54 protein-coding genes and 3 pseudogenes (1 of these 57 running past the window's edge) are annotated in these 57,671 nt (G+C 42.4%); 23 read left to right on the plus strand and 34 right to left on the minus strand.

All coding sequences use genetic code 11. The features are described 5' to 3' along the window. Positions 1 to 74 precede the first annotated feature (74 nt). From V7K67_RS02485 to V7K67_RS02500, 4 genes are all read right to left on the minus strand, one after another. Entirely contained in the window at positions 75 to 746 is a 672-nt protein-coding gene (locus V7K67_RS02485) for a ribonuclease HII (RefSeq protein WP_334730467.1), read from the minus strand. 8 nt (positions 747 to 754) lie between these two features. Then, the gene (locus tag V7K67_RS02490; protein WP_334730466.1) at positions 755 to 2,929 is read right to left on the minus strand and encodes an Rne/Rng family ribonuclease; all 2,175 of its coding nucleotides are present in this window, start codon (positions 2,927 to 2,929) and stop codon (positions 755 to 757) included. A 935-nt stretch (positions 2,930 to 3,864) separates the two neighbouring features. Then, on the minus strand, positions 3,865 to 6,570 hold the full coding sequence (locus tag V7K67_RS02495; protein ID WP_334730465.1) for a TIGR03960 family B12-binding radical SAM protein: 2,706 nt from the start codon (positions 6,568 to 6,570) through the stop codon (positions 3,865 to 3,867). Between the two features lie 144 nt (positions 6,571 to 6,714). Then, positions 6,715 to 7,050: an STAS domain-containing protein gene (locus V7K67_RS02500; RefSeq protein WP_179067589.1), complete on the minus strand. Its 336-nt coding sequence runs from the start codon at positions 7,048 to 7,050 to the stop codon at positions 6,715 to 6,717. A 471-nt stretch (positions 7,051 to 7,521) separates the two neighbouring features. On the opposite strand from V7K67_RS02500, the gene V7K67_RS02505 reads away from it, so the two are divergent. Beyond that, positions 7,522 to 7,722 (plus strand): hypothetical protein, encoded by a 201-nt coding sequence (locus tag V7K67_RS02505; protein WP_179067590.1) that lies wholly within the window; start codon positions 7,522 to 7,524, stop codon positions 7,720 to 7,722. A 524-nt stretch (positions 7,723 to 8,246) separates the two neighbouring features. Here V7K67_RS02505 and V7K67_RS02510 read toward each other — a convergent pair. Beyond that, positions 8,247 to 8,612 (minus strand): hypothetical protein, encoded by a 366-nt coding sequence (locus V7K67_RS02510; protein ID WP_334730470.1) that lies wholly within the window; start codon positions 8,610 to 8,612, stop codon positions 8,247 to 8,249. Positions 8,613 to 8,912: 300 nt separating this feature from the next. Between V7K67_RS02510 and clpS the strand changes: the two genes are divergently transcribed. Continuing rightward, the gene (gene clpS, locus V7K67_RS02515; protein WP_179067591.1) at positions 8,913 to 9,194 is read left to right on the plus strand and encodes an ATP-dependent Clp protease adapter ClpS; all 282 of its coding nucleotides are present in this window, start codon (positions 8,913 to 8,915) and stop codon (positions 9,192 to 9,194) included. Between the two features lie 130 nt (positions 9,195 to 9,324). Here the strand turns inward: clpS and tnpA are convergent. Continuing rightward, positions 9,325 to 9,750: pseudogene (gene tnpA, locus V7K67_RS34280) on the minus strand (IS200/IS605 family transposase). Positions 9,751 to 10,101: 351 nt separating this feature from the next. On the opposite strand from tnpA, the gene V7K67_RS02525 reads away from it, so the two are divergent. The 3 genes from V7K67_RS02525 to V7K67_RS02535 all read left to right on the plus strand — a co-directional run bounded on the left by V7K67_RS02525 (position 10,102) and on the right by V7K67_RS02535 (position 11,777). Then, positions 10,102 to 10,935 carry a CPBP family intramembrane glutamic endopeptidase gene (locus V7K67_RS02525; protein WP_335165141.1) on the plus strand — a complete coding sequence of 278 codons (834 nt, stop codon included), beginning with the start codon at positions 10,102 to 10,104 and terminating at the stop codon, positions 10,933 to 10,935. 188 nt (positions 10,936 to 11,123) lie between these two features. Next, on the plus strand, positions 11,124 to 11,363 hold the full coding sequence (locus V7K67_RS02530) for an antitoxin (protein ID WP_334706289.1): 240 nt from the start codon (positions 11,124 to 11,126) through the stop codon (positions 11,361 to 11,363). 9 nt (positions 11,364 to 11,372) lie between these two features. Continuing rightward, positions 11,373 to 11,777 (plus strand): type II toxin-antitoxin system VapC family toxin, encoded by a 405-nt coding sequence (locus V7K67_RS02535; RefSeq protein WP_335165143.1) that lies wholly within the window; start codon positions 11,373 to 11,375, stop codon positions 11,775 to 11,777. A 61-nt stretch (positions 11,778 to 11,838) separates the two neighbouring features. Here the strand turns inward: V7K67_RS02535 and V7K67_RS02540 are convergent, their stop codons facing one another. The 3 genes from V7K67_RS02540 to V7K67_RS02550 all read right to left on the minus strand — a co-directional run bounded on the left by V7K67_RS02540 (position 11,839) and on the right by V7K67_RS02550 (position 15,535). Then, entirely contained in the window at positions 11,839 to 12,477 is a 639-nt protein-coding gene (locus V7K67_RS02540; protein WP_335165145.1) for a pentapeptide repeat-containing protein, read from the minus strand. Further along, entirely contained in the window at positions 12,474 to 13,859 is a 1,386-nt protein-coding gene (locus V7K67_RS02545) for a DICT sensory domain-containing protein (protein ID WP_335165147.1), read from the minus strand. The genes V7K67_RS02540 and V7K67_RS02545 overlap by 4 nt, the downstream gene beginning before the upstream one ends. Before the next feature lie 83 nt (positions 13,860 to 13,942). After that, a complete protein-coding gene (locus V7K67_RS02550; protein ID WP_335165149.1) occupies positions 13,943 to 15,535 on the minus strand; it encodes a photosystem II high light acclimation radical SAM protein in 1,593 nt (530 codons plus the stop codon). 588 nt (positions 15,536 to 16,123) lie between these two features. Between V7K67_RS02550 and V7K67_RS02555 the strand changes: the two genes are divergently transcribed. After that, on the plus strand, positions 16,124 to 16,510 hold the full coding sequence (locus tag V7K67_RS02555) for a DUF1830 domain-containing protein (protein ID WP_334706292.1): 387 nt from the start codon (positions 16,124 to 16,126) through the stop codon (positions 16,508 to 16,510). Between the two features lie 205 nt (positions 16,511 to 16,715). Here V7K67_RS02555 and V7K67_RS02560 read toward each other — a convergent pair whose 3' ends face one another. From V7K67_RS02560 to V7K67_RS02570, 3 genes are all read right to left on the minus strand, one after another. Further along, a complete protein-coding gene (locus V7K67_RS02560; protein WP_335165151.1) occupies positions 16,716 to 19,412 on the minus strand; it encodes a CHAT domain-containing protein in 2,697 nt (898 codons plus the stop codon). 305 nt (positions 19,413 to 19,717) lie between these two features. After that, positions 19,718 to 21,451: a ShlB/FhaC/HecB family hemolysin secretion/activation protein gene (locus V7K67_RS02565; RefSeq protein WP_335165153.1), complete on the minus strand. Its 1,734-nt coding sequence runs from the start codon at positions 21,449 to 21,451 to the stop codon at positions 19,718 to 19,720. Positions 21,452 to 21,596: 145 nt separating this feature from the next. Then, positions 21,597 to 24,233 carry an S-layer family protein gene (locus V7K67_RS02570; RefSeq protein ID WP_334730456.1) on the minus strand — a complete coding sequence of 879 codons (2,637 nt, stop codon included), beginning with the start codon at positions 24,231 to 24,233 and terminating at the stop codon, positions 21,597 to 21,599. 140 nt (positions 24,234 to 24,373) lie between these two features. Between V7K67_RS02570 and V7K67_RS02575 the strand changes: the two genes are divergently transcribed. Further along, positions 24,374 to 24,892 carry a COP23 domain-containing protein gene (locus V7K67_RS02575; RefSeq protein WP_334730455.1) on the plus strand — a complete coding sequence of 173 codons (519 nt, stop codon included), beginning with the start codon at positions 24,374 to 24,376 and terminating at the stop codon, positions 24,890 to 24,892. Between the two features lie 166 nt (positions 24,893 to 25,058). Here the strand turns inward: V7K67_RS02575 and V7K67_RS02580 are convergent, their stop codons facing one another. Beyond that, complete coding sequence (locus tag V7K67_RS02580; protein ID WP_334730454.1) at positions 25,059 to 27,071, minus strand: tetratricopeptide repeat protein; 2,013 nt, start codon at positions 27,069 to 27,071, stop codon at positions 25,059 to 25,061. Between the two features lie 324 nt (positions 27,072 to 27,395). On the opposite strand from V7K67_RS02580, the gene V7K67_RS02585 reads away from it, so the two are divergent. The 3 genes from V7K67_RS02585 to V7K67_RS02595 all read left to right on the plus strand — a co-directional run bounded on the left by V7K67_RS02585 (position 27,396) and on the right by V7K67_RS02595 (position 29,426). Beyond that, complete coding sequence (locus V7K67_RS02585; protein WP_334730453.1) at positions 27,396 to 27,857, plus strand: DUF4079 domain-containing protein; 462 nt, start codon at positions 27,396 to 27,398, stop codon at positions 27,855 to 27,857. 68 nt (positions 27,858 to 27,925) lie between these two features. Further along, positions 27,926 to 28,492, plus strand: a complete 567-nt coding sequence (locus tag V7K67_RS02590) for a hypothetical protein (RefSeq protein WP_335165156.1) — start codon at positions 27,926 to 27,928, stop codon at positions 28,490 to 28,492. A gap of 160 nt (positions 28,493 to 28,652) precedes the next feature. After that, complete coding sequence (locus tag V7K67_RS02595; RefSeq protein ID WP_442943739.1) at positions 28,653 to 29,426, plus strand: ABC transporter ATP-binding protein; 774 nt, start codon at positions 28,653 to 28,655, stop codon at positions 29,424 to 29,426. An 89-nt stretch (positions 29,427 to 29,515) separates the two neighbouring features. Here the strand turns inward: V7K67_RS02595 and V7K67_RS02600 are convergent, their stop codons facing one another. After that, positions 29,516 to 30,289 (minus strand): response regulator transcription factor, encoded by a 774-nt coding sequence (locus tag V7K67_RS02600; RefSeq protein ID WP_334708981.1) that lies wholly within the window; start codon positions 30,287 to 30,289, stop codon positions 29,516 to 29,518. 583 nt (positions 30,290 to 30,872) lie between these two features. Between V7K67_RS02600 and V7K67_RS02605 the strand changes: the two genes are divergently transcribed. Next, positions 30,873 to 31,121, plus strand: coding sequence for a DUF6761 family protein (locus V7K67_RS02605; RefSeq protein WP_292743052.1), 249 nt, complete (start codon positions 30,873 to 30,875; stop codon positions 31,119 to 31,121). A 591-nt stretch (positions 31,122 to 31,712) separates the two neighbouring features. Here V7K67_RS02605 and grxD read toward each other — a convergent pair. The 7 genes from grxD to V7K67_RS02640 form a co-directional block, all read right to left on the minus strand. After that, positions 31,713 to 32,036: a Grx4 family monothiol glutaredoxin gene (gene grxD / locus V7K67_RS02610; protein ID WP_334708982.1), complete on the minus strand. Its 324-nt coding sequence runs from the start codon at positions 32,034 to 32,036 to the stop codon at positions 31,713 to 31,715. Between the two features lie 105 nt (positions 32,037 to 32,141). Continuing rightward, positions 32,142 to 32,399, minus strand: coding sequence for a BolA family protein (locus V7K67_RS02615; RefSeq protein ID WP_179067608.1), 258 nt, complete (start codon positions 32,397 to 32,399; stop codon positions 32,142 to 32,144). Positions 32,400 to 32,639: 240 nt separating this feature from the next. After that, the gene (locus V7K67_RS02620) at positions 32,640 to 33,248 is read right to left on the minus strand and encodes a hypothetical protein (protein ID WP_334708983.1); all 609 of its coding nucleotides are present in this window, start codon (positions 33,246 to 33,248) and stop codon (positions 32,640 to 32,642) included. A 642-nt stretch (positions 33,249 to 33,890) separates the two neighbouring features. Continuing rightward, on the minus strand, positions 33,891 to 34,646 hold the full coding sequence (locus V7K67_RS02625) for a lysophospholipid acyltransferase family protein (protein ID WP_334732540.1): 756 nt from the start codon (positions 34,644 to 34,646) through the stop codon (positions 33,891 to 33,893). 113 nt (positions 34,647 to 34,759) lie between these two features. Continuing rightward, positions 34,760 to 35,245: a tRNA adenosine(34) deaminase TadA gene (gene tadA / locus V7K67_RS02630; RefSeq protein ID WP_334732541.1), complete on the minus strand. Its 486-nt coding sequence runs from the start codon at positions 35,243 to 35,245 to the stop codon at positions 34,760 to 34,762. A gap of 136 nt (positions 35,246 to 35,381) precedes the next feature. Continuing rightward, positions 35,382 to 35,696, minus strand: a complete 315-nt coding sequence (gene grxC / locus V7K67_RS02635; protein ID WP_334708985.1) for a glutaredoxin 3 — start codon at positions 35,694 to 35,696, stop codon at positions 35,382 to 35,384. 48 nt (positions 35,697 to 35,744) lie between these two features. Continuing rightward, entirely contained in the window at positions 35,745 to 36,317 is a 573-nt protein-coding gene (locus V7K67_RS02640) for a DUF981 family protein (RefSeq protein WP_334708986.1), read from the minus strand. 507 nt (positions 36,318 to 36,824) lie between these two features. Between V7K67_RS02640 and glpX the strand changes: the two genes are divergently transcribed. The 3 genes from glpX (at position 36,825) to V7K67_RS02655 (ending at position 40,045) form a co-directional block, all read left to right on the plus strand. Further along, the gene (gene glpX / locus V7K67_RS02645) at positions 36,825 to 37,862 is read left to right on the plus strand and encodes a class II fructose-bisphosphatase (protein WP_334708987.1); all 1,038 of its coding nucleotides are present in this window, start codon (positions 36,825 to 36,827) and stop codon (positions 37,860 to 37,862) included. 229 nt (positions 37,863 to 38,091) lie between these two features. Next, positions 38,092 to 39,378, plus strand: coding sequence for a glutamyl-tRNA reductase (locus V7K67_RS02650; RefSeq protein ID WP_334732542.1), 1,287 nt, complete (start codon positions 38,092 to 38,094; stop codon positions 39,376 to 39,378). A 100-nt stretch (positions 39,379 to 39,478) separates the two neighbouring features. Beyond that, positions 39,479 to 40,045, plus strand: coding sequence for a DUF2087 domain-containing protein (locus V7K67_RS02655; protein ID WP_334708989.1), 567 nt, complete (start codon positions 39,479 to 39,481; stop codon positions 40,043 to 40,045). Positions 40,046 to 40,059: 14 nt separating this feature from the next. Here the strand turns inward: V7K67_RS02655 and V7K67_RS02660 are convergent, their stop codons facing one another. Then, positions 40,060 to 40,773, minus strand: a complete 714-nt coding sequence (locus V7K67_RS02660; RefSeq protein ID WP_334732543.1) for a Uma2 family endonuclease — start codon at positions 40,771 to 40,773, stop codon at positions 40,060 to 40,062. 140 nt (positions 40,774 to 40,913) lie between these two features. On the opposite strand from V7K67_RS02660, the pseudogene V7K67_RS02665 reads away from it, so the two are divergent. After that, positions 40,914 to 41,000 (plus strand): annotated as a pseudogene (locus V7K67_RS02665) (Uma2 family endonuclease); the annotation flags it as partial. Between the two features lie 83 nt (positions 41,001 to 41,083). Here the strand turns inward: V7K67_RS02665 and V7K67_RS02670 are convergent. The 3 genes from V7K67_RS02670 to V7K67_RS02680 all read right to left on the minus strand — a co-directional run bounded on the left by V7K67_RS02670 (position 41,084) and on the right by V7K67_RS02680 (position 43,811). Next, positions 41,084 to 41,659 (minus strand): Uma2 family endonuclease, encoded by a 576-nt coding sequence (locus V7K67_RS02670; RefSeq protein ID WP_334732544.1) that lies wholly within the window; start codon positions 41,657 to 41,659, stop codon positions 41,084 to 41,086. Positions 41,660 to 41,905: 246 nt separating this feature from the next. Beyond that, positions 41,906 to 42,688: an ABC transporter ATP-binding protein gene (locus V7K67_RS02675; protein WP_334732545.1), complete on the minus strand. Its 783-nt coding sequence runs from the start codon at positions 42,686 to 42,688 to the stop codon at positions 41,906 to 41,908. Further along, positions 42,678 to 43,811 (minus strand): branched-chain amino acid ABC transporter permease, encoded by a 1,134-nt coding sequence (locus tag V7K67_RS02680; RefSeq protein WP_335165162.1) that lies wholly within the window; start codon positions 43,809 to 43,811, stop codon positions 42,678 to 42,680. Before V7K67_RS02680 ends, V7K67_RS02675 begins: the two co-directional genes overlap by 11 nt. Before the next feature lie 234 nt (positions 43,812 to 44,045). On the opposite strand from V7K67_RS02680, the gene V7K67_RS02685 reads away from it, so the two are divergent. The 3 genes from V7K67_RS02685 to V7K67_RS02695 all read left to right on the plus strand — a co-directional run bounded on the left by V7K67_RS02685 (position 44,046) and on the right by V7K67_RS02695 (position 46,262). Beyond that, complete coding sequence (locus V7K67_RS02685) at positions 44,046 to 44,243, plus strand: hypothetical protein (protein ID WP_179067621.1); 198 nt, start codon at positions 44,046 to 44,048, stop codon at positions 44,241 to 44,243. A gap of 62 nt (positions 44,244 to 44,305) precedes the next feature. Next, on the plus strand, positions 44,306 to 44,563 hold the full coding sequence (locus V7K67_RS02690) for a cytotoxic translational repressor of toxin-antitoxin stability system (protein ID WP_334708993.1): 258 nt from the start codon (positions 44,306 to 44,308) through the stop codon (positions 44,561 to 44,563). Between the two features lie 112 nt (positions 44,564 to 44,675). Beyond that, complete coding sequence (locus V7K67_RS02695) at positions 44,676 to 46,262, plus strand: glucose-6-phosphate isomerase (protein WP_335165164.1); 1,587 nt, start codon at positions 44,676 to 44,678, stop codon at positions 46,260 to 46,262. Between the two features lie 390 nt (positions 46,263 to 46,652). On the opposite strand, the gene V7K67_RS02700 is transcribed toward V7K67_RS02695, so the two are convergent. Next, positions 46,653 to 47,306: a Nif11-like leader peptide family natural product precursor gene (locus tag V7K67_RS02700; protein WP_334732548.1), complete on the minus strand. Its 654-nt coding sequence runs from the start codon at positions 47,304 to 47,306 to the stop codon at positions 46,653 to 46,655. A gap of 485 nt (positions 47,307 to 47,791) precedes the next feature. Between V7K67_RS02700 and V7K67_RS02705 the strand changes: the two genes are divergently transcribed. Further along, positions 47,792 to 48,109 (plus strand): hypothetical protein, encoded by a 318-nt coding sequence (locus V7K67_RS02705; RefSeq protein ID WP_334732549.1) that lies wholly within the window; start codon positions 47,792 to 47,794, stop codon positions 48,107 to 48,109. Then, positions 48,106 to 48,468 (plus strand): annotated as a pseudogene (locus V7K67_RS02710) (aspartyl protease). Before V7K67_RS02705 ends, V7K67_RS02710 begins: the two are co-directional and overlap by 4 nt. A 159-nt stretch (positions 48,469 to 48,627) precedes the next feature. Here the strand turns inward: V7K67_RS02710 and V7K67_RS02715 are convergent. The 3 genes from V7K67_RS02715 to V7K67_RS02725 are packed head-to-tail and all read right to left on the minus strand — an operon-like array spanning position 48,628 to position 52,781. Then, complete coding sequence (locus tag V7K67_RS02715) at positions 48,628 to 50,097, minus strand: DUF1802 family protein (RefSeq protein ID WP_335165167.1); 1,470 nt, start codon at positions 50,095 to 50,097, stop codon at positions 48,628 to 48,630. A gap of 2 nt (positions 50,098 to 50,099) precedes the next feature. Next, a complete protein-coding gene (locus V7K67_RS02720) occupies positions 50,100 to 52,088 on the minus strand; it encodes a P-loop NTPase fold protein (RefSeq protein WP_335165168.1) in 1,989 nt (662 codons plus the stop codon). A gap of 45 nt (positions 52,089 to 52,133) precedes the next feature. Then, positions 52,134 to 52,781 carry a hypothetical protein gene (locus V7K67_RS02725; RefSeq protein ID WP_335165169.1) on the minus strand — a complete coding sequence of 216 codons (648 nt, stop codon included), beginning with the start codon at positions 52,779 to 52,781 and terminating at the stop codon, positions 52,134 to 52,136. A gap of 495 nt (positions 52,782 to 53,276) precedes the next feature. Between V7K67_RS02725 and V7K67_RS02730 the strand changes: the two genes are divergently transcribed. After that, positions 53,277 to 53,765 (plus strand): hypothetical protein, encoded by a 489-nt coding sequence (locus tag V7K67_RS02730; RefSeq protein ID WP_334707203.1) that lies wholly within the window; start codon positions 53,277 to 53,279, stop codon positions 53,763 to 53,765. 94 nt (positions 53,766 to 53,859) lie between these two features. Next, positions 53,860 to 54,216: a translation initiation factor gene (locus tag V7K67_RS02735; protein ID WP_334707202.1), complete on the plus strand. Its 357-nt coding sequence runs from the start codon at positions 53,860 to 53,862 to the stop codon at positions 54,214 to 54,216. Positions 54,217 to 54,726: 510 nt separating this feature from the next. Here the strand turns inward: V7K67_RS02735 and V7K67_RS02740 are convergent. The 5 genes from V7K67_RS02740 to V7K67_RS02760 form a co-directional block, all read right to left on the minus strand. Beyond that, positions 54,727 to 54,942, minus strand: a complete 216-nt coding sequence (locus V7K67_RS02740; protein WP_292776191.1) for an NAD(P)H-quinone oxidoreductase subunit O — start codon at positions 54,940 to 54,942, stop codon at positions 54,727 to 54,729. Positions 54,943 to 55,028: 86 nt separating this feature from the next. Beyond that, positions 55,029 to 55,901, minus strand: coding sequence for a DNA-formamidopyrimidine glycosylase (locus V7K67_RS02745; RefSeq protein ID WP_334732554.1), 873 nt, complete (start codon positions 55,899 to 55,901; stop codon positions 55,029 to 55,031). A gap of 251 nt (positions 55,902 to 56,152) precedes the next feature. Next, positions 56,153 to 56,368 (minus strand): photosystem I reaction center subunit IV, encoded by a 216-nt coding sequence (locus tag V7K67_RS02750; RefSeq protein WP_069073932.1) that lies wholly within the window; start codon positions 56,366 to 56,368, stop codon positions 56,153 to 56,155. 88 nt (positions 56,369 to 56,456) lie between these two features. Further along, a complete protein-coding gene (locus V7K67_RS02755) occupies positions 56,457 to 56,690 on the minus strand; it encodes a hypothetical protein (RefSeq protein ID WP_335165172.1) in 234 nt (77 codons plus the stop codon). A gap of 88 nt (positions 56,691 to 56,778) precedes the next feature. Beyond that, positions 56,779 to 57,363, minus strand: a complete 585-nt coding sequence (locus V7K67_RS02760) for a PAP/fibrillin family protein (protein ID WP_334732556.1) — start codon at positions 57,361 to 57,363, stop codon at positions 56,779 to 56,781. A 247-nt stretch (positions 57,364 to 57,610) separates the two neighbouring features. Between V7K67_RS02760 and V7K67_RS02765 the strand changes: the two genes are divergently transcribed. After that, positions 57,611 to 57,671: the 5' portion of a DUF3134 domain-containing protein gene (locus V7K67_RS02765; RefSeq protein WP_334732557.1), read on the plus strand. It continues 173 nt past the right edge of the window; 61 of the gene's 234 nt are visible here — the first part of the coding sequence; the start codon lies at positions 57,611 to 57,613; its stop codon lies off the right edge, out of view.

Here is a 57,671-nt window from a genome sequence, read left to right on the forward strand (position 1 = left end):
CTCTTGCTCTAAACGGTTAGTCTGGTCAGGTGAAGTCTCCTACAAGCCCCTAGCTTCAGCTATGGGGTTGGTACTCAACTAGAGAACCCTGACTCAGCATTTGGTAGTTTGATTTGGCAAGGACGAAAAGACTGACGATGTAGGGGCGAAGGCCCATATTGTTGCAAAGCCAGCAAATGGCGCTGGCTACCATAACCCTTGTTACTTTCTAGATTGTACATAGGGTATTTTAATGCTAGACGCATTACCAGATCGTCACGCCAAACCTTAGCAACAATACTAGCAGAGGCAATAGCGAGCGATCGCTCGTCTCCTTTGACTATTGTTTGTTGCGGCACTAGCAAATTTTTGATTGACTGATTACCATCAATCAAGCAAATTGCAGGCTGTACCTTTAACTTCAGCACAGCCCGCTTCATTGCTAACAGCGTTGCTTGCAAAATATTTATCTTGTCAATTTCGGCAGTAGAAGCAAACCCAATTTTCCAGTCTACTGCTAGCTCACAAATTTGTTGTGCTAGCTGAGTTCTCCGAGAACTAGACAACTTTTTACTGTCTTTAATTTTAGCTGCTATCAGTATTGGCAAAGCATGAGCCGGTAGGATCACTGCTGCCGCTACCACAGGGCCAAATAAAGCACCTCGCCCTACTTCATCCACACCTGCAACCAACCCTGGAATCCCTGACAAGGTAGAAAACTCTAGCCAGGTGGATTGTTCCAAAGGCGTTGGCGATGTTTCTACCATAAAGCAAATTAATTATCCTCGATCGCTGAGGAACGACGGCGACGGCGACGGCTGGCAGTAGCGCTGCTATTGACTTCACTTTCATCTGCGATCTCGTTGGCTTTGGCGGCTTTGGCAGACAAGCGTCCCGAAGGATTCGCAGTCAACTCCGATGTTTCAGTTGTCTCTTCGATCAAAGATTTTGGTTCTGGCTCAATAACTTTTGGTGTCGGTATTTTGCTTGTGGTTATTTCAGGTGTTGCCTTTTGGGCAATAGTGATTATTTCAGGTGTTGCCTTTTGGGAAATAGTGATTATTTCAGGTGTTGCTTTTTGGACAATAGTTGATTCTGAGGTTGATTCAATTGGGGTCGTTGGCAATTGACCAGGCTGAATCACATTAATAATCACAGACTTGGTATTTTTAACCTCTTGTTCTAGCTTCACTAAAGGAGATATTCCCATCAAGGCAAATATATCCTGCTCTTGGAGGCTCATTTCTACAGTTCTAATCTCCGGTGGTTCTACCACTGGCTTAACTGGTTCTGCCTTGATAATTTTAGTCCGCTCTACTCTTTCACTCCAACCTGGTTTACCAAGGGTGGGGGAGGGGATCTCTGGTGCAGATCCTAGTTCTGGTTCTACATCCAGGTCTAAATCTGGCTCGTTGACAAAAGCTAGCGGATTGGGAATAACCCGAGATTCATCTTTCCCGTTTAACCCATTGACACCAATTCGACTGCGGCGAGTGCGGGTACGACGTTTATCATTAAGTTCTTGATAACTAGGATGATTGATCAGATTTAGGTTGCTCAATTCTGAGTCGCCGTCAAATGCTTCCCCAAATCCATCGTAGGTTTCTCGTGGTTCTGGAGTGCGGGCAGATGGCTGACGTGGTTCTCGGTGAGGTAAGGATACAAAACGCTCGCGCTCTGGTGTATCAGCCGGTATCGGCAATCGGTTTTCGATTTCTCCAGGGAGACGCACAGTATGTCCTAAACCGCCACAGGTAGGACAAGTTTCACCAAACAATTCGTAAATATTTTGACCCTGACGTTTGCGGGTCAGTTCTACTAAACCTAGTTCGGTGAGTTGGGCAATCTGGGGACGAGCTTTGTCTGCTTTGAGTGCTTTATTAAAGTGTTCGAGAACTTGTAGTTGGTCGCGTCGCGATTCCATATCGATAAAATCAACGACGATCACCCCGGCGATATTCCGCAGACGCAACTGGCGAGCAATTTCTGTTGCAGCTTCACAGTTTGTCCACAAAACTGTTTCTCTAGCTGTTGCCGATCGCGTGAAGGAACCTGAGTTAACATCAATTACGGTTAATGCCTCTGTCGGCTCGATGATGATATAACCTCCAGAAGGTAGGTCTACTCTCGGTTTGAGAGCTTCTCGAATGGCAGCAGTGATGCGGAAGTATTCTAAAATTGGGGAGCGATCGCGATGATGGTCAATCAACAATCCCTGCGGTGTTTGACCGCCACTCCAATTCTGCAAGTACTGTTTGACGCGCTTCAAACCAGTACTAGAATCTACGACAATCCGATTGACATCCGCGCCGTACATATCTCGCAATACGCGCTGGATAAAGTCATCGTCCCGGTTGAGCAGTGCTGGAGCGCGGGTAGAATGGGCTTCCTGCTGAATGGCTTCCCATTGCTTTTGCAGCAACTCCAAATCTTCCATAATCGCTTCTTCGGGTTTGCCTTCGGCTTCTGTACGCACGAGCAAACCCATTCCCGCCGGTTTGACCAAAATCGCTAATGCTCGCAAGCGGTTGCGTTCACTTTCACTTTTAATCCGTCGGGATAAATTTACGCCCCGACCATAAGGCATCAGTACTACGTAGCGTCCAGGTAAAGTAATATTACCCGTGAGCCTGGGCCCTTTTGTCCCCGTTGGCTCTTTCATTACTTGCACCAAAACTTTCTGCTGAGGTGCAAGTAGTTCTGTAATTGCTGCTGCGGTACGCTTCAGCTTCAATGGCCCTAAGTCGGTGACGTGAATAAAACCGTTACGCTCTGGATCGCCAATATTGACAAAAGCTGCATCTATCCCAGGTAATACGTTTTCTACTACTCCTAAGTAGATATCACCTATTTGATGATGACCTGTAGCAACAACGAGTTCCTGTATTTGATCTTCAGAAAAAACCGCAGCAATTTGGTGCTGCTCCGCGATGATAATTTGTTTTGGCATTCAATTTCCTCAAAAATTGGCAGCACTTATAGGTTTGAGGTTTGTTGTATCAAATCCGGTTAATTACTTATAATTCAAAACTCCCCGCGTCTCCGCGTCAGCTTTCATCACCAGTGTTTTCTCGGTTTGATATTATACTTTTGCTGCCCTCACAACCCTCAAAAGGCGCTACTGGTAATAAAAATCGCAAATCTGAGCTTCTAAGTTAAATAGCTATTGGCGCTCTTAAGAGCGTTTCCACGGCTGATTATTCCAGAACTGCTGCATATCGTTTAAGCAATTAAATCAACCGTCCATAGTTGATCTGTAATGCAATACCCTCAAATCTTGAGAGTTCTGAGTTGAAAGTTTTAAATCCTGAGTGAGCATTTAAACTCAGGATGCTTCATTGAGAGTAACCTACTGAATTCGTTAAGAAAAAGAAACTATTTCTATTTTCCATTCCCTGGATTTATCTTAGGGTTATACTCAGCAGCGCCAGTTGCTACCCTGCCTTGAGCTGCTCTAGCCTAAGACAAGCCGCGCTTTGCGCGTCTGTGAAAGTCTACAAGTCGGCATAGCCGACAGCAGTTGCTTTAACTCTAAAAAAGTAATGCACTAGCTCTTGGGCACTACGTGGATTAGACATTCAGCAGTTGTTTAAAAAGCATGGATTTAGAGAAGCTAACTGAGCCTGCTGTTAGTTACTGATTCACAAGGTAGCTATAGAGAGAGTGTGCATTCTTTAATCTGCTTTTTGTTTGTCTAGGATAAAATCCTAGAAGTTGCACTCTAATATCTTTGCTTTCGCCCCCTGAATACCAGGGTAGTGAACCAGCTAATTCAATGCAGCGCCAGAAAATTTCTCTTCACCCTATTCTAACGCAACCTTGCTAAAAATCAATTCCTGCGAGCTGCCATGTCAGGACAACTACTAGCAAGTTGCCTTACAGGGATTATACCCCTAAAATTAGCCGATTGCGGTGGATGTGCAGGAGTTGAAATTCTACATTCGCCACTGCTTCTAGCATAAACAGGATTTGTTCGGGACGCAATAGCAAACCGTCCTGGCGATAGCTACCTAGATAACGGATTACAGATGACATGGATTCTGCAATGTTGTTGTGGGTTTCTACTAATTCCAGTTCAAACAAGCGATCGCGCAGATTTATTAACTGGCTCTTGCCTGATTTAGTTGTTTGCTCGTACCAAAATTCCTCTTTTGCTTTGATTATATCAATCCAGTTTTGCCATTGTATGGGTGTTGTTTCTTGAAGTGCTGCTACAGTAATCAGATACTCTGCGGACTCTAGCAGTTGGGTAGCGGCACTAGCTTTTAAATCTATCTGCTCCACATTATATATTGGTATGTCTGTGGGCATTTCACAAGCCAACTTTTCTCGGAAAGTATCAACTTCCACTGGCACAGTTAACTCAAAATCTGCAATTTCACCGCTGCTAGTAGCCCCTAGAGCCAAAGCAGTTGCTAGAGAAATCCGTGGCATTGGGTGAAACCCGCCAGTAAAAGCAATTGGTAAACCTGCTCGTCGCACAACTCGGTCAAATAGACGGATTAAATCAAGATGGCTCATCAAAGCCATATTACCTTGTTTCCCAAACCAAACTCGCAGTCTTTGCGCCTTAGTTGTGTTGGGGACAAATTCGCCAGCAAATTTTGGGATAGCAGGTGATTCAATCACCACGTTATGCCCAAAGTCAGTGCCACATACGCCACAATGAGAACAACCTTCAAAAGAGCAGTCAGGTACAATTGAGGCTTCTAGAGCGCGTTGCAAGTCTTCTTGAAGCCACTTTTTGTTAATCCCGGTATCGATATGATCCCAAGGAAGGGGAATATCGAGGGAGTGGGGAGAGACGCGATTAATCGCGTCTGTACAAGGGAGTGAGGAGTTAGGAGTTAGGAATTGGGTATTTTCCGCATCTCCCGATCTTTTCTGCTCTTGTACATGAAACAAATTCCATTCGCCATTTTCTACTTGACGGTATTTCCAATCTAAATCGGCTTGGGCGATCGCAGATCCCCAAGCACTAAAAGCTTGATCTAAATTTTCATACCAGGAATCCATACCAGCACCCAATTCCCAGGCACGGCGGACTACTTTGCTCAAATTGCGATCGCCTCGTCCCACAAAATCTTCCATTGCCGAAATGCGGACATCGGTGAAATTTACCTTCACTGCCTTGACTTGGCGGAATTCTTGCCGCAACAGGTTTTGTTTTCGCTTAAATTCAGCAGTAGAAACTGAGTGCCACTGGAATGGTGTATGTGGCTTGGGCGTAAAGTTAGAAATTGTCAGGTTAAAGTTTAGGGGTTTTCTGTCTTTGCCTCGGCATTTTCGCTGTAGCCAGCTTACTGTTTCGGCAATGCCCACAACGTCGGCATCCGTTTCACCCGGCAAGCCAATCATAAAATACAACTTTATTTTATCCCAGCCTTGCTCCCAGGCAGTTTTCACCCCCCGTAACAATTCTTCATTCGTCAACCCTTTATTTACAATATCTCGCATCCGCTGAGTACCAGCCTCTGGAGCAAAAGTCAGTCCACCTTGGCGCGTACCTCCCAGGATGTTGGCAATATTCTCATCAAATCTGTCTACCCGTTGGCTTGGTAGAGTCAGAGAAATATTTTCATTTTTTAAGCGATTTTTGATTTCCATCCCCACTGCTGGTAGGGACAAATAATCAGAACAACTCAGAGATAGGAGGGAAAACTCATTGTAACCAGTTGCCCGCATACCTTGTTCAATTGCTTCTACCACCTGATCGGGTTCTACATCCCGTGCTGGTCGAGTCAGCATTCCTGGTTGACAAAAGCGACAGCCACGAGTGCAACCACGCCGAATCTCAATGGTCAAGCGGTCATGAACTGTTTCTACATAGGGAACTAACCCAATGGAATATGCTGGTATGGGAGTTGCAACCCGTCGCAGAATTCGTTTTGGGACATCTGGGCGATGAGGATGAACTGAGCCATCCTCTGCCATATCGTAAAATTGAGGCACGTACACACCTGGTATCTGTGCCAAGTCAAGTAACAGATGTTCCCGACTTAATCCTGCTTGCTTGCCTTCTTCCAACACCAAGCCAATTTCTGGCAGCAGTTCTTCTCCATCTCCAAGGGCGAAAAAGTCGAAGAAATCAGCATAAGGCTCAGGATTCGATGTCGCTGTTTGCCCACCAGCGAAAATCAATGGAAACGATGACTGGGTATCGCTAAATTCTCCCCTGTCCCCCTGCCTCTCTCGCCACGTCAAGGGAATTCCTGCCAAATCCAACATTTCGAGGATATTAGTTGCACCCAGTTCGTAACTGAGGCTAAAGCCCAAAATGTCGAATTCTGTCAGCGATCGCTTTGACTCTACCGCAAACAATGGTGTATTAGTTTCGCGTAGTTTGGCTGCCAGGTCTTGTCCTGGCAGGTAGGCGCGATCGCACAATTGACGCGGTTGGGCATTCAAAATGTTATAGAGGATAATGTGCCCTAAATTAGATGCACCGACTTCATACACTTCTGGGTAGGTTAAAACCCAACGTATTGCTGTCGTATCCCAAGCTTTGTGTATTGCTAACAGCTCGTTACCCAGGTAACGAGCTGGTTTGGAAATACCCGATGTTATTAATTTTTCAACTGCAACAACCACTGTGCTATCTTCTAGCTACCTTAATTACAGCTACCCAAACCCAACCTTAGCATTGAATTAGGACTTCTAACAGAGTTTATCGTTGCAACTTACAATTCCTTTACATTAAAGTCTACTTCTTGTCCGAAGCTTTGTACTTTTACATCAAAGTTCTGTTTGGCTCAATGCAGCTTCACCGTCTAAGATTTCAAATACCCTATCAAGTTGCGTCAGTTCAAAAATAATTCTAATTGGTGGAGCAACGGCGCAAAGTCGGCAACTTCGTCCTAAAGTAAGAGCCAGTTTGTGTGTAGATAACAATGCCATCAACCCTGCGCTGTCTAAGGATTCTACTGCTGCGAGGTCTACTACCAAGATGGAAATACCATTTTGTGCCAACGCTGTGGTCATATCTCGTTCAAATTCCAAGGCGTTTGCAGCATTCAAACACCCTTGGGGGCGAATAACTGCAATCTTGGGATAGTTAAGCACTGCCTGCATAGTTACATCCTATTAAGAATTTTGAAGCGTCAAGCTAAGGATTATTTGAACATAAACTCTATTTTGTTGCATCGACCATACGTCTTACCTCTCTTTGCTGAATCTTTATTGCTTTCGTCTCTCTGTTTAAAGATTGTTATAATTCCAGTTTAAAATGTGTTGATGTATACTTTTTTTTTATCTCAGTTCAAAAACAATCAACTATAGACGGTCATAGAGCAGACAAATCATCAGTAACTATGCTGATAAATCTTGCTTAGTCTATAACTAAAGCTAATTTAGCCAAGTCTTAATGGTAGGTTAAATCTTTCACTTTAGCGTTGCTGATGACATACGGCAAAGCCAAAGAGAATTATCTATCCAACTAATTAAACTGTGATATATATCACTAGTAAGTTAGTATTTGGAACACTCTTCATACTTAGGCTAATCTGGAATGATTAGTATCATATTACAGTTTGGTTATTACTTATGAGAACTCAGTACGCTATTCGTAAATTGGTAGAAAAAGCTCTTGACATAAAAAAACTCACCCCTGAGATAGAAAATGAAATCAACTCAGAACTGACAGAACTTGGTTATATTTCTGATGTTGATTACGAAGCCCTCGAATTATTAATGGCAGAGATGGATGCTGGCAGAATTCAGTTAGTTCCTAGCCTGGGATATTAGAGTAGTTCGTAATGACCGAAAAGGGTGTGGGGTGTGGGGTGTAGGGTGTAGGAAAAGAAGGTTATCCCACACCCAACGGGTACAAGCCCCTATTTTTAAATATGGAAAAAGAAAAAGATGTATTTTGAGACACGTATGTGCAAGAAATACAGCGTCCCTTTTGAAACCCCTGATTTTAATTATGGGGTTCCCTACACCCTACACCCTATCCCCTACACCCTGTTCATGTTCTCTACGTTCGCGCAGCGTGTCGCAGACAGACGCTAAAAGCGTAGCAAGATCCCTATAAGGGTACGCGGACTCGCTGACTTAATTAAGTTTTATAACGGGGATTGAAGAAGAGCTACAAAACTTGCCCTTGAGGAGAGATTAATAAAGGATGCTGGTATTTGCTACGGAGTTAGGAGATGAGGAGGATGAGAGGGATAAGAGAGCAGGGAGCAAGGGAGAAGAGTTTTCCCTTCTGCTCTCTGCACCTCTGCCTCTTTTCAATGCCCAATGCCCAATGCCCAATGCCCCATACTCTAATCCCCAATCCCCAATCCCTCTTGATACGCTTGCCATAGTTGGTGAATAAACTGATTTAGTTGCTGCTTTGCAGCTGAATCTGATTCAGTTTTTGGTTCTTTTGCTAAAACTTGGCTCAAGAAGGTAATTACTTCTGTGTCTAATGCTGGACTAAATAAATTGGCAGGCCAAAGCAGGTCAGACGCATCTCGCAAATCGGTAATTAGCGGCGATTCTTGAATGAAAGTGACCATTAATAAAGGACGCACCCAGCATAACTGACGGGAAACTACAAATTGAATGACTTCTGCATACAGATTCCTGTCGCTATGCTTTAAAGACACAATTTGTCCTGGTTGAAGAAATTCTAGGCTGATGTCCATCATTATGCAGTTTGGGCAGGGGCAAGGATTATTTTGCAACTTCCTTAATCTTAAAAGTGAAAATGCGTTAACTTTAAGGAAGGCTTCTGTAAGATTAGGGTAACACTGTTACGGCAGCTATGTCTAAGACATATACCTTACAAGTGGCTACGCAAGACTAATACGACCAATCCTTGGCAGTAAAGGGTTTTCCTAGCATAGTATCTGAGCAGAAATACTATAGAATAGGTGAACAACTGTTGAGCGATCGCAAAACAGAGACTTTGTTGTAGTGAAGTAACGAGAAAAGAGCAAAGAGCCGTGTCAGTTGAAACCATTGAAAAGCCTTCCACAACCCGCAAGCTCGCGCCTCGGTATCGCGTTTTGCTCCATAACGACGACTACAACTCGATGGAGCATGTTGTACAGTCACTAATAGCCACTGTACCAAGCCTTACCCAACCCCAGGCTGTGAGCATTATGATGGAAGCCCATACTAATGGGCTAGCTTTAGTCATCACTTGCGCTCAGGAACACGCTGAGTTTTATTGCGAAACATTGATAAGTCACGGTTTAAGTAGCACGATTGAACCTGATGAATAGTCATTAGTCATTGGTCATTGGTCATTAGTTGAACAAGAAATGTTGAGCGCAGTCCCCACCTAAAAATACTATAAAAACATCTACATTTTAGATGGGGTAAGCGAAACCAGTATAAAAGGCGCCTCTTCAACTATTCCGGTTTTTCTTGATTCTGGACATACTCGATTAACCGATTGAGTGGTGCTTGTGCGCCGACAGTAATAATTGCGTAAGAACTAGACCAAAACTGTGGTTTAGTTCCCCAATAGAACTTAGATAAATGCTCACTATACTCAGAACGCAATCGACGCGATGTGACTGTTTTAATATTATTCACTAATTTTGATAGGTCAACAGAGGGGTGGGTTTCCAGAAGTGTGTGGATATGATCAGCCTCTCCACCAAATTCAATTAACTCACACTCTCACTTGGTTAAAAGCTCTTTGATAATGATATTTATCCTATCCAGGATCTCAGCAGTTAGAGAATTTCTCCGAAATTTAGTTACTAAAACCAAGTGGTAGATCAGCCTGAATGCACTGTGACTGCGGGTTTTTAGTGCTTGTCTTTTTTCCATTAACTAAATTGACAACTATAAATAGTATCTGATAATCTAGTCAAGGTCGAGGCTAGGTGATGAGCAAAAGAAAAACCAAGTCTAGAGGTTGCATAGCGCAAGAATCCCCATCTATAATCTCTGATTTAGATGGGGTGCGTTCAAATATAGAGTAAGTAAGTCGGTGCTAATATTTCCAGCTATGTTAAGGAATTTTAACGTAGGGTGTGTTGTCGCAGAGCGCAACGCACCGTCAACAATCTCAAGGAAGTTAGCCTACGGCATAACACACCCTACAGCTAATTTATATTTCTTCATATACATTGAATTTTTCTCACCGACTTACTTATTGGCTGGTGACTTAACATTGGTATGAAAAAAAACCTTGTCCGTTTAGCTGAACACCCTGCCCCTATTAGGCTGGGTTGTTTTATTTTGACTTTATTGTTGCTATGGTTGCCATTAGCTGCACCAATATACTTACTAGTGCATGATTCAAACTTAGAAAGTATATTGACATTGGTATTGTTATATGGATTGTTTATTTTGCTCCTGAGACTGTGGGGTAAATATGTCTACAAACAGACCCAAATTCTGCGGCATTATGGCTTAGAATTCACGCGGAAAAATGGTGTGGATTTACTGCATGGCTTGGCTATAGGGATAATTAATATTCTGATCCTTTTTGGGGTAGAAAGTTTGTTGGGTTGGTTGGTGTGGCAACAACCGAAAGTTTTCTTGCTAAAAGTTATTTTAGAGGGTTTACTTGTTGGCTTAGGTGTTGGATTTGCTGAGGAATTGTTATTCCGAGGCTGGTTGCTAGATGAATTACAACGAGATTACAGTCTGCGTGTGGCACTGTGGACAGATGCAACTGCCTTTGCTACATTGCACTTTATTAAACCCTTGGAGACAATTATTCATACACTGCCGCAATTTCCAGCTTTAGTACTGCTGGGGTTAACGCAAGTGTGGGGAAAGGGTTGGCGGAAGGGACGCTTAGGTTTTCCAATTGGTCTGCATGGTGGTTTAGTTTGGGGCTACTACATTATTAATGTTGGGGAATTAGTGAAATATTCGGGTCTTGTTCCTGATTGGGTAACTGGTGTGAATAATAATCCCCTGCAAGGAGTAATGGGGGTGTTGTTAATGAGTGTACTGGCGTTTTGGATACGGGGGCGAACTGAGCGATTGCGTCATATATGAAAATACAAATATTAATCGTATCAGCTTTATTACTTACCAATCCAACACCATTAAATAGCAGCGATCGCAAAGAATATTAGAACTATTTGCGACTACAGTTATTGTCAACTGTCCAGGATAAAACTTGACATGATATTGTAAAGTAACACACTGCGGCGAAATAATTATGATTTTAAGGAGATTGCTTGATGCCAAACTCATGCCATGTTTACCTATTACGAGATGGGCAACATCAAGTCCTAACCATTCCTGATGAATTTGCTCTATCCAGCACCGAAGTTTTGTTACGCAAAGAAGGTAATCGATTAATCATCGAACCCATTTCTTCCAGTTCTCTACTTTCACTGCTTGCCACTTTGGAAGATATTACAGAAAACTTTCCTAACATAGATGAAGGGTTACTGCCACTCGATGATATTGTGCTTTAATCCTGGCCAATGACCTATCAATACCTACTAGACACCAACATCATTTCAGATTTGGTAAGACATCCTCAAGGTTTGGTGTTTCAGCGACTCGCAGCCGTAGAGGAAAACTGCATTTGTACCAGCATTATTGTAGTGTGCGAACTGCGATTTGGTGCAGCTAAAAGTGGCTCTCTCCGTCTTCTTCAGCAACTAAAAAGCATCCTTGAAGTGTTACCTATTTTGTCGCTGTCGCCTCCCGTGAATCAGCACTATGCGGTAATTCGTACACATATGGAGCAAACAGGAAGACCCATCGGCCCTAATGACTTACTGATTGCTGCCCACGCCCTAGCCCTTAACCTGACGCTTGTTACAGCAAATGTCCGCGAATTTGAGCGCGTACCTGGTTTAAGTGTAGAAAATTGGCTGCTTTGAGGGCATACATTGGAGTGGTCTAGTATATTATTTATTGCAGTTTGTATAAATTAACCCCTATTCAAAACGCAGCCTCCACAACTGTACCCACTACACATGCTTTATCCAAATTAACGCCTCTCAAATTTGCACCTTCCAACTCCGCACAGAGTAAATTCGCCCCCGTCAAATTCGCCCCTGCCAAATTCGCCCCCCGTAAGTCAGCTTCTTCCAGGTTTGCTTCACTCAATAAAGCCCCTTGCAAATCGGCGCGACTCAAATCTGCACCTTTAAGATTTGCCCCAGTCAGGTTTGCACCGCGCAAGTCAGCACCGCGTAAGTCAACGCCTTGCAAGTTCACATTCATCAAATTGGCACCACTCAAGAAAGCACCCACCAATGACACATCACTGAGTCTTGCTCCCATCAAGTTAGCGCCACGCAAATTACTACCCCGCAAGTCAGCGCCCGTTAAATCTGCTTGCATCAGGTTTGCTCCCATGAGATTCGCCCGCAAGTCAGTTTCTTGGAGGTTTGCTCCCATGAGGTTCGCCCCTTCCAAATGCCCACCTTCGAGTTTAGAACCAGCAAAATTAGCACCTACAAGGGTAGCACCAGCAAGATTAATCCGGCTTAAATCCAGTCGAGAGAGTTCCTCGTCTTCTAAATTTGCCCCTGGAAGTTGTTTGAGTTTTCCTAATCTAATGGCTTCAATATTCATGTAAAATTACCACTAATCTCTTCACTGATCTTGCTGTGGCTATCCCATTGGGAATCAAGTATCCAGATGCCGGCGCTGACTTTGGGTGTCATCAAGGGTAAGTCGAGTCCCTGTTGTAAACCCATAACTAACAAAGCTAGGGTATCTACAAGTTTAGGGTCAAAGTGGCTAGATTCTTGCTGTTTGCACTCATCTAAAGCTTGAGTAAATATCTGTTCCCGGCTTTGATTTGATGATTTTCGCTGATTGACTCGCCACTGAAAGTCTGCCAATAATGCCAAAATTCTCGACTCTAGGGGAATTTGATCTCCAGCTAAACCTACTGGTTCCCCTGCGCCATTCCACCATTCGGTTTGGTGAGTGATAATTTGGGCAACGGCTCGCAGTCGTGGCATGGTTCGCAATACTTGCACCCCTGGTATTAAAGGACAACTGGGGGGATGTAGGTAGCGTGCGGGTATATGATCAGAAGTCAGGACACTTTCGGCATTTTGTAATGGATCTATGCGATGTAACAAAGCCGCTAGCCGCAATCTCTTAATTTGCCATGCGGGAAGATCCAATAGCTGGGCGATCGCTTCCGCAAGTACTACTACTTCCGCAGCTGCCATTGGATTGTTGACATCTGCCATATCCATCAGTTGTGCCATTCGCAAAAAGGCTTGGATTTCGTTAGAAACCAAGTTGCGATCTAGGGTTTGTTTCTGAAGTGCTGTGGAGATGGATAAATTATCTTGCCCAGTCTGGAGGTAATCTACTACACGGGAGACAACTGCACCTAAATTTTCTGATCTGGCCATTGACGGTACAATTTGTTGTTTATCGGCTGTGAGTTTTTTCGCCAGTTCTGGGTTGTATTTTTGGATGTGAGCGATCGCAATTTCTGCTGTCTCTTGCACTAACTCCGGCTCAAATGTCCATAAACCATAGAATTTACGCTCTAAGTCTGATGTCGGTATCCCAGCGCTGCCATAATCAGCATCCGATAATTCTTGACAAATTACCATTGCTGTGTATTTAGGTGACAATATAATTAAGTGCCACTCTTGCGCCACAGAATCAACTGGATCTAATGCCACTAAGTCTACATTGGGTAGCTGGCTGGTGGGATGTTCAGCAAAGCCAGATTCAGCCGCAGCCATGATGGCAATTTGGCAGCTGCGCTGGGCGATGTCTGCATATCGTTCAGCTTCTTGTAGATACCATTTTCCTTGTTGAAAGGCTGTGATTACTAAGGGTGTACCGTCATCGGTTAAGATATGGTCTTCTAAGGCATGGCACAGGGCAACTAGGGTATTTTTGTAGTAAACACCGAATCGAATTGGCCTGGTGGTGTGGCGATGGGCTGTTTCTAGCTGTTGTAGGATTGAACCTTCTAACATGGTTTGGAATTTTATGAAAACGAACCGCAGAGGCGCAGAGGACACAGAGGAGGAGAGGGGGAGAAATTCAGAATTCGTGTTTTTTAGGATACACTTGCTAACTGTTTTTCTTTCGTCTCTAATGGTGCTGTAAGTGCTGCTTCTAATTCGGCACAACCCAGCTTTTCTTCTAAGATTTTCATGACTTCACGTCCGAAGTCGTTGGGGTTTCGTTGCCAAGCTTGCAAGCAGACTTCGCCGAAGAATGAACCAAGGGGTTCGGGATTCCAGAGAAGTTTTTTGGCTGTCCACGGCATCAAACTCATTGGATCATACCCTGGTTTGAGGATGCCTTCTTTGAAAGCATATTCTTCTAAATGGGTATGGGGTTGTAGTCCAATAAAGAAGATGGCAGGTTCGACTTTATCAGCCCCAAAAATCCGTTCTAGTTCGCGGTGGTAAGCGATGGTTTGGCGGATGGTTTCGGGACGTTCGTCAATGACGTTAAAGGAGTAGTTGACGGAAACTACATCGTTGAAACCAGCAGCTTTTAAGTCACGGCAGTTTTGCAAGACGTTTCGCAGATTGTAACCCATCCGCATTTTCCGCACGAGTTCTTGAGAACCACTGGTAATCCCGATTTCAAAATAGTTCATCCCAGTTTTTGCCATCAAGTCACATAACTCTGGTGTTAAATTGTCGGCTCTGATATATGCTGCCCAATGGATGTCTGTCATACCAGAATCGACAATTTTTTGCAAGAGTTCTACGGCATCGGCGATAAATTTTTTCGCGGGGATAAATTGGGCATCGGTAAACCAGAAATTGCGAATGCCGCGATCGTATAATTGGCGCATCTCGGCAACGACTTCATTGGCTGGGTTGATGCGTACTTGTTTACCTTCGACGACGGTGTAGACGCAATAACAACAGTTGTGAGGACAACCACGCTTAGTTTGGACACCGATATAAAAGTCTTGTTCTTGCAGGTAATAGTTAAATTCCGGCCAGATGCTTTCGATATAGTCGTAGTTGCAAGCAGTTTTTTCTATTGGGGTGGGTTGTTCATGAATTAGCCGTTGACGTGGTTGAGTTTCTCCGGCAACGTAACAGCGTTCATCTCGAAAATCTCTGCCACTTAAAAGTTTTTCCAGCAGGGTTTCGCCTTCACCGACAGAAATAATTGTTCCTTGGGGTAAGCTTTTACCTAACTGTTCGTAAAAGACGCTGACTGCACCACCACCAACAACTACACGCGCATCAGAGTTATACTTTTGGGCACGTTTTAAACCGCGTTTGATTAAGCCCTGATTTTGCCACAACTCTACATAGTAAGCGGTGAAGATACGCAAACCGCCCAATCCGCCGCGTAGTTTCAATAGAGGATTTTTGGCGTAGTAAAATTCAAAGGCGTTTTGCAGCGGGTTGCCACCACGTCCGCCAACTGGGGCATAAATTTGAATATCCCGCCAAGAAAATACTAGTAGTGTTGGTTTAAATTCATCGATACAGCGATCCAGAGCCGAACTGTAATCTAAAGGTGGCACTGTTCCTAAATCAAAGATGCGCTGTTCAATATCAGGAAACTGCTTGTGGACATGATCGCTCAGGTAGACAACCCCGATAGGAAAGATGGGGTTACAAGGAAGGCGAACGTAAAGAATTCGATTTTCCATCATCTGTGTTTGGACTTCCATCTTACCAATCTGTGGAGAAAGCGAGAGAAACATTCAGTTTTAAAGTGTGTGTTTGTTTTATCTGGTTTTATTTATCAAATCGTGCTTGACATTTTAGCTAGTTATTGGTATGTGGAACCTGCAATTAGCAACTGCGGGAAACGCTAAAATTGCTGTGCATAAAACAATACATGGAATCTATGGAGAGCTTTATGAAGACATTTTTTCATATAGCTTTACCATAACATCGAGTTTATTCATTAAGCGATGTTCCCAGATGATTAATCCTGGGATACATGAAACAGCAAAACTCACTTCCTCGCTATGCGAAAGGCAAGGGGATCATCGTTATGTCAATTCCCTAACAATCTGCCTAAAGAAAATTAAAGCTTTTATACCAGGGAAAAATATCAAAAACTTTTATCTATAGTGTACAATTCCGAAAAAGGTGTAAATAATTACAAAATTTTCATAACTGAAAATATATCTTTAGACAGAAATAATCTACAAAGGCTCAGTTGGTATTCGCAGTTACAACAACTGGGGATCAGTGAGTGCTAGGCTTGGCTAGTGTAATGTAAAATTGTGGCGTAAAGCTCCTCAGCAGTTATGGCTCAAATATTAGATCCTCTACCACCTGAGCAATCAGGAAAAATTCTCTGCTGCTACATTAATGCCACGAGCAAAATACAGGTAGCTCGCATCTGCAATATTCCCAACTGGTACTTTGAAAGGGTTGTTTTCCCTGGACAACGTTTAGTTTTTGAAGCTCCGCGAAAAGGTCAAGTGGAGATTCACACAGGGATGATGGCAAGTGCAATTTTATCCGATAAGATTCCGTGCGATCGCCTAATGCTCGAAGAACCCAGTAATTATGAGTTTGATACAGACTCATCAGATGGAAAAGACCCTATTAATACCAACTTAATGGTGCAGCAAATTAATACAAAAATCGGAGATACTACAAAACCCTTGCAAATCCTTGGTTTAGCATAGGTTGATTAAAAAAAGAATTTTACTAAATTTCAGGGTTGCTAATTCAGCAGCCTTTTTTATTTATTATTGGGGATTGGGGATTGGGGATTGGGGATTGGGGATTGAAAAGAGGCAGAGGTGCAAGGGGCGGAGGGAAACTCTTCTCCCTTGCTGCCTACTCTCTCATCCCCCTCATCCCCCTCACCTCCCCCGAAACGCTCTCCTGCTATTGCCAATTTCCGACTAAAACATAAGATGCCCAATAATAAGGATGAGGTGGTAAATTCTGCAACTCCTGAAAAGGTGGATTCAGTTTCAAAGATTCTAAAAGTGATAGTTGAGAATTCTTCAGAGCATCTGCTTGTTTACTCCCTGGCTTTTTCAGGTCTTGGTAAAATTGACCCATAAATTTAGCGGTAGAAGCATCACCTACAGGCCAGAGAGTGGCAAGGGTACTGCGTGCCCCTGAACGAACAGCCATCCCTGCCAAGCCTAAGACAGCTCGTTCATCACCAGTAGCAGTTTCACAGGCACTCAGCACCAATAATTCTACGGGTGTGCCTGGTTCTCTGAGCAAAGCACTCAACTCCTTAATGCTGATACTTTTCCCATCCCCTGTAATAATAAAATTCTTCAGGGGATTAGAACTAAATAGCCCATGAGTGGCTAGGTGGATCACAGGAAAATTTGATTTCAACTGTTTTTGAATAGTTTTGACAGTAAACTCTTGATTGAGCAGCTTTTGGGAAGCAGGAAAAGTTTGTTTAATTTGGTCTAATTCCTTAGGAACATTAACCAGTGCGGCAAAAAATTCTCCTTGTACCTTCATTTGCTCGCTAACTCCAGCAGCTAAGACCTTAAGTTCTTTCCTTTGCAATTGTTTAGGAGCGAGGAGTTGTAGGCTGGGAACTAGGGCAAGGCTATATTTTTCAATGAGATAATTTTTTCCATCGTAGAGCGCAGCTATTGGCACTCTCTGCAATCTCCCATTTAGTACAAATACTAAACTCTTGATTTCCTTGGGATCTAGCTGTGTCTCGAAAGGTTTAATCAGCCAGTTATAAACTTCTCCAAAGATTGGTAAAAGTGTCTGAAGATTTTCCTTTAATTCTTTGGGATTTGGGTTAGAAGTTGAGAGAATATTTCTTGCAGAGTTATTGATACTAACGTTGTCTAAATTATCGTAGAGCCGATCTAGAGTCTCATTAACTTCCTGTTCGCTAATCGGTATTACTACTTCCTCTAAGGGTTTTCCTGATACGGAAAGGATAACTTCTAAGCGATCTGGTAAAACAATCGGATAAATTACAGCTGCATTAGCATCAATATTATCAATTTGCAACGCGACATTTGCTGTTTCAGAACAGGGGTCTTGAAAAAAGTTATCCAGTTCTGCTAATTGCAGAGATTCTATCACCTGGCGGGCAAATTCTAGACGTTTTTGAGATTTTTTCGTTTCCGACTTTTCCTGTTTAATGTTAGGATTAGTCACTATTAGGGAATTTAATTCGTTGTCACTCAAATTTGACTTCAATAGTAAATCTGCTAATTCTAGATACACAGGTTTGACTTCTTGGAGAAAGTCAAACTGGACATCTTGATTGTTGGCGTTTAAATCACTGCGTAGGGATTGCAGAGTATTAAAGGCGGCGGTGTAAGCTGCGATCGCTCCTTTGATATCTCCCTGTTTCCGTAGTAAACTTCCTAACTGAGATTGCCAAAGATAAGTAATTTCCCTCGCATCACCACTGATATTTTGTTCTTGGGCTAACATCAGTGCTTGCTGTGTCAGTTTGGTTGCCTGATTTAACTGCCCTTGTTTGTGGTAAAGTTTTCCCAAATACCCTAGAGCGTAGGTTTCGGTTCGTTTATCCTGTAGAGTCCGTGACTGTTGTAGTGCATTTTTTAATAAAGGTTCAACGTTATTTATTTGGGCGCTTTGCATCAAAGAATCAGCAAAGTTAATCTGGGCATAGATGGCAGCACGACTGGGAGTAAGAGTAGTCAGGTTAGGTAGAATTTGATTTTGCAATGCTTGAGCATCTTGGCTCAACTGCAACTCTAACCCAGAGATAAAATCTTTTCCCCGTTGAATTAATTTAGCTTCCGAAAATCTTGACCAAGAAGTAATCCGGCGTTGTGTCTGTTCACCCCACCATCTTTTCATCTCCAGTAATAGCTGGAAGTGATTTAGTTGTGCCTGAATTTTAGGCAGTGGGGCTGATGCTATCTTTGTTGCTTGAATATAGTAATAAACAGCTTGATTGTAGGGCGCTAGAGCATCCAAGAGAGATTTGCGATCGATAATTTCTGTGATTGCATCATAGTCCCAGCGATCGCGGATTTGGTTGCCTAAGATCCGTTCGGTGTTACCTAAACTCAGTAGGACTGAGCTTTTTTCCGGCGATTCGGGAGTTGATGACAGACTTAACTGCAAGATTTCTTGCGACTTTTGTAATAACCCTTGTCTGCGTAGGACATCACCGAGGCTATGCAAGCCAATTGCTTGAGTTAAGGTCAGGGAATCACCCTTTTGAGTAAGGGTTTTCTGGAATTGCTCGATTTGGGTTTGGCTACAGTTGGGGCTTTTGATCGCAAAAGCTTCGAGCAAAGTATTGCAAGCTTTGGGGTACAATCCTAAATCTTGCAAAGCCTGGGATTTGTTGATCAGACTCTTAGTCATTCTGTCGCGATCGCCTACTTTTTCATAAGCCTCAGCCGCCGCTTGCCATAATTTTGCTGCTGCTTCTAGTTCTCCGGCATTGTACCGTTGTTCACCTTCCTTTGCTAAGGCTAGAGGACTAGCAGCATTAGGATGTAAATTGGGGAGATTTGACCAAGCTGGCACAGTGAAACTAGATAACAGTCCCAATAAGACTGAAAGGATAAAAACTAATAGACGACGGTACTTTTTATAAATCATACAATTTTGGATTTTAGATTGACTCCATGCCCTTTAGTCATTCGCTCTGCCATTTAATCTGAGATTTTGTATTTCAATATAGTTCAGTTAAGCTTCTCTTCCTTTGCGTCCTTTGCGGTAGCTTGCGGCAAGCCGCTCCGCGTCTACGTTAAAAAAAAGGATTTTAGCCTTAACTGACCGTATTATTTTATATTTTAGATTTATTATCGCGTTTAAATTCGGGAGCTTAAGACCTTTTTGGATTTATGATTCAAAATCCAAAATCCAAAATTTAAAATCTAAAATTCAGTCAGATGTTCCTGCGTTCAAAATGCTTTGTATTCCATTTGAAAATACAAGCCATTTTCTTGCCATGTGCGTTTGCTATTATCAATATTTATTAAAGGAATACCCCAATCTAGGCGGGCTGTAAATTTATCCCCCATTTGCCAAAGTAGTCCTAATCCTGAGCCTACTAAAGTATTAGGGTTGGGATTTTCTCTGCCTGTGTTCCAGACAGTACCAAAATCGATAAATGGTGCAACCTGTAAAGTACCTTGCAGTTCTGGGAAACGGGCGACGGGTAATCGCAATTCTGCGGAAGCAAAAATGCCGTTATCACTGAGTAAAACATCTTGGCGATAACCCCGCACTGTTCCTTGACCTCCCACACTAAATTGCTCAATGGAAAGTAGAGAACTAGTGGCCAATTGCACATTAGAACGCAGCAACAAAGTCGGAGCGATCGCTGGTTGTCCTTTTGCCTGACCGAGGAGGCGCAAATAGATCAGTTGTCCCCGCCAAAGGAAATATCTGCTATCAGGTTCGCTGTTATTTATTGTGGCGTTAAAAGCTCCAATCCCCAAATTTAACTCAGAACGAGCAGCTAAGACTTCTTGACGACTCCGCTGTAACCATTCTTGGGCGAAACTCAATTCCGATATCCGCGTTTCTCCTCGATCGTCAGCCCCAGGAAACAGGGGAAAATCAACTCCTTGAATCGAAGAATTACTTACCCGCCTAGCTGCGGTTAAACTCAGTGTAAGTTCTTGGCTGACTTCTGGAGTGGCTCTTTGCAGAATTGGCTGACGAAAAGATAATTCAAATTCCCGCGAATTTATTCCAACATCTAAATCATCAAAAGGAGGTTCAATAATTTTGTTGTCAGTAATTCGATAGTTGAAGCCAATAGTGCCATTCCGGGGATTGACTGGCAAGGTATAACCAGCCTCAAAGCTATTGCTACCATCGGTATTTTTGTAGGTAAAACTCAAGCGATCGCCGATTCCCAAAAGGCTGGCTTCGGATAAGGTGATGCCACGCTCAAAACTCCCAACGCTGGGGTTGCGGTTATTATTAATACTGAGTTGGGTATTAAAAGTTTTTGCTCCCTTGACTGTCACGGCTAGGGAATTGACACCTGGTCTAGTACCAGCAGTGAGTTCGGCATCTAAACTTTCAATCAGGGGATTAAGTTGTAGCAGTTGCAAAGCTTCTTTGAGGCGGTTGATATTCAGCGGTTTGGTAGTAGCGATCGCAATACGACTGCGGACATAATCTGAGTTCAACCGTCCTTTAATCACATTGACTTGAATATCTTCTAAGCTGCCTTCTACTACCTGAATTTTGATAATACCAGAACGAAACTCTTGACTGGGAATGTATGCACCAGAAGTAATGTAACCCTTTTGAACATACAACTCGGTAATTTGATTAGCAGCTTTGAGGAGTTCGGCAAAGGTAATTGGTTTTCCGATAAAATTGGCGATCGCAGAGTTTAATTCCCCTTGGCTAAAGGCGGTATTACCAACAAACTCAAACTTTTGCACAGTGATACTACCTGGAATATCTAGTCCTTCTTCCGGGGTTGGCGGTACTGTGGGCTGTATTTGGATGGGTACGTTTGTTGGTGGTAGGGGATTAACTGGCGGTTGTTCTGGAGGCTTTGGGGTTACAGGATTAATCGGTTGGGCGAAAGCAGAATTTGTGTGATTTAGCAAGAGTATGAGGATAATGCAAGGAGATAAAAAAAATCTCCGTCGCCAAACACTTAATACCATTTTGGATTTTAGATTTTAGATTTTGGATTAGTCATTAGTTATTTCCCCCCCATCTCCCCATCTCCCCAGTCCCCAATCCCCAATCCCCAGTCCCCAATCCCCAATCCCCAATCCCCAGTCCAGCAGTGCGTGACCTAAAAAAGATTTAGTGACAATTAGATGATGTTAACCCAGAACCATAGGGAGTAGGATTAGGCGTCTGGCTGGCGAGAACTAGTACACCTTGGGCGTTAACATACCAACCTCTGGCTGGGGGTGGCAGTTGCGAAGTATTATTCACCTCTGTAGCAGCACTGGTATTAGCAGGCTCAAAACTAATTAAAGCTCCGGTAGTTAACTGTTCGCTCGGTCGGGGTGGCAATCCTCCGCGTCCGGTGATGGTAAATTCGCTTCTATTTTGACTTGTTGTCCCTCGACAAGCCTGAGCTACCACCTGTTCTGGTTTAGCTACTTCTTGTGGTAAATCGATGACTTCAAAATTCCTTTCTGCCTCTGGTGCAATGATGCTAACTTGTCCGGCGACTCCTAATTGGGAACTAGCAGTAATCTGACAAGTTGGACACACAAAGAATCCCTTTGTATTGATACTGATATTTCCTCCCATACCCTGAAAAGCATCGGCGGTAATCTGACTGCCTTCTAACAGCGTGACAAAATTGGCAGAACTAAAGCCACCAATATTAATATTGCCTCCGTTACCACTTCCTCCAGCAGTGGCAGATATCTGACTGTTACTACGCATTAGTAAGGAATTCGTTTGCAAGGATATGTTACCACCTTCTCCAGATGTGGTAGAAGCAGATAATAAGGCGCGATCGCTAAGTACCAAATGACTCGCTTCAATCGTCAATCTTCCACCTGCTCCCGCACCAAAATTGTCGCTAGATATCTGACTATTACCGGATAACTGTAAAGAATTCTGGACTTGTAAATCAATGTTGCCACCTTGACCACCTCTGGTAGCCGCCGTAATTCCACCTTGACTGTCCAGAAAAATAGAGTCAGCATTCACCCGCAACGTTCCTGCATTCCCAGTGCCATCATTTCTCGCTGTCACCTGTGCGCCATCGTTGACAAGCAATTGCCCGGTGTTAATTGTCACATCTCCAGAAGCTCCACTGGGCACAGGAGGCACTCTTAATAGCTGTTGCAAGGAAGGATCAACGATGTTGGCTGAGGAAATGATCAAACTAGGATTGACGGAGCCTGGAACTTTGCCACTTACCTCTACACTATCTTGAGCGTTAATAGTGACGCTACCAGCCGGGCCACTGGCTAAGGTGGAAGCATCAACTCTACCACCGTCTTTGATCGTCAAACGTTGAGTATTAATTGTAACGCTACCAGCTTTTCCTGGGCCGGCAGTACCAGCAGTTATTTCACTAGGAGTGAAAACCAATGGTGTTACACCGATCAATTCTACTAACTTCGAGGCATTCACAGTTAAATTTCCACCGGAGCCAGTACCGGCAGTTATAGAGGCAATATTCCCTCCTGAAAGCACAGTTAACTGCTGCGTTGACACTGTTAGACTTCCGGCATTACCAACCCCAAAAGTTGCTGCCGTAATATTACTGAAGCGACTGGGATTAATTGGTGAGAATCCTGACACTTCCAACAAATCACCAGCTTTAATATCAATATTTCCACCAGCAGCAGGCGTGTAAGTAGCCGCAGAGATGGCTGCTCCATCCTGAATGACTAGGCGGGGGGTGTTAACAGTAATATCTCCACTTTTGCCAGCGCCGATAGTTTCTGTAAATAAGTCGCTTGAAAGCTGTGCATTTGCTGTCGTGCCCACTAAGGATAAAGATTCAGAGGCATTGACGTTAATCCCCCCTGATGATTGCGCTCCTTGGGTTTGAATTAACACGATTGAGCCATCGCGGATGGAAATGTTTCGCCCCTGCAACTGAATTGAGCCACTACCTGGGCCACTGGCATCTGCTAACGCCTTTTGAGATAAGGCAATATCTTGAAAGTTTGTTACCCCTTGATAACCTAAATTCCAGCCTTGAGGACTGGGATTGAGACTTACAAAACCTCCTCCCACACTACCTAAATCAATGTGTCCGCCCTCGGCTGTGAGGGTTCCTCCCTCTGAAATAATTCCTCCTCCCACCAAAGCTAGGGTATTACCTGGCTGCACCTTTAGTCCGGTGGTGTTTCCCCTAGTGAAGGGTGAGAATATCGGACTTTGCAGACTGAGGTTATGCCCTTGACCTTGGATACGAATCCCTTGCGGATTTTGCCCAAATTGTAAACCTACTGGTACACTAATCGTTAGTAGAGGGGAAGAAGTTGAATCGGTAGCACTAAATTCTGCGCCATTAGCAAATTTGAGGCTATCTGCCGTACTCGCCAAAAACGATCCGCCAATATTGAGTTGAGCGTTAGCACCAAAGTTAATACCACTGGGATTGATAAGGATAAAATTAGCACCATAGTTTTCTCTAATTAAGCCATCAATATTGGAAATTGAACCACCTGTAACTCGGCTAATGATGTTACTAATGTTGCTTAAAGCTGGGGTGTTGCTGAAAAAAGCCTCGCCACCAGTGGGAACAGAAAATTCTCGAAAGCTATGGAAAAGGTTGCTACCGACTTGTGTTCCGCCTGTAATTAAAAAATCCAGCCCTGGTGTCGTCCCTGGTGAAACTACAGTTTGTCCATTGGGAAGTGTGTTATCTGAAGAAATTTGTGCTAAAACAGGAAAACCAGCAATTAGATAGCAGATATAAGCACTAGTGGTAATTAAAATTTGGCGGAAGAATTGTTTCATTTTATACAGGCAAAAATCACCCTAAAGAAAAATTATTTGAATGTTTTTTAGTTTAATTTAAGTAAATTTAACTAAAAATGATATTATTATTGAGTTTATATTCCAGCCTGAATTTTGATCAAGAAAGGGGGTTAAGTAATATGAACAAGTGGCAGTCTTGGGTAATTATGGGAACAGCCCCAATATTAACTCTGGGTGCTATAGTAGCAGTCTCTGTACCCAGTAGAGCTAACAGTGTACAAATAACCTGCAAGACTAACGATAGTACACCAAAGGTGATTTTGAGTTTGGCTAAAAACGGAACTCCCAAAGATTACATGATGTTGAATTTTCTCCCGAAATATTTCTCAGCCGTGAATGCTGTGCAAAATTGTCAGAATACAGCTAAAAGTTTACAGGCTGTCTATGATACGGGGAGTCCTAAGTATTTAACGGCTGATAGGCTGAACGATCAACCTGTTGTGTGTGCTGTAGAACGCAGAGGCATCGGTTGCAATCATTACAGCGCTCAGGTTTTATTTATTCTTAAACCAGTTGATAACCCCTCTCAAGCTTTATACGAAATGTTGGGTAGCGATTTTAAGCAAGCACAGCGTTCCGATACCCGGACTCTTAGCCGTACTTACACGGATACCAGACCTTTTTGGTGGCCATTTTAACTTGTATATTGTTAATTCTGGAGAACAAACATTAAAGTAATTTAGTAGTTAAAATCAGTGCTGGCTTTGAAACCTCTAATGGTTATATCTTTATTTTCGTGACATACTCCACACACTGACAGCCGTACACGTACAGTGTGGGCTTCTCAAACGTTTTGAATTTTGATTACGAATTAGTAATTGGTTGGGCACAAGTTTCTTTTCCTCGTTCTGCGGGTTGGTAATTGGGTTTGAGCTTCAGAGCTTGATCGAAAGCTGCGTTCGCTTTTTCGATTTGCTGGAATTTACACAGGCTCAACCCCAAATAGTACCAAACCTCAGTTTTTTGAATATCAGTTAGCTGCTGATGATCTAGAAGAAAATAAAATTGTGCGATCGCTTGATCATCTCGCTTTAAGCCTTGTAGCGCAATCCCTTTGCCCCGTAAAGCTACAAAGTATTGGTGATTGTATTTTAATGCCTGTTCATAGGCTTTTAGAGAGCCTTCATATTCTTGTTTTTGCAATAAAACTGTACCTTGATAACTAAAAGCAATGGCTAACTCTTTGGCATTTGCGTCTTGATGTTCAACTTCCCAAATTTGTTTTAAAAGCTCAATTGCTTGATTAATAGTATTAAGCGCTGCATCTGGTTGCTTGAGTGCTAGTAGTACTTCAGTTTTATTAATCCAGAATACAGGGTCTTTGGAGTTGAGTATAATTGCTTTATCAAAAGCCGCGATCGCTTCCTGATATTGTTTGAGGTTATATAGTGCTTCCCCTTTGCAATTCCAGGCATAAACAGCTTCTGGATTAATAATAGTTGCGGTAGTGCATGATTCTAACATCTGGTTGTAGTCTTTAAGTCCAGCTAGTGCATAGCCCCGGTTAGTCCAAGATTGGTAGTAGTTGCTATCAAATTTTAAAAGGTTGTTATATTTTGCGATCGCCTGTTGATACTCTCCTTGCTGCAATAAAACATTACCTCGTTTGAAAATTGTTTCTACCTGTAACCATTTAAATACATTGAAACCTAAAAACATCAAGCCAGAACCACAGACCATTAAACCAGCTATTGCTAGCAATATCAAAAATCGTTTAGTTACTTTAGATTCAGGCGGAGTAATGAGATTGCTGACATTCAAATTATTAGCTGGTGAGATGGTTGTATTTGCTAATGAAGCAGAAAGTATTTTCTCTAACTCCAGGTTTACCCAATTGCAATTAAAAACTGCTTGGTAAACGCGGTTCCCAAGTTTTAGTTTATCTTGTTCTTGGATTATTAATCCTATATGCAGCAGTTCTGCCTGTTCTGGACTGTCGTTGGTTGCTAATTCGCCCTCTTGCCAAATTTGCTGGTAAATTTCCAACAGAGATAATGGATCGCATTGCTGATTGCGGAGCATCCTTTGATTTATCTCTTGCAAATGCTCGGCGGCGACTTGAGTTTCCCAATTGTTAATCAAGTAGATTTGTACTACTTGATTAACAATTGCTGCTTCTGCACCTGCGGCAATATGATCTGGCGATTCCGCAAGCAATTGACAAATTTTTTCAGTGAGAGTCGGTTGTCCATCTGTCCAGAATTGTACTTCTGCCAGCAAAGCTTTCGGACAACTAGCTATTTCATCTAATTTGAATAATTCTATAGTACTAAGGCTAGACACTCCTAACCCTACTGATTCCTGCTCTACCGAATTGAAAGTAAAAACTGAATACTCAATGGGGTTCGAGATTTTCAAATTGTTCTGCTGTGGTACTACCATTTTCAAATGCAGTTCTTTCTGCGCTGACCTGTGATTATTTAAAATTTCTTCCTGCTGGTGCAGTTGGGATTCTAAAACAAAATTCTCCAGAAAAAATTTAATCGTAGTAGGTTTCAACCAACCCTTAAGTACTGCTAGTTCCCCAAAGCGAAGTCTATTCTGTGGTTGTTCAGTCAGGATAGTTATGATTTGGTGTTCATCTAATAGCCCAGCTTCTTCTAAATATTTACCCAAGGGCTGTTTTGATTTCTGCTCGGCAAAAGTCGGCCACTCTTGAGAGAAAAAATCAGCCGTTTCTTGTTTAAGCCATCCATGCAAGACTAGAATTTCACCAAGCTTCAACCCAGCAACTTGGGTCTGCTCTTTGAGAGCAATCTCTACCTGCTCAGATGAAATAAGGTCAGCCTGTTGTAAAACTTTACCAAGGGGCTTCATAATCAAAGAGAATATATTAAATTATGAAAGTAGAAAAACAGATTATTTTTTTATTTGAGTTATCAAAGACCTATATTATCATTTATGTAGCAATTTTGACTATTCTAAATTTATTAATTAATACTAATGCCTTATAAAATGAAGTTTGAGGTAGATATATCTGCGTTTACGTCTGTACAGGCTGTGGATATACTACATCTCCTCTTTTGATTATCATTATTATTTAGCAAAGACTGGAGTCGGCGATCGCTGACAATTATTCAGTTTACCTAGTTTGTGACCTTAACCGAACCCCATCTCCCCATCTCATCTACAATCATTCTTATGAATCTGCCTTCATTTCTTTGGTTGTGGAAAATAGCCGCCTGGTCAATGGGGTTATCCCTGCTGGCATATCTGATGTTAGCAGTCAGCGGTGTTTGGATGTTTCGGGCGAGAACTTCGCAGCAATTCCCTTTTATTACCCCATTTATGGGTGGAAATAAAGGGGTGCGATCGCTCCACTATACAATGGGCATCAGCATGGTAAGCTTAGTGCTGCTACTGCTAGCGATTGGCATTGTTGGTACTTTAGGGCACTTTGGTTCTTTAGGTCACTCGTCACACTTAATCGCTGGATTGATCGTGGTAGCATTAGTTTTACTATCTGCTTTCAGCGCGACGCAAATTAGTGCCAGACGACCTTGGGCTAGACCCTTACATATCGGCGTAAATATTATTCTGTTTATAGGGTTTGCCTGGGTATCCCTTACTGGTTGGATAGTAGTACAAAAGTATTTACCGTGAAATACCACACATCAACTATCAAGGACATAGACCTACCCTACAATGAAGAAAAGCATTGTAATTGAGCCGTGACAGCAAACTCAGCCACTATCTCACTTTCTGTTTTTCGTCTGTCTCCTTTGATTCGGATAACATTGCTGAGTCTATACATAGCACTCACAGTCCCATTACCCTTTTTATCGCAGGTAACAGCTGCACCTGTACCCCCAGAATTATTGTGGATAGGGATTAGCATCGGCTTAGTTGCCTTGTATGCGGTCTTGACAGAACAAGTAATAGTAGATGACCAGGGAATTCAAGTTACTTACCCCACCTGGGTGCCTAGCTTTTTTCGTAAAGGGTGGTTTTTACCTTGGTCAGATATCAAAGAGTTAAAACCCCGCAGCACTGGTCAAGGAGGCTTAGTTTATTACTTCCTCAGCCAAGATGGGAAAGCTTATTTACTACCGATGCGTGTAGCCGGATTTGCCCGTCTAGTGCAAATTGTCCAAGCAAAAACAAGCATTAATACTACAGATGTTCGCCCTTTCGCACAGCCGTGGATGTACCTAATTTTACTAGGATTTACTCTGCTGTTACTATTGGTCGATGGCTGGGCGATCGCTACAGCCTTAACTACCAAACAATTAACTTAAAATTGGATATGGGCATGGGGCATTGGGCATTGGGCATGAAGCATTGGTTATTTCTCCCTCATCTCGCCCATCTCCCTCATCTCCCTCATCTCCCTCATCTCGCCCATCTCCCTCATCTCCCCCATCTCCCCCAATCCCCAGTCCTCAGTCCCCAATACCCTTGAATACAGCAAAAGCCACACTCAGGCTAGAGCAAGTTAATCTGTTTACAAAGCTGAAAACCCAACTTCCTGGCAATCAACAGGGATACCCTATATTGCAGGATATTTCCTTAGAAGTATTCCAGAGCGAACGCATTGCCATTATAGGCCCAGTAGGCGCTGGGAAAACTTCGTTATTATGCCTCCTCAACCGCTTAATTGAACCCACGAGTGGTAAACTCTATCTAGAAAATCAAGAATATCACCAGATTCCTGTCATCCAGCTACGGCAGATGCTTGTACTTGTATTGCAAGAGTCAAAGCTTTTGGGGATGACAGTTGGGCAAGCCTTGACTTATCCTTTAGTTTTGCGTGGTTTACCCAAACAGACAATTCAGCAACGAATCAATCATTGGACAGAACAAATCCAGATTCCCAATGAATGGTTAGGGCGAACAGAGGTACAACTTTCTGCCGGACAAAGACAACTAGTAGCGATCGCTCGTGCCTTAGTCATCCAGCCTAAAATATTATTATTAGACGAGCCAACCTCTGCCCTAGATGCTGGTATAGCTTCTCATCTAATGCAAGTACTAACCCAGTTGAGTCAAACCCATCAAACCACGATTCTGATGGTAAATCACCAACTGGAACTAGCCCAGATGTTTTGTACTCGGTTATTACATTTACAACAAGGTCGTTTATTCGCAAATCAAAGAGTCTCTGAGATAGACTGGGTTGAATTACGAAAAAGCTTGATTAAAGCAGAAGCTCAAGACGATTTTGGATTTTAAATTTTGGATGGATATTGGGTATTAGGTATAAATTTTCCCAGTCCCCAGTCCCCAGTCCCCAGTCCCCAATCCCCAATCCCCAGTCCCCATCACACTTGACTACTACTAAGTGTTGAACGTTGATTACTAAATCTCTCTCTCGCTAACTTTGTTGTTTGCGACTGTGAAATATTAGTATTCAAAATTTCCATGTTAAAACGGTATCCAACATTACGGATAGTTTGAATCAAATTAGGTTGCCGGGGATCAAGTTCAACCTTTTTCCGCAGCGATAAAACGTGAGTATCAATGGTACGAGGGTTATCAATAGCATCCGGCCAAGCACGACGCAATAATTCCGACCTACTTAGAGGTACTCCCCCAGCTTGTGCTAAAACGTACAGCAAACTGAATTCCTGGGGCGTTAAGTCAATGAACTCCCCCTGAAAACGGACGCGGCGCTGAACTAAATCGATTTGCAAAGTACCATAATCCAAATAAGCTGGTGCAGTAGGTGTGCGCTTCCGGCGAATTAGTGCCTCTACCCGTGCCAAAAACTCTTGCATCCCAAAAGGTTTGCTCAAGTAATCATCTGCACCCGCCTTTAAACCTACAACAATATCAGCTTCACTATTACGGGCAGATAGCATTAAGATTAGAGGCTGTTGCTGACGATGCAACCAACGACAAAACTCAATGCCATCACCATCAGGTAGGTCTGCATCTAAAATTACCAGTGTTGGTTGATGGCTTAAAAATACTTCCCTTGCTTGATAAATACTGGCAGCTTGATGCACACGGTATTCCAGTTGTTGCAAGTGCCAACCCAACAACGACCTCAGATGGGGATTCCCCTCAATGATTTCTATACAAACCGAACCCACGGTGGCAAGACCCCTTAGCGTCTGATGACTTTCAAAGTAACAAGCCCATCTCTAAGGTTTTGTAGCCTTTGTTACTTCAATTGCTATTAACTTTACATTTCCTAATAAAAAGCGTGTCAATATCTTTAATTTATGCCTTGCAGAAAGGCAATTAGAAATATTATTAAATTTTTATTAAATTTCTCGAAAGTGTTGTTAGACTTATCAAAAGTTCTTTTAGCGTAACATTTGCATGGAAATGGATGTAATGTGGCAAATATCCATAACCTAACCAGCTAACCGTTAATACAACAGCTTTTCAACCTGATGGCAAAAGTAGATTTTTTCGCAAAAATTAGTGCCCACATCCAGGAATATAACACCAATGCAATTGGGCTGTTGATCGTGAAAATTAGAAAAATAACTTAGCAGCTAACTAGAATCGATGTTTTCTGGAATAGGATTAAAGTAGCTTGTAGCTGCTACGAGGGTACTACCCAAAGTAGATGTGTTGACTTTGAGTTAATGCCAAAGTGAAATTACACTTCACTTTCGAGCGTGAATCATTTACAATTCTCATTCCAAAGAGATTAATACAGCAGTTATGCTCCAAGACACACAAACCATCCGCTATTACCAAAGACTTACCGATGCCTTCATCGAGTTATGGAATCGCGGTTATCGCACGGATGATATGCGGATGTATTTGGATGGATATCTAGCCGCACTGCGACATAGCAATGTCATTGAACCTTTCCTGATTCATCGCCTAGAAGAGGAAGCCAGCCGCTACTTGTACGATGGATCAAATTTTGCAGTGCCGCAACCACAGCCACAGCCAGATTACTACTAAGTACCATTTACTTGGTCATTGATAGTAACCGCTAATTACCGCAGATGATTATAGCATATTATCTGTATTGGTCAACGGGTTGCCGTGGTGTGAGATTTTGGAGATATTGTATTGATTAAACGCATCCCCTTAGTTCTATGTTGGCCTTGCCAATGTGACTGAGGGGATTGTTGATGTAACCATAAATGTGCTTGGGTTAAGCTCGACTTTATCCAAAATTAAGAACTCGGCTTTCCTTATCCGGCAAAAATCCTGGTTTTTTGGCAAATACTTTTTCCATGTCACTGATTTACGCTCAAGTCCAAAAACTAAAACTAGCGTCCCGCAATGGTTTTGGCGTCGGGTTTTGGGTTGCGTAAAAATGGATAAAGTCGAGCTAAAACTCGATCCACCCTAATCCTCCTTAAAAAGGAGTGGAATTAGAGCAAGTCTTTTTAATAGTCAATCTATTTTTGTCAGAAACCTATTAAAAAACCTTGAAAGGGGAGATAAATAGTATTTCCCCTTTCAAGGACATTAAAAACAGTACATTGCCTTGATTACAAAGCGCTGATTCAGTAGTACACCCTCTAGTTTGTTGTAAACAGGACGTTATGAGGCTATAGCGACTTCTACCTTTTCCTGTAATTCACCTTTCTGGTACAGTTCAATCAAGATGTCAGAACCACCAACGAATTCACCATTGATATACACTTGGGGAATTGTGGGCCAGTTAGAGTATTCTTTAATTCCTTGACGGATTTCAGAGTCTGATAGAACGTCAATTGTCTCGAAGGGAACTCCCAAGGTATTGAGAATCTGCACAACGTTGTTGGAGAAACCACATTGGGGCATTAACTTGTTTCCCTTCATGAAAACCAAAATCTTGTTCTCTTTTACCAAGTTATCAATTTTGTCTTTGAGTTCTGGCGTCATGGTATTTGTGTTTCCTATGTTGCATTAATAGAGTGAGGAGTGAAGAGTAAGGAGTGAGGGGTTAAAAATTCATAATTCATAACTCCTAACTCCTTACTCATAACTTTAGGAACTTGCTGTTGCTTGCCATGCTTCAGGAGTGTATGTTTTTAATGCCAAGGCATGAATCGCTTCAGTTGACATAGCTTGCCCCAACGCACCATAAATTAACTGATGCTGTTGCACTAGTCCTTTACCTGCAAAGCGCGATGAAACTACTGTCACCTGATAGTGGTCTCCGCCACCAGTCAAGTCTTGCACCTGAACCTGGGCGTCTGGCAGTTCCGCCTTGATCATTGCCTCAACCTGCTGCGGACTAATCATCGCAATTCCTGAAAAAACTTACTTTTCTATTATTAACAGATATAGAGCAAATACCTGTGCCAATTTCAGGTTTTGGCAAGGACAGTAATAAATGCGCCTCTGAGGTATATTTTTGAGAACGCTGGGGAAAGCTATGGCAGATAATCCTATCCTAGCACTGGGCGTTCCACGGTGCTGTTCAGGGAGAGAAGGATGGAAAAGATGAGGGAGATGGGGAAAAACAGGCAACAAAAATTTAATTTATTTTTTTGGGGATGAGGAAGATGAATTACTACCTTCTTTAGGATAGGGAGAATCGACAAAACCCAATTCAAACAACTGCTTATAGGCTTTCTTGCCTAAATCCCGCGTTGGATTTTGACTTTTAATTATTTGAATCAACAACGGTACAGCTAATTCTGGCTGATTTTGTGCCCGATGTACCAATGCTAGCTGAAAGGTGGCTTCATCTCGTTTTTGGGCTGTTAATAGGGCTTTTTGACGCTGAGAATCAGAAACTCTATTGTCAATTCCCGAAAAGCTAGCGTTTAATTCTTGATAAAAATTAGATAGCTGATTATAAACTTGACGTGCTTCTTGCAGTTTTTTAGCAGCTAAGGGGTAGTTTTGAGCAGAAACGGCTTGTTCTGCCTCTTTTACTAAGCGATCGCCCCCTGCAATGCTCAAAATGCTGTTACTTTCGGTTATGGGGCGAAGATTATTAGGATCGTTGGGGTCAATGGGTTGTGGTTGGCTGGTAGTGCCTGGTAACTGTGATACCTGAGCATTCACAGGTGATAGCAGACTGAGAACTGCTATGACTGATAAAATAGTACGGTGCATCAAGGTAACAGCGGCAGCAGTGTTCATGGGATCAATTAGTACGACAACTAGATAAAAGAGTTATGGAAACTTCGGGTATCTTAACTCTGTTTTGGTCTTGGAGAAAGCAAAGTTACATCCTAAGTATCTCTGATTTAGACTAAAAATTGGTTTAATAGAGTTCCCATTACCCCTGTATACCAATTAACTTCTATCGCAGTGACGAGCGATACCTACAGTAGACTGCTTAACCACTGACTTTGCTCCCCAATAATTATCCATCGGTGAGAGGTTAAGATAATATTACTTTTGTCAATTAGAAATTATGCTTAAAATTTGGAAAGAGCCGAGGTATGAAGTTAACTGTTGTACTGAAATTATGGGTTAAGAATAAATGATGCGTATCAAGATGACGCGTAGGCAAAGCCCAACCTAGGCATCGCCCAATCAAAAATTCTGTTTCTAACCCCGATTTCAGCAATATTTTAAGTACTATTGCTTATTGACAAATTGTATCTGACCTTAACCTCTCACAAATGATAATTATCTGAGGTTAACTGGGATATTTGGCAGGATAATTTTCCCAAAGCACTGCTTGAAGTATTTGCGTAGGCGTAGCCTGCCGTAGGCATCGTACCAATCCAGTCCACGCTTTCCAAAATTTTGTTTTTACCAGTAATATTTACGACATTAAGAATTAGTAATTTCTGCAAATGCGTGATTAGTAACTTTTGTTTCTTGATGACTTAATTGTTGCAGTGCCTTGGCTAAATCAGCTGTAATGCTTTTGGCATCTTGTTTTATACAGCCACTCATGTAATCCGTTACTCTGATTGGAGAGCCAATGTCAATACTCACATCTGTACCCCAATTGGGATAAGGTTGGCTGTAATTAATGCCTATAGGTATAATTTTCACTCCCAGCCCCGAATGACTAGATTCAGCATTCAAAGCAAGACGAGCAATTCCTGGTTTCAACTGGTGAACTTGACCATCACGAAAAATGTTACCTTCTGGAAAGATTACCAGGGTTTTTTGCTGTTGAAGTAGCTCGACTCCATGTCGCAGCGTGCGGATTGATGGATGCTTTGAATTTACAGGAAACCCACCCAAGCGTCGGACAAACCAGCCTTGCAAACCTTGGCATTCGTCAATCGTCACCATAAAGCGCAAGTCTTGTTTTCTCAGAGAAGCGGTAGCATAGGGTACGAGCAAGGCATCCCAACGTGCCCGATGGGTAGGCGCAAGGATCGCAGGCCCAGTTTTGGGGATATTTTTTTGTCCGGTTATTCTAATTTGTCCAAAGAATAATGGTAATAGGCAGTGACGCCCTAATAAATGTGCCAGAGGACTTAACCAAGGAGAAACCTTTGAGGTAGCACTATCTACCTGAAGATTTGCTGGTGTGCGCTGGCAGGTATCGGATGAAGAGTAAAATTCCATCATGACGGATGCAGCTGATTGACAGGTAAAAATTTAACGAAAAGCCTAATTAGTTACACCGTAGATTCTCTTGCGTGAATTGTGTCGTACTAGATGGACAGTTTTACCTCTGTCCGTTATTTTACCCGACGCCGCCTAGTGGCAAACCAAGCCTGTAATTGCTGACGACAAGCTGACTCCAGAATGCCTCCGATTACCTCTAAGCGGTGATTAGAAGCAGCACTATCGGGTATGTTAATAACTGTACGAATTGCGCCAGTTTTTGTATCGTCTACTCCATATACAAGTAGTCCTAGACGCGCTTGCAAAATAGCACCTGCACACATCGGACAAGGTTCGAGAGTTACGTAGAGGGTGCATTCATTAAGATGCCAATTTTGTAAAGTTGTTGCAGCTGTCTTGAGAGCAAGAATTTCCGCATGAGCGGTAGGGTCTTTGTCGCGCTCTTTTCTGTTTTCTCCTTGTGCTAGCAATTTGCCTGTTGAATCAATGATAACAGCACCGACAGGTATTTCACCTGCATCACCTGCTGTTTTTGCTAATTCTACGGCACAACTCATCCATTTTTGATGTATAAGATATTCTGTATACTTAGTTAGCATCTTCTTATCAATGCCTGATGTGCAACTTAATATTCTGACCTCTCTCCAAATCACCAATACTGTTTGGTTAAGGCAAGAGACGCGATGAATCGCCGTCTCTACAATAATCTTTCGTCTTGACGGCGATTTATCGCCTCTAAATAGCGACTTGGGCTAAAAGGGGATCGAGTTGACTTTGTGTGTCTAGCTGATAAAGGTCATCGCAGCCGCCAATATGCTGGTTATTGATAAAAATTTGTGGTACTGTACGGCGACTGTTAGCGCGTTCTGCCATTTTGGCTCTGGCTGCTTCGTCACCATCGATTTTGTATTCAGTAAAATCTACACCTTTCCACCACAGCAGTATTTTGGCACGAATGCAGTAAGGACAAGTTTGCCATGTGTAAAGTTCGACGTTGGCTTTGACTCGCTCTGGATGGCGATTTAAAAGGGGATTAAGAAAGTCCAGCATATTGATGTTAAGCAAGGTTTTAACTATGTCTCTAGCCTAGATCATTCCTTACCGCATCGGCGCTGGAACCCACTTTTGGAAACTCTCTAAATGATTCCAGTAAGACAAATATCCAGTCAATGCCCAAATTAAAGCCGCTACTATCAGCACTGCTACGCCAATTAGCCGCCAGGTTCGGTTGGTTTTCCAATAGAGAGTTGGCGCGGCAAAAATCCCACCTAAGCCAGTTAAAATAAAGCCGATTCCCGATAAAAGCGGTTGCTTTGTCAAATTCAAGTTGATGATGCGGATACCGACTACGATCGCAACTGCACCAGCAAAGAAGCCGTAAACTGCTATTGTCAATAAATCCCAACCTTGAGCAAGGGCGATCGCAGCTGCAACAAACAAGATTCCAAATAAGACACTTGTCTCACCGAAGGCAATGTTAAAACTCCCGATAACTGGCCAGGTGAAGCTCATGTGTAAACCAGTTGTAAGTGCGATTGCACCCGTAATTCCAAAACCCGGAATCCACTGTCTTTGGTTAGAACTATCTATACCACGATACACATAGTCAGCTAGTAGAAATAAGCCAGCCACCATGTTAATTAACATGAGGGTGATGTAGTCGATAAACACGATTAACCTCTGAATTTAACTGGTCATGGTGTTCCTCCCCCACCAACTTTTATGTATGGTGGGGGAGGAACGCCGCTCAGGTACTGGGTACTGGGAAAAAGTTTTTGAAAATTTGGTGGTGGGTAAGAGCAAGCACCATAATTTTAAGGGTTTGGCACCCAATCCCTAATCCCCAGTCCCCAGTCCCTTTTACAAAGCTTTTTACTCTGCACCTCGTTTTTCAGTTTTTAGTGAATTTACCAGCTTTTTTCTTCATTATTTTATACCTAAAGATAGATACTGAATAACTGCTACCCATTTGTAATAGTTTTTAACTTAGTTAATTTTGAACACGCTTTATACTGAAGTACTAAGGGTAAAAAACAAGAATGTCTTAAATGGTACTTTTGTAACCAGTTAGCAGTAAAACTTAACTTTCCTCCACGTGTATCCGCCCTTTGGTAGACTTGAAAACTGAAATAGGCAGATGAAACGACGCAAATTCAAGCAGCTGAGAGGGCAGACTCTGTGGAAAATACACTTGGGTTAGAAATTATTGAAGTAGTAGAACAAGCCGCGATCGCATCCGCAAAGTGGATGGGGAAAGGCGAAAAAAACATCGCTGACCAGGTAGCTGTGGAAGCTATGCGGGAACGGATGAATAAAATCCACATGCGTGGTCGCATCGTGATCGGAGAAGGCGAACGCGACGACGCGCCGATGCTATACATCGGGGAAGAAGTTGGTATCTGTACCCAACCAAATGCCGAGAGTTTCTGTAACCCAGATGAACTAATTGAAATTGATATCGCAGTTGACCCCTGTGAAGGTACGAACTTGGTAGCTTATGGACAACCTGGTTCGATGGCTGTGTTGGCAATTTCTGAAAAGGGTGGATTATTTGCTGCTCCTGACTTTTACATGAAGAAGTTAGCAGCACCTCCCGCAGCTAAGGGCAAGGTAGACATCAACAAGTCAGCCACGGAAAACCTGAAGATTCTCTCTGAGGTTTTAGACCGGGGTATTGATGAACTTGTAGTAGTAGTCATGAAGCGCGAACGCCATAACGATTTAATTAAAGAAATTCGTGAGGCTGGAGCGAGAGTCGCCCTAATTTCAGATGGTGATGTGGGTGCAGCTATCAGCTGTGGTTTTGCTGGAACTAATATCCACGCGCTGATGGGTATCGGTGCGGCTCCTGAAGGTGTAATCTCGGCAGCCGCAATGCGTGCTTTGGGTGGACATTTCCAAGGTCAACTGATCTACGATCCAGCAATAGTAAAAACAGGTCTGATTGGAGAAAGCAAAGAAGCCAATATTGAGCGTTTAACCTCTATGAATATCAATGACCCCGATAAGGTCTATGATGCTCATGAACTAGCATCTGGTAAAACTATTCTGTTTGCTGCTAGCGGCATTACCAGTGGTAATCTCATGCAAGGTGTACGTTTCTTCAAGGACGGGGCAAGAACTCAAAGCTTAGTTATTTCTAACCAGTCGAAAACTGCTCGATTTGTTGACACAATTCACTTGTTTGGTGAACCAAAAGTTCTCCAACTGAACTAATTTTTAGGGAATGGGGAATGGTAAAAGTAGGGGCCAAGCATAAGGAAAACATCTTTCTATAAAACGGAAAAATAGTCACCAAAATGCTTTCCCTTTACAGTAGTTAGTAGTTAGTAGTTAGTGATTAATTGTTGGTTGAAAAACTATCAACCAATAAAAAAATTCCCCATTCCCTATTCTCACTCAATGCCAGATTGCCAACTACCAACTAGTAACTACGATTTAGCAAATGAATATAGCAGTGGTGGGGTTAAGCCATAAGACAGCCCCAGTAGAAGTCCGGGAAAAACTGAGCATTCCAGAATCACAAATTGAAAGTGCGATCGCTCAGTTAGCCAGCTATCCCCATATAGACGAAGTTGCAATTCTTAGCACTTGTAACCGCCTGGAAATCTATATTGTTACCAGTGAAACAGACCAAGGTATTCGGGAAGTTACCCAGTTTCTTGCAGAATTTAGTAAGTTACCTGGGCAGTCTTTGCGACAACACTTGTTTATGTTGCTCCATGATGATGCAGTGATGCACGTTATGCGGGTAGCCGGTGGTTTAGATAGTCTGGTACTTGGAGAAGGTCAAATTCTGGCTCAGGTGAAGACTACTCACAAACTGGGACAGCAATATAGCGGTATAAAAACCATTTTGAATCGATTATTTAAACAAGCGCTGACAGCTGGTAAGCGGGTTCGCACTGAAACTAGTATTGGTACTGGTGCTGTCTCGATCAGTTCGGCAGCTGTGGAGTTAGCACAGATAAAAGTGGCAAATTTAGCTGCTTGTCGAGTGGTAATTCTGGGTGCTGGTAAAATGTCGCGGCTGCTGGTGCAACACTTACTTTCTAAAGGTGCTGTGCAGATTAGTATTGTAAATCGCTCTCGCGATCGCGCCCAAGAATTAGCCAAGCAGTTCCCTCAACAACCGATCCAAATTCATCCACTGTCGGAAATGATGGCAGTAATTGCCGATAGTGATTTGGTGTTTACCAGTACTTCGGCAACAGAGCCAATACTTGACCGCGCCAAATTGGAAGTGGTTTTAGAAGTTCAGCGCTCTCTGATGTTATTTGATATTTCTGTGCCGCGTAATGTTCATGTGGATGTAAATGAATTGGAAAATGTGCAGGCGTTTAATGTGGATGATTTGAAGGCAGTAGTGGCGCAAAACTACGAAAGCCGTCGGAAGATTGCACAGGAAGCCGAGAAACTTTTAGAGGAAGAAGTAGAAGCCTTTGATATTTGGTGGCGCAGTTTAGAAACTGTTACCACTATTAGCTGTCTGCGAAATAAAGTTGAAACCATCCGCGAACAAGAGTTAGAAAAAGCTTTGTCGAGATTGGGTTCGGAATTTGCTGAAAAACATCAAGAGGTAATTGAAGCATTAACACGGGGAATTGTCAATAAAATTTTACATGACCCGATGGTGCAATTGCGATCGCAGCAAGATGTGGAAGCCAGACGGCGCTGTATGCAAACTCTGCAAATGCTGTTCAACCTCGATGCAGAGGAACAGTTTAGTTAAATTAAACAACGAGATCCCCGACTTTTCAAAGAAGTCGGGGATCTGAGCTTTTAAATTAGATATACTTCTAATTAGATAGATATCTAATTAGAAGTGAGTTATGCAACCAGAGCAATTTAACATTTTACTGCGCTTTTTCAAGGCATTAGCGGATGATAGCCGATTGAAGATTGTAGGTATCCTGGCGAATCAGGAGTGCAGCGTCGAAGAATTGGCGGTGTTACTGCAACTCAAGGAACCGACGGTATCTCATCATTTAGCGAAACTGAAGGAGCTAAATTTGGTGACAATGCGCCCTGAAGGTAATAGTCGGCTATATCAATTGGATAGCGAGGCTTTGCAAAGCATCAGTAAGGAAATTTTCACACCTGAGAAAATAGCATCCTTGATTGGGGATGTGGATACTGAAGCTTGGGAAAGCAAAGTGTTGAAAAACTATTTTGAGGGCGATACTCAACGCCTTAAGGAAATTCCCGCTAGTCGCAAAAAGCGCCTAGTAATTCTCAAATGGTTAGTAAACCAGTTTGATATAGGAGTCAACTACCCCGAACACCTGGTAAATGACATTCTCAAACGCTACCATCCTGACTGCGCCACCCTGCGACGGGAGTTGATTGCTTGCCAGTTAATGCAGCGAGAGGATGGGGTTTATTGGCGTACAACATAGATATGAAAGATGTTTCACAACAGTTGTTCTGGGTTAATTCCCCGTTCTTGCAGTCGTGTCAATAAATCTTGATATCGTTGGCGTTCTTGTTCCAGTTGTTGGAGAGCTACTTCTTTGGCTTGACGTTCTTGTTCAGCGCGTTGACGTTCTTGTGTACGTACTTGGTCAAGCTCAACGGGTGTAAGAAATTTATATCCATCAAGGCGATATATTTCTAGGGTTTGTGGGGTCAGCTCAAAGCGGATTCCCAAACGGGAACTTATCCAACCATGAATCTGGTTAATTTCTTGCAACCAATCTTCTGAGCGCACAAACCCTGTTAATTCATTTCGGTCTGGGTCGTAAATGTAATATTCTTCAACTCCATAGCGTTGATAAAACAGGAGTTTATGTGCCATTTCTTTAGTTGTATTACCAGGAGATAATATTTCAAATACCACCTGTGGCGGAATATTATCTTCTTCAAATTGCTTGTAAGAACCCCTATCTACTTTGGGTCTACCAAACACTACCAGAGTATCAGGTGCTTGTTTGATGTTAGGGTTGCCTGCAACTGGATACCAAAATAAATCTCCAGCGATAAATACATCTGGTTGGGATGCAAATAAAATTTCTAAATTTTCTTTAATAGTTACTATCCAGCGAAATTGCTTGGTATTCTCCGCCATTGGTTGTCCGTCGCTTTCGGGGTAGATGACCTCAGATGCGGTATTAGGAGTGATTACCATAATGCTACGCCTCCACTCTTCGATATTCTCATAGTTTAGGACAGTTCACATAAAACTTGTAGCCGACTAACTTGAGACAGCACTTTAAAATGGTAATATCATCAAAAAGTTTTAGCCGCACAATCATAGGTTGTATTTTTATGCAGTTAGAAACACAAAAATTCTATTACACACCTGAAGAGTATTTAGAAATTGAAGAAAAAGCAGAATATAAAAGCGAATACCGTAGAAAGTCAATCACACTCTATTATCCCAAATAAGCTTCTAAAATTTTGGGATTAGTTTGAATTTCTGCGGGTGTAGTCTTTCACTAAATTTGTGTTTCTTCCTCGGTAAAGATCGGAGGCCACAATTCAGTAACGGGCAATTCCCAACCGGGAAAAAGTTCTGGTATGGTTAAAATTTCGCCATTTTCTAAAACTGTCGGTTCGCCTGTAGAGCGATAAATTGTAACTGTCTCTTCATCAGGGTCAATTAGAATACCGACGATCGCTCCTAGTTCTATAAATTTCAGAATTTTGGCTGCTATAAGTTTAATTTTATCGCTCTGAGATTTAATTTCTACCACCAAGTCAGGGACAAGTTCGCCAAAGTAACGAGGACTTTGGAGAAGTCGGGAAGCCCGAACAAAGGAAACATCAGGTGCTTTGAGGTTTGTATCTGGCATGATGAAACCGCCTGCGGAATCAAATACTCTTCCCCAGCGACGAGGATTTATCCAAGCAAAGAGAAAGGCGATGAGACGACTACTGATTTCGCTGGATACAATGTCTGATGGGCCCATGACTGAAATTTTCCCATTTTCGAGTTCCAGCTGGTAATCTAAACCTGCTTCGGTAAAAGCGGTTTGAACTTGCTCTAAATCTCTGACTGTCATCATTGACATAAAAAGCTTTTTCCACTGAGATATACAACTCGATTTTAACAAGAGCCAAATTTCCGAAGATTTGACACCGTATGCAACTTTCTCTCAAACCGATTTAAAGTAATAAGCTGTTCCATATTTAAATTGCATAAGCTGGGCGCTCATGTTGCCCACCCCACAAGAGTTATGTTTAATTTGATTATGCAAATTAGATGTTTTTTAGCTTATCTATTACCCAATATTCAGTCGAAACTTCAAACCATATTATTATTTCCCTAGATACGCTTCTAGAACTTTGGGATTGGTTTGAATTTCTGCGGGTGTACCGTCAGCTAAATTCTGCCCTTCGGCAAGTACCCAAACGCGATCGCACAATGACATAATCACATCCATGTTGTGTTCGATAATTAAAAAGGTCATGCCATCTTGGCGGTTCCAAGTGATAATGCGATCGCAAATATCATCAATCAGCCTGGGATTCACCCCAGCAGCCGGTTCATCCAACAAAATTAACTTGGGATTAGTCATCAGCGCCCGTCCCATTTCTAGCAGCTTCCGTTGTCCACCAGACAAGCAACCAGCATAATCGTGTGCTTTTTTTGCTAAACCCACTGATTCTAATAAAAACATTGCTCGTTCTTGGAGTTGCTTTTCTTCCTTAGCAACAATGTGCGGTTGCAACTGCACCTGCCAAAAATTTTCACCCGTTTGCTTTTGCGCCGCCAGCAGCATATTTTCTAACACCGACAACCGCGAAAGAGTTCGTGCAACCTGAAAAGTGCGGATTACACCCTGCTGGGCGATTTGATATGGTTGCAAGTTGTGAATCGGTTCGCCGTCAAAAATTACTCGTCCCTTATCTGGGCGAATGAAGTTTGAGAGTAAGTTAAATAAAGTAGTTTTACCAGCACCATTGGGGCCAATTAAGCCCGTAATGCTGCCTTTAGCAACTTCGATTTTCGCTTCATTAACTGCTTTGACACCACCAAAGCTTTTAGAAAGTCCAGTGGCTACCAAAAGGGGAAGCGGGGATGACTGATTATTTACCAAGGGTGAGTTCCTCCTTTTTCCCTAAGATACCTTGAGGACGCCAAATCATCAGTACCATCAAAATTAGTCCGATTACCATGATCCGAAATGCACCCAAACGGGCTTCATCAAGGGGAACAATTCTAGGTAAAACTTCTCGCGTTAGCGCATCGTAAGCAAAGAAAATTACCGCACCTAAGATTGTGCCAACGTTATTACCAGAACCGCCTAAAATCACCATAATCCAAGTGTCAAAGGTGATTTGTGGTTGAAAATTATCAGGGTAAATAGCGCCCAGTTGCCAAGCGAAGAAAGCACCAGCGATGCCCGCGATCGCACCCCCTAACATGAGAGATTGTAATTTATACCAAAAGACATTTTTTCCCAGTGCCTTGGGAATTTCTTCATCTTCGCGGATAGCTTTGAGAATTCTACCCCAAGGCGATCGCACCAAAATTTCTAACCGCCAGTATACAAGTGCTAACACTAGCAGCAACACTAGCATTAAACCCGCTTTTGGGTTGTAGCTATAGAGTCCAATCACCCCGGAAATATAAATCGCTACTGCCAAAACTGCTAACACAATTCCCACACCCAAACGGGATGCGAATTCTTGCTTGCTAGTTGTCCTTTTACCTAAATCAGTAGTTCGAGATACTTGGGTGATGCGAATCCATCGCCATAACGTAAAAAAAGTTACGGCAGTTAGTAGCGTTAACAACCCAATCATCCCAAATCTGACAAACAAATTCGGCTCCGTAGATAGAGGTATGGGATAACTTTGTACACCAAACGCCCCAGAAACCCAAGTATCACCCACAGGTAATTCCTGGTTATTTACCACTAAACGAATTAATTCCCCTGTACCAATAGTGACAATTGATAGATAATCTTCCCGCAAGCGTAGAGTTGCAAAACCAATTATCAAACCCAACAAGGCGGCGACAATTGCCCCAGCGATTGCCGATATCAGTAGGGGTACACCCTTTAAGCTTAACAATACGGTTGTATATGCTCCCAGAGTCATGAAAGCAATATGACCAAAGTTAATGAGTCCAGTGAAGCCCCATTGCAAATTGAGTCCTAGTGCGAATAGAGCGAAAAGTGCTGTAGAAATTGCTAAGAAAATGAGATAGTCAACCATGTTTTGGAATGGGGAGTGGGGAGTGGGGAGTGGGGAATGGGGAAGGAGGAATCGGGAATGGGGAATGGGGAATGGGGAATGGGGAATCGTTATTTTCGCTTGTGCCCCTACTCCCTACTCCCTACTCCCCACTCCCACTCACTAAGCGAATAAATTTTAGCGTAGCTTGAGCGTAGCTAATTTTATGGGAATACTATCTATTGTTGGTGTTTGCTGGTAGGGAATAATTGACGTATGAATTTGCTACGACTGAGAATGCATCATCTAATTGAGCAATTAGGTGATGACGATTTGCAAGACATTTGGAACGTTCTGGAAGGTTTATATTATGACTTTTATATGCTCAAAGCGATACAACAGGTTAAGCGATCGCAGCAACCGTGGGATATATTAACCCATGAAGAAGCGGTAAGACTGTTGATGTTTTTCTGATTCAGCAGCGCTTTCTTTTCTAATGCCAGTGGCCCCTCAAGTTTTGGTGAAGGTAACGCCCAGTGAGTCTGGAAATGCGCTATGCCAGGTCTTTTTTGCTAGACCTGAAGAATTTAGAACCTGCCGCCTACGAGCGGGTGTATGATTTTGTCTTTATTGAGTTAGCCCAAAAGTGGCAACTGACTGATTTAAAAGAACTGCGACAGCTTGATGGTGAAGGCATTTTTCACCGCTTCACCCTCGATAATTATCTAATTGGTATAGAAATCAGGGGTGAAATAGTGAAATTTCTGCGTGTCATCCCTATGCCAGATGTTTAAAGTGAGGAGTTAAGGGAACACTGAAAACTGTAAACTGTATAAGGCTAGGCAGGGATCGCTATAACCTTACATTAAACTGGTTTTTGAAAAACACTTTATTTGAGATTTCCCTATGGATGCTAGGGCACTTTGGCAACGATACCAAAACTGGTTATATTTCCACGAGGGATTGGGATTGTACTTAGACGTGAGTCGGATACGGTTCGATGATGCCTTTGTGGAATCGTTGCAGCCGAAGTTTGACAAGGCGTTTGCGGATATGGCTCAACTAGAGAAGGGTGCGATCGCAAATCCCGATGAGAACCGCATGGTTGGACACTACTGGCTGCGAAATCCTGATTTAGCGCCATCTCCAGAACTTACACAAGAAATAGTCCAAACCCTAGAACAAATCGAAGCCTTTGCGGAAAAAGTCCAAACAGGTGCTATTCATCCTCCCAGAGCAAGCCGCTTTACGGATATTATTTCCATTGGCATTGGTGGTTCCGCCCTCGGCCCCCAATTCGTCGCGGAAGCTCTCGCTCCTGATTTCCCGCCCCTGAAAATTCACTTTATCGATAACAACGATCCCGCAGGTATCGATCGCGTTCTCAATCATCTGCGAAATAGCCTCGCCAGCACTCTGGTATTGGTGATTTCCAAATCTGGGGGAACGCCAGAACCCCGCAATGGCATGATTGAAGTTAAAAAAGCCTACGCCGGACATAATTTGGAATTTGCTCAATATGCGGTAGCAATTACCAGCGTTGATAGCAACCTCGATAAGCTGGCCAAAGAGGAAGGCTGGCTAGCCAGATTTCCCATGTATGACTGGGTAGGAGGACGTACCTCAGAAATGTCTGCTGTGGGCCTAGTACCCGCCGCATTACAGGGGATTGATGTTCGTGCCATCCTAGATGGTGCAAAAGAGATGGATGACGCTACCCGCATCCCAGATGTGAAAAATAACCCAGCAGCCTTACTCGCCTTGTCTTGGTACTTTACTGGCAATGGCAAGGGCGAAAAAGATATGGTTGTCCTACCTTACAAGGACAGCTTATTTTTATTCAGTCGCTATTTGCAACAGCTGGTGATGGAATCCTTGGGCAAAGAAAAAGACTTAGACGGTAACGTTGTCCATCAAGGCATCGCCGTTTATGGCAACAAAGGCTCAACAGACCAACACGCTTATGTGCAGCAGTTACGCGAAGGTGTAGCGAATTTCTTTGCTACCTTCATCGAAGTGTTGGAAGATCGTCAGGGCCCATCCACTGAAATAGATCCGGGAGTTACATCAGGCGATTATCTTTCCGGTTTTCTTCAAGGAACCCGACAAGCGCTTTATGAAAATCACCGCGATTCCATTACAGTCACCATTCCCCAAGTTAATCCCCGGACTGTAGGTGCATTAATTGCTTTGTATGAACGCGCTGTTGGTTTATACGCCAGTTTGGTTAATGTCAACGCCTACCATCAACCAGGTGTAGAAGCTGGCAAAAAAGCTGCCGCCTCCATTCTGGATTTGCAAACACGAGTGTTAGCAGTACTACAAAAAGAAAAAACTCCCCTTTCTCTTGAGGAACTCGCCGATAAGGCAGGCGCATCAGAGCAAGTTGAGGCAATTTACAAGATTTTGCGTCATATCCACGCCAATCAGCGAGGTGTAGTTTTGCAAGGTGATCTTCAGAAACCCGGTAGTTTGACGGTTTCTGCTAGCTGATAGCTCTAGTCTAAATATCACGTTTTATCCATAATTGTTGTATCAGCAACAATTTTTTATTGTGAAGCATCCTAGATAGAAGATATATCTTCCGTCTAGGATGCTTCACCGTATAATTCGTAATTTGTAATTAACTTCTCTCTGGGTTCTCAATACTGTTCGGGTAAGGCAAGAGACGCGATGAATCGCCGTCTCTACAATAATTATTCTTTCGTCTTGACCATAGAGCCACAGAAAACAGAAAAAACAAGAAAGTTTACGAGTCACCTTGAAAGAGCTAGTCCTAAGTAATTACTAATGACTAGCTAAGCTAATGAGCATTTAAGTTGCATAACACCAGGGATAGAGCCGCTTACTACAAGCGAATCAGTCTGGAAAAATGAATGACGATTAGCTTACCATGAGGCGTTGACTAAAGTAACTCTTGGGTAAGAAGCAGCGATCAGGTAAAAAAGGATTGTTGACATTTTGACATAAAAAAGTACTGGGCTTATCCCGATGACAAAATGGTGGCACAATTCCCCAGTGTTCTGCCAGCCAAATCCAGTATCCTATTTCAATTCTGCCATAGCTTGAGACCGTGAGAATCTCTCCAACACTGTTGTTAATAGATACTAAATCTGAAGATGATTTGATTTCAATTAACAGCCAAGCTAACTCATCTACAGAAAAGTAATAGCCGTTTTCGGCAGCGATATCAACAAACTGGTGTGAATCTTTAGCTATTAGCAATTCTTCTTTGAGAGATGGCGTTTTTTGGGCAAAATCAAAAAGATCCCAAATCTGTCTTCTCGTAATTAGAAACCAGGCAAGTTCTTCTGCGGTTAAATTGTAACCATTTTCTGTTGCTAACTTGAGAAATGGCTCAAGGCTATCGGTTTCTGCTAGTTGACTTTTTAACTGGAAAGTTTGCTCTACTAGTGACAAAAAATCAATAATTTTTTGCCATGTAACTTTGTCAAAATTTTTGTTAACTTTTATTTTTTCTTTCCAATAAATGTATTTATCTTCTTGAAGAAAGAAATTCCAAATTTGATAATACATGGGTCATTTTCCCTAAGTTATAAACTTGGTAGATATTTTTGATTAATGAATACCAGTGTAGTAAGTATAATGTGTTTCTTCGACAGTACTAAATCTCCTATCTCATGTAAATGAAGTTACACAGTGCTTCAGTATTAACTTTCTGTAAAGTTTGTCACCATAAATAACATTTACTGAGAAAAAGATGAAGGATTGCGATACCTGGAGTTGGCTGTACTAAGCTTTTTGTTGCTTCTCATAAAATAAAATTAAGTCAATAGATAGTATTAATTATTTATGAATGAATCAACCGCAAAACAACCTGCACTTCAGTTATTTTTAACGTAGACGCAGAGGGCTACCACAGAGGCGCAGAGAACACAGAGGTAAGAAAAGAGATATATTTTCTTTAGTTCATAGGTAAATCGTGGAGAAAGTAAAAGCGATCGCCTTTATATTTCTGTAAAATAAAGTTAAGACAGCATTAACAAATAGGGCTAATTACTATGGCTGAATCAACTGCAAAACAACCTGCACGTCGAGGCAGAATCTTTCCAGAACGAATTTTACCACCGGAAGAACTTGCTAGACGCAAAGCAGAACGAGAGGTATTTCATAAGCTTTGTCGGGCAATATTTGAGCGGGTACGTCCAGAATATATCGAAAAAAACTATGGCTGGTATATTGCAGTAGAGCCAAATAGTGGAGATTATTTCATTGATGAAGATATAGAAATAGCTCATAGAAAAGCTCTTGAAAAGTACCCAAATTCTGTACACTGTGTTTTTTGCCTAAATGAAACCGGAGCAACTGGCAGAATATGATTCAGGGTACGTTTGGTAGTAAAGGACAGCTATTTTTTGAAATTGATTTGATTACATATGATGGATTAAATCTGCCTGTGGATGCCATGTTTGATACTGGCTTTACAGGCTTTATGGTAATTAATAAACAAGATTTAGATAGTCTTAACTGGGCTTATATGGGGAATGAACCTCTGATAAATGCACAGTGAGAAATTATATTTGACAGATATTCAGGTAAGGTTTTATTGGATGAACAGGAGTATGAGATTCCTGTTTATGCAGGTGACGAAATTATAGAAGTTTTGTTAGGTTCAGAATGGCTAAAAATTCTGCCGTTGGTGGTGAATTATCAGGTTGATATATTAACTTTGGGGTAACTGCGATGGCTACAAATGGCTATGCCTATGCACTTCACCTATTTTTAAACGAACCGCATTCGCGTTAGCGTCTCCCCGAATTCCAAAGGGAGAGGCTAACGCCAAGGGAGAAGGACGCAAAGAGCGCGAAGCTAAGAAAAGAGATATATTTTACTATTTTTAGTTAATAGGTAAATCGCGGAGAAAGTAAAAGCGATCGCTTTTCCAATCACTACCTTTAATTCGCCCTAAATAGCCTGTTAATGGTGAGGAAAGCTCAATCAATAAATCGTGAACTAATTCATCATTTAGTCGGGGATTATGAGTAGCATTGTAATGAACACGAATTTCTGTAACTGTGAAACTTGGATGTGTAACTTTTGAAGTTTCGTTGTCTTGTTCAGAGAGTTCTTTGACTGCTGTGATCATCTGCGATCGCAGGTTCATCTCTCTCTCAGCTTTATCAATATATTCATCAATTTTATAGTCAATTTGCCCAGGTTCTAGATATTGCTGTAATTCGACTAAGTTAATAGCACCTGGATATTTTGCTTGCAATTCAACGAGTTTTTGTAAAGTCATAGTATTAATAATACTTACTTCCCATTCTTTAGCAGCTTTTAGTGTATCTGTCGATGGATTCCCAGGGCCAATTACTAACTTAGCTGAAGTTAATACTTGAGTTTTACCTAAGTGCATACCGCCAAGTTTCAGCAGTTCCTCAACGGTACGACTCGGAATAAGCCTACCCGCTTTACACTCACAAACAATAGGGTAAGGTTTTGAACAATATAAATCTAAGCCTCCAGCACCACCTTTGAAAGCACTTTCAACTTTGAAGCCTAAAAACTCCAGACTTTGACGTGCGATGTTTTCAAAATCTGTACCAGCTTGGTAGTTACTTTTTTTCTCATCTTGTTCGATGCTGCGATCGCCCAATTTTGCAATATCATTTATCCAAGCTAAATTTGAGTCGGGTTGCGTAATTAGCTTGTCACTACTCCAACCTAAGAATACTTTGATATCGTCGTCTAATTGTTTAGCTGCTGGTTGGCTAATGGTTAAGGATGCGATCGCACTCTGCAATTCTTCCAATTCAGGATGTAGCGGGGGTTCTAGCTTTTCTAATTGGCGTTTGCGTTGGGCGAAGGTGCGATCGTTTAATGCTGGCGTTATTTCAGAAACGATCAGCGAAGAGTCTAAAGGCCGAAACTGAGGATTTTGGGATTGCAAAATAATCTCAAGCGATTGAGGTAGGAGATAAACACGTAGGTAAGCCAGAACAAGATGAGGCCGTTGTCCAAGAGTTTGCTGTAATGCTTCTTTTGTCCAGACTGTTAATGGTGACAAACTATCCAAGGATTCAGGAGGATGCAAAATGCACCCTTCACACCTAGCCCAAGCTTTAACCATAACCTTTTCACAAGCTTGCTGGGCTAAAACTGTTTGAGCAATGGACAAAAAACTTGGGCGATAGTACTGCTCATAGGATTGTAAGTTAATTGATATATCGGTTGGATAAAGAACAAATTGCCGCCCCGAATTAATGAATGATCGAGGCATTGTGACAATCATTCGCCCTTGTATTAACGCTTCAACCTCAGAAGCTGGTAAACATAAGGCTGTGTCAAGAATAACTGATTCGCTCATGTTTAATTTAACAACTCACTCAGATCCTCTGAGTCGTCTGTGTCCTCCATAATGGATGGGTTAAGGAAGTCGTTTAATAATTCTTTTCCCTCAATAGTCTCGTCATCGATATGACCACAAGGATCACTTAAAATTTCTATAAGCAGAGGATTTTGACGAGTAAACATCCTGGAAAATTCCATAATTTGTTCTTCTGTTAGCTGATATCTTTCACGTTTCTGATAAACAGCATCAAAGTAAATTAGCTCTCGAATTTCCTCAGCTTTTAGATCCACATGTTCTCCACCAAGTTCTTCTACAAGTTTTTTGAGATAAGTATAAGAATCCCAATTTTTGTGAATCTTATTTGCTTTAGAGCGAACTAAACAACCTCGCGTTATATCAAACATTTCATATTCAATTAAACGCCACATTCCTGCTCCTACTGCTTTTCCATGTAAGTACTGGAGAACAGAAACACCAATTTTGAAACTTTTGTCTTTTTGTTTGCCAATTACTTTAAAGCTGATCCAACCCTGATTTTTTGATTTTGGCTCAACGTCAGTAATATCTTCGACTGTTAATCCCTCTAGTTTCTGACCTGTGGAAGTTTCCCATTCTAATGTCTTACCTTTCAAACTCTGAAAGCCAAAACGTAAAGCATTGATAATTAAAGAGTTATTTTTTTCATCTAGATAATCTCCATGATCTACCTTGCTTTCTCTTTCTAAAGCCAAGTTAAATCTTTGCAATGGGTCTTGTGGTAATATTTCTTCCTCAACCTTAAAGTTTTCAGCACACCAATTCAAAGCTTCCCTTACAGTTAGCCCGTTCTTCCCATATTTTCTTAGTTCACTTTCTTCAAATGGATAAAGTGGATGATGAGGTTTTAAGTTATTTACTTCATAAAACTCTTTTAACCAAAGTGTGACTAAATCAACCATAGAATCGCTACTAAGAGTTTTTAAATCTATTGGTTTTCGTTGCGTATATTTTGAAACTCGATCAGGTGTACCGCCAGGCATCAGATCCACCTTATTTGTCCACGTATCAGGCAACATAACTGTGAGAATAACAAGACCTCGACCAAGTGCAGATGGTTCGAGAATATCATGTAGACGCTTCACTAAATCAGCAATTACCTGTGGAGTTGTTAAGCCATCATTATTGCAATTGTTTTCTACATCTATTTCATCAAAACAGATGACGACTGGGTTATAGTAATTCACTAAATTCAAGATTTGCTGAATATTTTTGAGGGCTTCAGATTCCCTATTTTGACTAGCTTTACTGGGATTGGGTAATCCTAACTCCTCAGCATTAGACGTTGCTAATTCATCACCAGATAACCATTTAATTGCAAAAGATGCTTGAGTTTCTGAAAGTGTCCACAAAATAGCCCGGACAATATATGGATCGGCATTTGGTTTTGTTTTGAGAACTTCTTTGGTCAGCCTGTCCATCAAATTTTTGTTCCTAGCTGACCAGCTAGAACATACTTTATCAAATCTTTCAACTAGTACCTGGGGAAAAAGACTTGGAAAATTAGAATCGATAGCTTTAAAGCCTTCATTTGCCATCGCTGCCGCCACTTCCCGCCACTGCATCACGCCTTGACTACCAGTATTACTGAGACTATCTGTCAAAGTTTGTTGGAACTGGTATTTAACTAGATTTAAATCTGTATAGTTGTTAACACCTGCATAAATGAACAGAGCAGTTCCATTGGTTTTAAGTCGATGGCGAATGCGACTAAGGATGTGAGTTTTACCCACACCCTGTTGAGCTGTTATGGCAATTGATGTCACTTTCTCTTGAGTCGATTGACTAGTACGTACCAAATCAATTGCCTGAAAAACTGCATTAGAAGCGTGAGCATTTAAAGTTGGTACATCGGGGAATCCCTTCCCCCATACATCTTGTTCTTTGACTATGCCAGCGTTGATAAATGGATTATGACTTCTGATCGCGGCGTTAAGAGCTTCTGTTGGAGAGACGGCTGAACTGTCCATAATAATTTTGTTTGAGTAAAAAGCCACACAAGGATTCGGAGAAATTTAGGTATTTAAAAGCTTGGTGTAGTAACGCAACCCACCACCAGGAATTATTATTGAATCATCACGCTTGTCTGGGGTGATATCTCGCATTTCTCCTGCCATCAGCTGCAAAATATCATTAGCTTGCATTTCTATTAGCCAATCATTAAACTCTGTACGACTAACGCGATCGCCAATTCCTCTTCTAATGCGATAAATTGGCACTAGGTTATTAAAGTTGTACTCATAGTTCAGCTTGTCGTAGACTTCCAACGCCACAGATTTAAACTCGTCGTAAGAAGCGATCGCACCTTTCCTATTAACCAGTACATCTGCACTAGTTACCGCAACATCAATCTGACTAATCCACTTCACTAACGCATTCGCCGCCCAAGTACCGACAATCGTCCCTTCAAACTTAAAATCGCCACTTCTCAAACCCTCACCCAATACCTCTAAACCCTTGCCAGATGTCAGAGAATATCCCTTTTTGGAAATTGCGATCGCACCCTCTTTCTGCAAATCCTCGAATATGCCCTGATAATCTGCTACCTTCTGGCTTTTCGATACAATTCGCTTTGTAAGCTGACCTTTCTTAACTTCCTGCTGCGTTCCTCCCAAATCCCACAAAGCCAAAAGAAGACGAGTGCTAGTATTTTTTGATGTCATATTGAGTGTACTTTTTGACAAAAAGCATCATAGTAACTGTATCTTTTTAAATTATTTACGCAGAAAAAATAACCGAGAAATTGCTGAATATTTCGGCGTTTCAACTAAATAGACTCATCAAAAATCAAACTGCAACACGAGAGTAATTAATCCGTGAGACACCACGCCCACTAATCGAGCGTGGTTTGAATTAGTCCGAAGTCAGAAAGTTTTTTCCCACTCGTTAAGAGCAAGGTCTGTACCAAAAAACTCTTTATCAATGACTAATGACTAATGACTAATGACTAATATATTTCCTTGGGATGAATGCAGCTTCTCTCAAAGGCAGGATGGAATACTTGAGAAAATCCACGATCATGATAGAGAAACGCTGTAGCTGTGCAGTTGTAAATTAAGTGGTCTATGTTTTTTCAATTCCCCGCGAAATAACAGGAATTCCAACTTTGTTTTTGCAACAGCAGGGCTTTTAGCAAATACAGGTGAGAACGAAATCCAATGAACACAATATATAAAGAACGTAAAATAGTTTCGCGTCTATTTGCAGTGATGCTTTCGGCATTGCTAATGGTGCCCTTGCTGAGTAGCTGTGGAGGCGGTTCCAGAAACGCTTCAGCTCCACCACCAGTGGATGATACCGTCGGTAGAACAGTGAGCGATCGCACCAACCAACCCGAAGCGAAGAAGGGCTTGTCTACAGGGCAAAAAGTTGCTATTTTGGCAGGAGCAGCTGGACTTTATTACCTCTACAACCAGCACAAGAATGCTTCACAAGAAGGAGCGCAAGGTAAATACTATCTTTCCAAGAATGGGCGTGTATACTACCGCGATGCTGAACATCGCGCTCACTGGGTAACGCCACCATCAGAAGGAATTCGAGTGCCAGAATCGGAAGCACAAAAGTATCGGGAATTCCAAGGCTATAACCGGAGTTCTACAGGTCGCGATCTCACTGGTATAACTTCATCAGAAGCACCAGCACTCTAGATCAGCCAAGCGTGTGTAAATCTCAAGCGGGTTTCCCGGAGAATAACGCCGATCACGCCCGTCGGAAACACGAACTTAAATCAGGAGACAGATTATGGTAAATGAATTTTTCCGAAAGGCGAAAGACTTGCTTTTGGGGTCGAACAGCGATCAAGCCGATCAAGATGCCGAATTTCGCGATGGGCTACGCCCCGCCGGAGGCGATCGCAATGTACGTCCAGCCAGTGAAGATCCATACGGCGATCCCGCAGATCCGGCATCTTACGGCAACGTCACCCCAGCCAGTGAAGACCCCTACGGCGACCCCGCAGATATCGCGTCTTACGGCAATGTTCGCCCCGCTAGCGAAGACCCTTACGGCGACCCCGCAGACACAGGGGAGTTTGGTGACGTTCGCCCAGCCAGCGAAGACCCCTACGGCGACCCCGCAGATCAGGATTCTCGCCGCTAACGCCAAACCAATCTGGTGATATTGGTTTTCATAGGGTGATGAATTTTGGAATAACAAATAAGGTAGCAGGTTTTAATCCCGCTGCCTTTTATTTTTGCTGCTATTTCTACAAATCACGAATCATTACACAATTGGGGAGTTATACCATTTCTTTGCGAGGCTGCGCCAAACCCTTTTAACAAAGTACCGTGGGTTTAAGTCCCCCGGTTCAATAACCGGTAAGTTTTGGGTCGGGGTCTAAATCCCCGGACGCTCGCAGACTCGCTACCGCAACGCTTTCACAAAACTTACTTGCGACTTGCGACTTGCGACTTGCGACTTGTTTTAACTTCTTTCTTTCTTTGTGTCCTTTGCGTCCTTTGCGGTTCGTTTTCTTCCTTGTACTTAAATATGGTTGAGCGCATCTTTATACAGAATTGGTATTAATTGAGATGCGATTTTTATCAACAAGAATTCAGGAATCAGAATAAATGCTAAATTCTGAATTCTGACTCCTGAATTCTTTATTTATTATTTAAACTCTTCGAGTTGATCCACACGTAACCAAATATTAGGTGTTGGCACTTTCCCAAACTTAATTAGGGCGTAATCACCTTTGATGTCTACAATTTCGCCCTTGGTTTCAAACAAATAAGAAGGAAAGCGAGGATCGCTGGCTTTAGCCTCCAGACTGTTTTCTAGTTTTTCGCGCACAGCGCGAACCATATCGCCTTTTTTGACTGCCATAAGTTCCTCCCTGAAATTTGTAACGTCTTTCACCTGCATTTTAAAAGAGTTCTGAATTAGAACTCCTAACTCTTGTAAAGACGCGATTAATCGCGTCTCCTAACTCCCCCTAGCGTTTGACACTGGGAGCAAAAATGACTAGATCGCCCAGCTAACCTGATCCGTTGAATTGCTGTACTACAAACTCGACAGGGTTCTCCAGCGCGGTTATAAACCCAGGCTACACCACCATAGTTGCCGTTAGTGCCTTTAACATTTAAGAAATTACTAAATGTCGTACCACCAGCCTCAATGCTAGTTTCTAACACTTGAATGATGGCTGTTCGCAAAGGCTTAATTTGCTTTAGCTGCAAATCTATACACAAGGTTTCAGGTAAAATTCCGCTCTTAAATAACGCTTCATCGGCGTAGATGTTACCTAATCCCGCCACCACCGATTGATCCAGTAGCGCAGTCTTAATCGGACGGCGGCGGTTTTGGAGTTTGTTTGCTAGATATTCAACAGTAAATTCTGGTGAAAATGGGTCTACTGCCAATTTTGCCAAACCGGTGATAATACTTTCTACAGGAACACCAGGCGGAACCCACCATATTTTACCGAAGGTACGTTGATCGACAAAACGCAATTCCTGCTGATCCCCAAAGAATAATCTAACCCGCGTGTGCTTGTGTAATGGTTCATCTCGATGTAACCACAGTAGTTGACCGGTCATTCGGAGATGAACCCCTAGCCAGCCGGTTGATGAAGGGGAAGATGAGGAGAGTTCAGCGAGGAGATATTTACCGCGACGATGCCAAGTAGCGATCGCATTTTCTTCAATTCCATTAATAAACTCACCAACAGAAAACGGGTAGGCGATGGTGCGATCGAGCAACACATCTCCACCCGTGATTTCTTGGTTGAGGGTCAATTGATTTAGACCCCTTCGGACTGTTTCAACTTCAGGCAGTTCAGGCATTCAAGCTGAGTTAAGCAGGCAATTGTGATTTATTTGAGCGATCGAGGAAGAAGAGATGGGGTAGTAACTTACATAGCCGTATATAGCTCGTATTACTACCCAAGAGAAACCGTAAATACCCGCAGGGCGGCTCTCGTAGATTAGGGTAGGCTAGGATGAAGAATGAATGAACTGAAAATTTCAGATTTCATACTTCAGACTTAAGACTACCCTTCATCATCGCATCAAACAACCCCCTTATAGCGTTGCTGCTATTTTTTAGGTGGTTTAGCCTTTGGTGCTTCAACCTCGACTAATTCATCCTGGGCAAAGTTGTTGGTATTGATACCAGAGTAATTGACCTTTTCAAAGCGGACAATTACAGGGTATTTGATGCCGCTTTGGTCAATAGAAGCCACAGTTCCTAAATCCTGAAACCAGTAGGATTCAGGGCGGAGAATACGTACTTTAGAACCACGTTGAACCATGATTATTTTCCCTTTTAGTTATCAATCGCCAATCTAGAGGGCTAATTGATTTCACTCTACATCCTCAAGGTCGCAGGAAGAGTCTTTGTTAAGTTATTTGTCTGAATTGGGGGCTGGGGACTGGGGACTGGGGACTGGGGATCGGGGACTGGGGACTGGGGATCGGGGACTGGAGACTGGGGACTGGAATATTAGTTATTCCATCTCCCTCATCTCCCTCATCTCCCTCATCTCCCTCATCTCCCTCATCTCCCTCATCTCCCTCATCTCCCTCATCCCCCTCATCTCCCTCATCTCCCTCATCTCCCCAATCACATAGCACATCCTAAATTTAAAAAGGTATTAGACCCTACTTGACAAGGCACACGTTATAGCGTACCTTCATTCGCAAAAGGTTATTTGTACAAAGCTTATGTTTTAGTTAAGACAAAAACACTTCCCTCGTTACCTCTGCCGATTCGTAGGTCGTTATCTATATAAGTGATATCTAACCAGCCTTGCTGTTTATCACTGTTTATAGCAACATCAATCCCCGGAAATTTTCTACCTTCTTCAATTTGTTGGATAAAAGTTACCGGAGAATTGTATTCTATTAAACGTTGTAAGCCGATAATAGAACGCTCGAATTTCACTTGGACACGCCGACCTGAAACAGGCTCAAATTTAGCAGCAACGCTGACTAATCCTTCTAAATAAGGTAAGCCATAAATCTCAGCTATGTTGTAAACACTGGTAGTCTCTACCCGGATACACTGATAGATTTGACCCAGTTTACATAAGGGTAGACGATCTAAGTTTAAAAGAGCCTTGCTAGTGGTGTATAGTAATCGCCAATTGCCATCTAGCAAATTACTAGCTTCCACCGGACGGGGTGTAGGATTAAAGTCTTCTAAAGTAGCGATCGCTGCTAAGATATCCTGTTTCTGTGCTTCGGTCGCTAGTAGACCGCGATTTGTACCAGCGATCGCATCGATAAGAGCCGCTTTTCCGATCATCGCCTGTCACCTCAAAAATCATTCACTTTCCATCAGCATAAACAAGATATTAATGACATATATTATGTAGAGCCATAAAAATTACTAAGAATCGCTTGGACTAAGCCTTATGCTTATTAAATAAAAAAATTTCTATCTGAATGCGGATTTATCAACCAAAGGGTTGAAAAGATAACTAAATTAATCCGTGTCAAGTGATAGACTCTAAATGTCAACTTACGTCAACCTTTTCTTGTCCTGACTCGATATGTTGAACTCTCCATTACGTGAAGAACCCCGTAACCAGCGAGCCGATGTCATCCCCCTAA

This window comes from Nostoc sp. (assembly GCF_036917155.1).
GTDB lineage: Bacteria > Cyanobacteriota > Cyanobacteriia > Cyanobacteriales > Nostocaceae > Nostoc.

Bases quoted from the DNA above. Each gene is read 5' to 3' on its own strand.
- V7K67_RS02510 (WP_334730470.1), bottom strand. From the start codon at position 8,612: ATGGACATCAGCCTAGAATTTCTTCAACCAGGACAAATTGTGTCTTTA.
- V7K67_RS02680 (WP_335165162.1), bottom strand. From the start codon at position 43,811: ATGGTTGACTATCTCATTTTCTTAGCAATTTCTACAGCACTTTTCGCT.
- V7K67_RS02625 (WP_334732540.1), bottom strand. From the start codon at position 34,646: ATGATGGAATTTTACTCTTCATCCGATACCTGCCAGCGCACACCAGCA.
- V7K67_RS02705 (WP_334732549.1), top strand. From the start codon at position 47,792: ATGGCTGAATCAACTGCAAAACAACCTGCACGTCGAGGCAGAATCTTT.
- V7K67_RS02720 (WP_335165168.1), bottom strand. From the start codon at position 52,088: ATGGACAGTTCAGCCGTCTCTCCAACAGAAGCTCTTAACGCCGCGATC.
- V7K67_RS02660 (WP_334732543.1), bottom strand. From the start codon at position 40,773: ATGGTAATCACTCCTAATACCGCATCTGAGGTCATCTACCCCGAAAGC.
- V7K67_RS02735 (WP_334707202.1), top strand. From the start codon at position 53,860: ATGGTAAATGAATTTTTCCGAAAGGCGAAAGACTTGCTTTTGGGGTCG.
- V7K67_RS02750 (WP_069073932.1), bottom strand. From the start codon at position 56,368: ATGGTTCAACGTGGTTCTAAAGTACGTATTCTCCGCCCTGAATCCTAC.
- V7K67_RS02500 (WP_179067589.1), bottom strand. From the start codon at position 7,050: ATGCAGGCAGTGCTTAACTATCCCAAGATTGCAGTTATTCGCCCCCAA.
- V7K67_RS02715 (WP_335165167.1), bottom strand. From the start codon at position 50,097: ATGAGCGAATCAGTTATTCTTGACACAGCCTTATGTTTACCAGCTTCT.
- V7K67_RS02615 (WP_179067608.1), bottom strand. From the start codon at position 32,399: ATGATTAGTCCGCAGCAGGTTGAGGCAATGATCAAGGCGGAACTGCCA.
- V7K67_RS02560 (WP_335165151.1), bottom strand. From the start codon at position 19,412: ATGATTTATAAAAAGTACCGTCGTCTATTAGTTTTTATCCTTTCAGTC.
- grxC (WP_334708985.1), bottom strand. From the start codon at position 35,696: ATGCTGGACTTTCTTAATCCCCTTTTAAATCGCCATCCAGAGCGAGTC.
- V7K67_RS02620 (WP_334708983.1), bottom strand. From the start codon at position 33,248: ATGAACACTGCTGCCGCTGTTACCTTGATGCACCGTACTATTTTATCA.
- V7K67_RS02580 (WP_334730454.1), bottom strand. From the start codon at position 27,071: ATGAAGCCCCTTGGTAAAGTTTTACAACAGGCTGACCTTATTTCATCT.
- tadA (WP_334732541.1), bottom strand. From the start codon at position 35,245: ATGCTAACTAAGTATACAGAATATCTTATACATCAAAAATGGATGAGT.
- V7K67_RS02555 (WP_334706292.1), top strand. From the start codon at position 16,124: ATGGCTCAAATATTAGATCCTCTACCACCTGAGCAATCAGGAAAAATT.
- V7K67_RS02730 (WP_334707203.1), top strand. From the start codon at position 53,277: ATGAACACAATATATAAAGAACGTAAAATAGTTTCGCGTCTATTTGCA.
- V7K67_RS02670 (WP_334732544.1), bottom strand. From the start codon at position 41,659: ATGTCAATGATGACAGTCAGAGATTTAGAGCAAGTTCAAACCGCTTTT.
- V7K67_RS02525 (WP_335165141.1), top strand. From the start codon at position 10,102: ATGAAAAAAAACCTTGTCCGTTTAGCTGAACACCCTGCCCCTATTAGG.
- V7K67_RS02700 (WP_334732548.1), bottom strand. From the start codon at position 47,306: ATGTATTATCAAATTTGGAATTTCTTTCTTCAAGAAGATAAATACATT.
- V7K67_RS02585 (WP_334730453.1), top strand. From the start codon at position 27,396: ATGAATCTGCCTTCATTTCTTTGGTTGTGGAAAATAGCCGCCTGGTCA.
- V7K67_RS02695 (WP_335165164.1), top strand. From the start codon at position 44,676: ATGGATGCTAGGGCACTTTGGCAACGATACCAAAACTGGTTATATTTC.
- V7K67_RS02605 (WP_292743052.1), top strand. From the start codon at position 30,873: ATGCTCCAAGACACACAAACCATCCGCTATTACCAAAGACTTACCGAT.
- V7K67_RS02760 (WP_334732556.1), bottom strand. From the start codon at position 57,363: ATGATCGGAAAAGCGGCTCTTATCGATGCGATCGCTGGTACAAATCGC.
- V7K67_RS02740 (WP_292776191.1), bottom strand. From the start codon at position 54,942: ATGGCAGTCAAAAAAGGCGATATGGTTCGCGCTGTGCGCGAAAAACTA.
- V7K67_RS02565 (WP_335165153.1), bottom strand. From the start codon at position 21,451: ATGGTATTAAGTGTTTGGCGACGGAGATTTTTTTTATCTCCTTGCATT.
- V7K67_RS02685 (WP_179067621.1), top strand. From the start codon at position 44,046: ATGAATTTGCTACGACTGAGAATGCATCATCTAATTGAGCAATTAGGT.
- V7K67_RS02570 (WP_334730456.1), bottom strand. From the start codon at position 24,233: ATGAAACAATTCTTCCGCCAAATTTTAATTACCACTAGTGCTTATATC.
- V7K67_RS02550 (WP_335165149.1), bottom strand. From the start codon at position 15,535: ATGGAAGTCCAAACACAGATGATGGAAAATCGAATTCTTTACGTTCGC.
- V7K67_RS02540 (WP_335165145.1), bottom strand. From the start codon at position 12,477: ATGAATATTGAAGCCATTAGATTAGGAAAACTCAAACAACTTCCAGGG.
- V7K67_RS02725 (WP_335165169.1), bottom strand. From the start codon at position 52,781: ATGACATCAAAAAATACTAGCACTCGTCTTCTTTTGGCTTTGTGGGAT.
- V7K67_RS02530 (WP_334706289.1), top strand. From the start codon at position 11,124: ATGCCAAACTCATGCCATGTTTACCTATTACGAGATGGGCAACATCAA.
- V7K67_RS02485 (WP_334730467.1), bottom strand. From the start codon at position 746: ATGGTAGAAACATCGCCAACGCCTTTGGAACAATCCACCTGGCTAGAG.
- V7K67_RS02655 (WP_334708989.1), top strand. From the start codon at position 39,479: ATGCAACCAGAGCAATTTAACATTTTACTGCGCTTTTTCAAGGCATTA.
- V7K67_RS02490 (WP_334730466.1), bottom strand. From the start codon at position 2,929: ATGCCAAAACAAATTATCATCGCGGAGCAGCACCAAATTGCTGCGGTT.
- V7K67_RS02650 (WP_334732542.1), top strand. From the start codon at position 38,092: ATGAATATAGCAGTGGTGGGGTTAAGCCATAAGACAGCCCCAGTAGAA.
- V7K67_RS02535 (WP_335165143.1), top strand. From the start codon at position 11,373: ATGACCTATCAATACCTACTAGACACCAACATCATTTCAGATTTGGTA.
- grxD (WP_334708982.1), bottom strand. From the start codon at position 32,036: ATGACGCCAGAACTCAAAGACAAAATTGATAACTTGGTAAAAGAGAAC.
- V7K67_RS02545 (WP_335165147.1), bottom strand. From the start codon at position 13,859: ATGTTAGAAGGTTCAATCCTACAACAGCTAGAAACAGCCCATCGCCAC.
- V7K67_RS02745 (WP_334732554.1), bottom strand. From the start codon at position 55,901: ATGCCTGAACTGCCTGAAGTTGAAACAGTCCGAAGGGGTCTAAATCAA.
- V7K67_RS02505 (WP_179067590.1), top strand. From the start codon at position 7,522: ATGAGAACTCAGTACGCTATTCGTAAATTGGTAGAAAAAGCTCTTGAC.
- V7K67_RS02575 (WP_334730455.1), top strand. From the start codon at position 24,374: ATGAACAAGTGGCAGTCTTGGGTAATTATGGGAACAGCCCCAATATTA.